At 56.7% G+C, this 57,671-nt stretch carries 47 protein-coding genes and 1 pseudogene (2 of these 48 only partly in view); 22 read left to right on the forward strand and 26 right to left on the reverse strand.

The genetic code is table 11. From position 1 onward, the window contains the following. The 3 genes from BLT89_RS13075 to BLT89_RS13085 all read left to right on the forward strand — a co-directional run. On the forward strand, nucleotides 1-1,137 hold the 3' portion of the coding sequence (locus tag BLT89_RS13075; protein ID WP_090196157.1) for a restriction endonuclease subunit S. Its footprint begins 201 nt before the window's first position; 1,137 of the gene's 1,338 nt are visible here — the last part of the coding sequence; its start codon lies beyond the left edge, outside the window; the stop codon is at nucleotides 1,135-1,137. A gap of 85 nt (nucleotides 1,138-1,222) precedes the next feature. After that, nucleotides 1,223-2,884 carry a DUF262 domain-containing protein gene (locus BLT89_RS13080; RefSeq protein WP_090196160.1) on the forward strand — a complete coding sequence of 554 codons (1,662 nt, stop codon included), beginning with the start codon at nucleotides 1,223-1,225 and terminating at the stop codon, nucleotides 2,882-2,884. Between the two features lie 40 nt (nucleotides 2,885-2,924). After that, nucleotides 2,925-6,128: a type I restriction endonuclease subunit R gene (locus BLT89_RS13085; protein WP_090196163.1), complete on the forward strand. Its 3,204-nt coding sequence runs from the start codon at nucleotides 2,925-2,927 to the stop codon at nucleotides 6,126-6,128. A gap of 31 nt (nucleotides 6,129-6,159) precedes the next feature. Here the strand turns inward: BLT89_RS13085 and BLT89_RS13090 are convergent, their stop codons facing one another. Then, the gene (locus BLT89_RS13090; RefSeq protein WP_090199012.1) at nucleotides 6,160-6,381 is read right to left on the reverse strand and encodes a helix-turn-helix domain-containing protein; all 222 of its coding nucleotides are present in this window, start codon (nucleotides 6,379-6,381) and stop codon (nucleotides 6,160-6,162) included. A gap of 103 nt (nucleotides 6,382-6,484) precedes the next feature. Between BLT89_RS13090 and BLT89_RS13095 the strand changes: the two genes are divergently transcribed. From BLT89_RS13095 to BLT89_RS13160, 14 genes are all read left to right on the forward strand, one after another. Then, nucleotides 6,485-7,075, forward strand: coding sequence for a hypothetical protein (locus BLT89_RS13095; RefSeq protein ID WP_090196166.1), 591 nt, complete (start codon nucleotides 6,485-6,487; stop codon nucleotides 7,073-7,075). Next, nucleotides 7,072-8,472 carry a DEAD/DEAH box helicase gene (locus BLT89_RS13100; protein ID WP_090196169.1) on the forward strand — a complete coding sequence of 467 codons (1,401 nt, stop codon included), beginning with the start codon at nucleotides 7,072-7,074 and terminating at the stop codon, nucleotides 8,470-8,472. The genes BLT89_RS13095 and BLT89_RS13100 overlap by 4 nt, the downstream gene beginning before the upstream one ends. A 49-nt stretch (nucleotides 8,473-8,521) precedes the next feature. Next, entirely contained in the window at nucleotides 8,522-8,782 is a 261-nt protein-coding gene (locus BLT89_RS13105; protein WP_231975018.1) for an AbrB/MazE/SpoVT family DNA-binding domain-containing protein, read from the forward strand. Then, nucleotides 8,775-9,083 (forward strand): hypothetical protein, encoded by a 309-nt coding sequence (locus BLT89_RS13110; protein ID WP_090196172.1) that lies wholly within the window; start codon nucleotides 8,775-8,777, stop codon nucleotides 9,081-9,083. The genes BLT89_RS13105 and BLT89_RS13110 overlap by 8 nt, the downstream gene beginning before the upstream one ends. Nucleotides 9,084-9,226: 143 nt before the next feature. Then, complete coding sequence (prmA, locus tag BLT89_RS13115; protein WP_090196176.1) at nucleotides 9,227-10,105, forward strand: 50S ribosomal protein L11 methyltransferase; 879 nt, start codon at nucleotides 9,227-9,229, stop codon at nucleotides 10,103-10,105. An 89-nt stretch (nucleotides 10,106-10,194) separates the two neighbouring features. Then, nucleotides 10,195-11,457 (forward strand): DUF3426 domain-containing protein, encoded by a 1,263-nt coding sequence (locus tag BLT89_RS13120; protein ID WP_090196179.1) that lies wholly within the window; start codon nucleotides 10,195-10,197, stop codon nucleotides 11,455-11,457. 202 nt (nucleotides 11,458-11,659) lie between these two features. Continuing rightward, on the forward strand, nucleotides 11,660-12,658 hold the full coding sequence (gene dusB / locus BLT89_RS13125; protein ID WP_090196182.1) for a tRNA dihydrouridine synthase DusB: 999 nt from the start codon (nucleotides 11,660-11,662) through the stop codon (nucleotides 12,656-12,658). Continuing rightward, nucleotides 12,655-12,990 (forward strand): DNA-binding transcriptional regulator Fis, encoded by a 336-nt coding sequence (gene fis / locus BLT89_RS13130; RefSeq protein ID WP_408003047.1) that lies wholly within the window; start codon nucleotides 12,655-12,657, stop codon nucleotides 12,988-12,990. Before dusB ends, fis begins: the two co-directional genes overlap by 4 nt. 77 nt (nucleotides 12,991-13,067) lie before the next feature. Then, on the forward strand, nucleotides 13,068-14,675 hold the full coding sequence (gene purH, locus BLT89_RS13135; protein WP_090196190.1) for a bifunctional phosphoribosylaminoimidazolecarboxamide formyltransferase/IMP cyclohydrolase: 1,608 nt from the start codon (nucleotides 13,068-13,070) through the stop codon (nucleotides 14,673-14,675). A gap of 124 nt (nucleotides 14,676-14,799) precedes the next feature. Continuing rightward, on the forward strand, nucleotides 14,800-16,083 hold the full coding sequence (purD, locus tag BLT89_RS13140) for a phosphoribosylamine--glycine ligase (RefSeq protein ID WP_090196193.1): 1,284 nt from the start codon (nucleotides 14,800-14,802) through the stop codon (nucleotides 16,081-16,083). Between the two features lie 98 nt (nucleotides 16,084-16,181). Next, nucleotides 16,182-18,926, forward strand: coding sequence for a hybrid sensor histidine kinase/response regulator (locus tag BLT89_RS13145; protein ID WP_157718871.1), 2,745 nt, complete (start codon nucleotides 16,182-16,184; stop codon nucleotides 18,924-18,926). A gap of 131 nt (nucleotides 18,927-19,057) precedes the next feature. After that, nucleotides 19,058-19,654, forward strand: a complete 597-nt coding sequence (locus tag BLT89_RS13150; RefSeq protein WP_090196199.1) for a MarC family protein — start codon at nucleotides 19,058-19,060, stop codon at nucleotides 19,652-19,654. A gap of 23 nt (nucleotides 19,655-19,677) precedes the next feature. Continuing rightward, nucleotides 19,678-19,887, forward strand: a complete 210-nt coding sequence (locus BLT89_RS13155) for a hypothetical protein (RefSeq protein WP_090196202.1) — start codon at nucleotides 19,678-19,680, stop codon at nucleotides 19,885-19,887. A 234-nt stretch (nucleotides 19,888-20,121) separates the two neighbouring features. Further along, on the forward strand, nucleotides 20,122-21,075 hold the full coding sequence (locus tag BLT89_RS13160) for a lysylphosphatidylglycerol synthase transmembrane domain-containing protein (RefSeq protein WP_090196205.1): 954 nt from the start codon (nucleotides 20,122-20,124) through the stop codon (nucleotides 21,073-21,075). On the opposite strand, the gene BLT89_RS13165 is transcribed toward BLT89_RS13160, so the two are convergent. From BLT89_RS13165 to BLT89_RS13175, 3 genes are all read right to left on the reverse strand, one after another. Beyond that, on the reverse strand, nucleotides 21,072-21,992 hold the full coding sequence (locus BLT89_RS13165) for an alpha/beta fold hydrolase (RefSeq protein ID WP_231975019.1): 921 nt from the start codon (nucleotides 21,990-21,992) through the stop codon (nucleotides 21,072-21,074). The two genes, BLT89_RS13160 and BLT89_RS13165, sit on opposite strands and share 4 nt — an antisense overlap. A 65-nt stretch (nucleotides 21,993-22,057) precedes the next feature. Next, nucleotides 22,058-23,137: a fatty acid desaturase family protein gene (locus BLT89_RS13170; protein WP_090196211.1), complete on the reverse strand. Its 1,080-nt coding sequence runs from the start codon at nucleotides 23,135-23,137 to the stop codon at nucleotides 22,058-22,060. 10 nt (nucleotides 23,138-23,147) lie between these two features. Then, complete coding sequence (locus BLT89_RS13175) at nucleotides 23,148-24,254, reverse strand: ferredoxin reductase (RefSeq protein ID WP_090196213.1); 1,107 nt, start codon at nucleotides 24,252-24,254, stop codon at nucleotides 23,148-23,150. Between the two features lie 149 nt (nucleotides 24,255-24,403). Here BLT89_RS13175 and BLT89_RS13180 point away from each other — a divergent pair, with 149 nt between their 5' ends. Both BLT89_RS13180 and BLT89_RS13185 read left to right on the forward strand, forming a co-directional pair. Then, the gene (locus BLT89_RS13180) at nucleotides 24,404-25,057 is read left to right on the forward strand and encodes a TetR family transcriptional regulator (protein ID WP_090196216.1); all 654 of its coding nucleotides are present in this window, start codon (nucleotides 24,404-24,406) and stop codon (nucleotides 25,055-25,057) included. Between the two features lie 20 nt (nucleotides 25,058-25,077). Next, nucleotides 25,078-25,689, forward strand: a complete 612-nt coding sequence (locus BLT89_RS13185) for a class I SAM-dependent methyltransferase (RefSeq protein WP_090196219.1) — start codon at nucleotides 25,078-25,080, stop codon at nucleotides 25,687-25,689. A 29-nt stretch (nucleotides 25,690-25,718) separates the two neighbouring features. Here the strand turns inward: BLT89_RS13185 and BLT89_RS13190 are convergent, their stop codons facing one another. From BLT89_RS13190 to mpl, 6 genes and pseudogenes are all read right to left on the reverse strand, one after another. Continuing rightward, complete coding sequence (locus BLT89_RS13190; protein ID WP_090196222.1) at nucleotides 25,719-26,021, reverse strand: chaperone modulator CbpM; 303 nt, start codon at nucleotides 26,019-26,021, stop codon at nucleotides 25,719-25,721. After that, a pseudogene (locus BLT89_RS17945) lies at nucleotides 26,018-26,916 on the reverse strand (DnaJ C-terminal domain-containing protein). Before BLT89_RS17945 ends, BLT89_RS13190 begins: the two are co-directional and overlap by 4 nt. Nucleotides 26,917-26,969: 53 nt before the next feature. Continuing rightward, nucleotides 26,970-27,233 (reverse strand): DksA/TraR family C4-type zinc finger protein, encoded by a 264-nt coding sequence (locus BLT89_RS13200; RefSeq protein ID WP_090196226.1) that lies wholly within the window; start codon nucleotides 27,231-27,233, stop codon nucleotides 26,970-26,972. Between the two features lie 108 nt (nucleotides 27,234-27,341). Continuing rightward, nucleotides 27,342-27,635, reverse strand: coding sequence for a YceK/YidQ family lipoprotein (locus BLT89_RS13205; RefSeq protein WP_090196229.1), 294 nt, complete (start codon nucleotides 27,633-27,635; stop codon nucleotides 27,342-27,344). Beyond that, a complete protein-coding gene (gene ubiX / locus BLT89_RS13210) occupies nucleotides 27,628-28,257 on the reverse strand; it encodes a flavin prenyltransferase UbiX (protein ID WP_090196232.1) in 630 nt (209 codons plus the stop codon). The genes BLT89_RS13205 and ubiX overlap by 8 nt, the downstream gene beginning before the upstream one ends. A 78-nt stretch (nucleotides 28,258-28,335) precedes the next feature. Then, on the reverse strand, nucleotides 28,336-29,688 hold the full coding sequence (mpl, locus tag BLT89_RS13215) for a UDP-N-acetylmuramate:L-alanyl-gamma-D-glutamyl-meso-diaminopimelate ligase (RefSeq protein ID WP_090196235.1): 1,353 nt from the start codon (nucleotides 29,686-29,688) through the stop codon (nucleotides 28,336-28,338). A gap of 254 nt (nucleotides 29,689-29,942) precedes the next feature. Here mpl and exaC point away from each other — a divergent pair, with 254 nt between their 5' ends. Next, on the forward strand, nucleotides 29,943-31,463 hold the full coding sequence (exaC, locus tag BLT89_RS13220) for an acetaldehyde dehydrogenase ExaC (protein ID WP_090196238.1): 1,521 nt from the start codon (nucleotides 29,943-29,945) through the stop codon (nucleotides 31,461-31,463). 179 nt (nucleotides 31,464-31,642) lie between these two features. Further along, nucleotides 31,643-32,170, forward strand: coding sequence for an inorganic diphosphatase (ppa, locus tag BLT89_RS13225; protein WP_090196240.1), 528 nt, complete (start codon nucleotides 31,643-31,645; stop codon nucleotides 32,168-32,170). 41 nt (nucleotides 32,171-32,211) lie between these two features. Here the strand turns inward: ppa and BLT89_RS13230 are convergent, their stop codons facing one another. From BLT89_RS13230 to wecB, 12 genes are all read right to left on the reverse strand, one after another. Then, nucleotides 32,212-33,402: a glycosyltransferase family 4 protein gene (locus tag BLT89_RS13230; RefSeq protein WP_090196245.1), complete on the reverse strand. Its 1,191-nt coding sequence runs from the start codon at nucleotides 33,400-33,402 to the stop codon at nucleotides 32,212-32,214. 158 nt (nucleotides 33,403-33,560) lie between these two features. Continuing rightward, on the reverse strand, nucleotides 33,561-34,757 hold the full coding sequence (locus tag BLT89_RS13235) for a glycosyltransferase family 4 protein (RefSeq protein ID WP_231975020.1): 1,197 nt from the start codon (nucleotides 34,755-34,757) through the stop codon (nucleotides 33,561-33,563). Between the two features lie 244 nt (nucleotides 34,758-35,001). Continuing rightward, a complete protein-coding gene (gene cysC / locus BLT89_RS13240) occupies nucleotides 35,002-35,514 on the reverse strand; it encodes an adenylyl-sulfate kinase (protein ID WP_090196248.1) in 513 nt (170 codons plus the stop codon). A gap of 8 nt (nucleotides 35,515-35,522) precedes the next feature. Continuing rightward, nucleotides 35,523-36,068, reverse strand: a complete 546-nt coding sequence (locus tag BLT89_RS13245; RefSeq protein WP_197673511.1) for a hypothetical protein — start codon at nucleotides 36,066-36,068, stop codon at nucleotides 35,523-35,525. A 26-nt stretch (nucleotides 36,069-36,094) separates the two neighbouring features. Then, on the reverse strand, nucleotides 36,095-37,816 hold the full coding sequence (locus BLT89_RS13250) for a hypothetical protein (protein ID WP_090196255.1): 1,722 nt from the start codon (nucleotides 37,814-37,816) through the stop codon (nucleotides 36,095-36,097). 48 nt (nucleotides 37,817-37,864) lie between these two features. Further along, entirely contained in the window at nucleotides 37,865-39,007 is a 1,143-nt protein-coding gene (locus BLT89_RS13255; RefSeq protein WP_157718874.1) for a glycosyltransferase, read from the reverse strand. 3 nt (nucleotides 39,008-39,010) lie between these two features. After that, nucleotides 39,011-41,020: an acyltransferase family protein gene (locus BLT89_RS13260; RefSeq protein WP_090196260.1), complete on the reverse strand. Its 2,010-nt coding sequence runs from the start codon at nucleotides 41,018-41,020 to the stop codon at nucleotides 39,011-39,013. Between the two features lie 258 nt (nucleotides 41,021-41,278). After that, entirely contained in the window at nucleotides 41,279-42,448 is a 1,170-nt protein-coding gene (locus tag BLT89_RS13265) for a nucleotide sugar dehydrogenase (protein WP_090196262.1), read from the reverse strand. Between the two features lie 37 nt (nucleotides 42,449-42,485). Next, nucleotides 42,486-45,689, reverse strand: a complete 3,204-nt coding sequence (locus tag BLT89_RS13270) for a glycosyltransferase (protein ID WP_090196266.1) — start codon at nucleotides 45,687-45,689, stop codon at nucleotides 42,486-42,488. Nucleotides 45,690-45,758: 69 nt separating this feature from the next. After that, nucleotides 45,759-47,063: a nucleotide sugar dehydrogenase gene (locus BLT89_RS13275; protein ID WP_090196269.1), complete on the reverse strand. Its 1,305-nt coding sequence runs from the start codon at nucleotides 47,061-47,063 to the stop codon at nucleotides 45,759-45,761. Nucleotides 47,064-47,094: 31 nt separating this feature from the next. Next, on the reverse strand, nucleotides 47,095-48,381 hold the full coding sequence (gene wecC, locus BLT89_RS13280) for a UDP-N-acetyl-D-mannosamine dehydrogenase (protein WP_090196272.1): 1,287 nt from the start codon (nucleotides 48,379-48,381) through the stop codon (nucleotides 47,095-47,097). Further along, on the reverse strand, nucleotides 48,378-49,535 hold the full coding sequence (gene wecB, locus BLT89_RS13285) for a non-hydrolyzing UDP-N-acetylglucosamine 2-epimerase (RefSeq protein WP_090196275.1): 1,158 nt from the start codon (nucleotides 49,533-49,535) through the stop codon (nucleotides 48,378-48,380). Before wecB ends, wecC begins: the two co-directional genes overlap by 4 nt. A gap of 282 nt (nucleotides 49,536-49,817) precedes the next feature. Between wecB and pgm the strand changes: the two genes are divergently transcribed. Next, the gene (gene pgm, locus BLT89_RS13290) at nucleotides 49,818-51,473 is read left to right on the forward strand and encodes a phosphoglucomutase (alpha-D-glucose-1,6-bisphosphate-dependent) (RefSeq protein WP_090196278.1); all 1,656 of its coding nucleotides are present in this window, start codon (nucleotides 49,818-49,820) and stop codon (nucleotides 51,471-51,473) included. 42 nt (nucleotides 51,474-51,515) lie between these two features. Here the strand turns inward: pgm and BLT89_RS13295 are convergent, their stop codons facing one another. The 4 genes from BLT89_RS13295 to BLT89_RS13310 form a co-directional block, all read right to left on the reverse strand. After that, nucleotides 51,516-53,891 (reverse strand): tetratricopeptide repeat protein, encoded by a 2,376-nt coding sequence (locus tag BLT89_RS13295; RefSeq protein WP_090196282.1) that lies wholly within the window; start codon nucleotides 53,889-53,891, stop codon nucleotides 51,516-51,518. A gap of 173 nt (nucleotides 53,892-54,064) precedes the next feature. Beyond that, nucleotides 54,065-55,612 (reverse strand): arylsulfatase, encoded by a 1,548-nt coding sequence (locus BLT89_RS13300; RefSeq protein WP_090196285.1) that lies wholly within the window; start codon nucleotides 55,610-55,612, stop codon nucleotides 54,065-54,067. A 101-nt stretch (nucleotides 55,613-55,713) separates the two neighbouring features. Beyond that, nucleotides 55,714-57,324 (reverse strand): GMC family oxidoreductase, encoded by a 1,611-nt coding sequence (locus BLT89_RS13305; RefSeq protein WP_090196289.1) that lies wholly within the window; start codon nucleotides 57,322-57,324, stop codon nucleotides 55,714-55,716. A 74-nt stretch (nucleotides 57,325-57,398) separates the two neighbouring features. Then, on the reverse strand, nucleotides 57,399-57,671 hold the final stretch of the coding sequence (locus BLT89_RS13310; protein ID WP_197673512.1) for a lysophospholipid acyltransferase family protein. The gene runs 498 nt beyond the window's last position; 273 of the gene's 771 nt are visible here — the last part of the coding sequence; its start codon lies beyond the right edge, outside the window — the gene reads right to left on this strand; it ends in the stop codon at nucleotides 57,399-57,401.

Genomic DNA, 57,671 nt, shown 5'->3' on the forward strand with positions numbered 1-57,671 from the left:
CTGCCTGCCTCGTTTGAAACTTATCAGCTGGTCTACCCAGGCGACATCGTATTTCGCCTGACTGATCTCCAGAACGATAAGAGAAGCCTTAGGAGTGCGATTGTTCGTGAGGTTGGAATTATCACCTCTGCATACCTCGCCGGGAGGTGTGTAAATATTCTGTCTGAGTTCGCAAACCATCTATTTAGGGCGTATGACACCATAAAGGTGTTTTATTCAATGGGCGGTGGGCTCAGGCAGTCCATGAAATACAGCGACATGAAGTGGTTGCCGATATTTCTACCTAGCGATCAGGAGCAAGCCAAAATCGCCTGCTTCCTCGACTACGAAACCGTCCGTATCGACGCGCTGATCGAAGAGCAGCAGCACCTGATCGAACTACTCAAGGAAAAGCGCCAGGCCGTGATCTCCCACGCCGTCACCAAAGGCCTCGACCCAACAGTGCCGATGAAAGACTCCGGCGTGGAGTGGCTGGGCGAAGTGCCGGCGCATTGGATTTGTAAAAGCTATAGATACGCATCGGTAATCTATCGTGGAAAATTTAGTCATCGCCCTAGGAATGACCCATCACTTTATGATGGGGATTACGCGTTCATTCAAACGGGTGATATTGCGCGGGCGGACAAGTACATTCGCGACTACAAGCAAACATTGAACGAGAAGGGGGTAGCGGTTAGTCAGAAATTTCCAGCTGAAACTTTGGTTATGGCCATTGCAGCAAACGTTGGAGATACCGCAATTCTGGGCTTTGAGGCTTATGCGCCGGATAGTGTCGTGGGATTTAAGCCGGAAAAAGACATCGAACTTGAATTTCTCAGATTTAGTCTGATTGCTGCTTTGCAAGAGCTCAAGAAAACGTCGACACAGAGCACGCAAGCAAATCTGAATATTGATCGAATAAGCGGAATCCAATCGGTGTTTCCGCCAGTAACTGAGCAGGTTGAAATCACGGGTTACCTAAACGTCCTAATGGAGCAATTCTCGTTGCTTGAGCAGCAAGCGATGGCGTCTATTGAGTTGATGAACGAGCGCCGAGCCGCCCTAATCTCCGCCGCCGTCACCGGCAAAATCGACGTGCGCGGTTGGCAGCCTCCGGCCAGCACCATAATCCCAGAATTAGAACAAGAGGCCGTGTAATGGCGGACACCAAGGAAGCGGTATTCCAGCAATACATCAACATCAGGGCCTTTAGTGCGGCCGCATTACTTAACGGGGTGGCTGCATGATCATCAATGTCGATAAAACCAACTTGAACTCCCTGCTCGGCGTGCCGAATCGTCAGCTGACTATTCCGGCCTATCAGCGACCTTATGCATGGGAGTTCGAGCAGGTCGATGAGCTATGGCATGACATTGTTGAGACGTTGGGTGGCAACCATTTCATGGGTTCGGTTGTCATGTGCTCGCCAGATAATGCAAGACCGGAGGTGATCGATGGACAGCAGCGACTAACCACCATCATCCTGTTGCTGGCGTTGATTCGCGACAAATATCAGGCCCTAAAGCCGGAGTTGGTGGGGCGGGTGCAGCAGTTCTTCGAGAACGCCTATGCACCGGCGGATCTGCGCTTCAAGTTTCGTCCTGGCAATGCCAATGCGCGGGTGTTTACCGACTTCATACTCTGCGCGCCGGATAACGCTGCACGCGGAGATTGGGCCGCTGTACGTCAGCTCGACTCCCATGAACTGAATCGCAATAAGCGGATGATTGAAAACACAGAGCGCCTGTCGGCCTATCTTGATCAATATCTGGCGGCCAGCGATAACCCGCTACATTCACTGGAAAAGCTCGAAACCAACATCATGACCGGCCTGGAGTTCGTGGTCATTGATGTGCCTGACATTGCTAATGCCTTCATCATCTTTGAAACCCTGAATGATCGAGGTCTCGCGTTATCGGCAGGGGACTTGTTGAAGAATCACTTGTTGGCTGCTGCTGCCAAGACCAATGAGTCTGTTGAAGCACTGGCGCAGGATTGGGACAAGATCATCGACAATCTTGAAGGTGGTGATATCACACGCTTTCTGCGCCATTACCTGCTGACCCAGCATGCTCAAGTGCAGAAGGATGATGTGTTCGGCCTGTTCAAGAAAGAAGTCGGCACGCGGGGCGTCAAACAGCTGATTAAGGACCTGAAACAGATGTCCCGTTTCTACGGGCAGTTCATCAAGCCGGAATTGGTGGAAGACGCTGCAGTGCGTGAGGTGTATCAGAACCTCAATACCTTGCGCGCCACTATGTGTTATTCGGCCCTGCTGGCGGCTTCGCCAGTACTAAACAATGAAGATTTGCGCGATTTTGCCCGCTTGTGTGAGCTGCTGACCTTTCGTTACAGCACCATCTGCAGCAAAGACTCCAAGGAGCTTGAGCGCTTTTATCACAATGCGGCCAAGGTACTCGCGAGTCAGGGGGCTGCAGGTCTCGCTGAGGCACGAAAAGCACTTGAGGCGGCGTCGCCTAGCAGTGAGGAGTTTGTGTTGGCCTTTCGTACTCAGTCGATGGGTCGACAGTACATCGTCAATTACATATTTCGCGGCATAGAAAACTTCCTCTCGCCCGACGAAAAGACACTGCTCAATACGCAGAGCGTGCATATCGAACACATCATGCCGCAGACCCTTTCGGCAGAGTGGAAAGAGGTGCTGGGAGAGGATGTCGGTCAGCATGAGTCGTATGTCAATCGCTGGGGCAATCTGACGTTGTTGGGCGGCAGGCTGAACATCAGTGCATCAAACAGACTTTTTGCAGATAAGAAATTGAGCTATGAACAGTCAAAGATTGCCTTGGCTGCCGAGCTCACCAGCTATGAAACTTGGAGTTTTGAGCAGATTGATGAACGGCAAGAAAAGCTTGCTGTGATCGCTGAAGGTATTTGGAGTATCTAGTTTTGATACTTGGTTTAGCTAAGGAATAGGGCTGGCTCGGATGGCGGATAGCAAGGAATTTCAGTTTCAGCAGGACATCATCAATGCCATGGTCGCCCAGGGCTGGCTAACAGGCCCTGCCAGCGGCTACGACCGGCGGACAGCGTTGTACACCGATGACTTTCTCGCTTACTTCAAGGATGCTTGGCCGGAGCGCTGGGACAAGTTCAGCAAAGCCAACCCGAACAAGCCTGAAGATGTACTGGTACAAAAACTGGTGCGCGAGTTGGAGCAGGACGGCACCCTCGATGTGCTGCGCCACGGCTTCAAGCTACCGGGGGTGAAGATTGAGGTATGCAGCTTCAAACCCGATCACGGCATGAACCCGGACACCCTCAAGCGCTACCAGTACAACCGCCTGCGCGTGGTGCCGGAAGTGTCCTACTCGCCGCATTTCCGGGAAGCGTCGGCCAAAGGGGAAAGTTACAACCCACGGCTCGATCTGGTGCTGTTCGTCAACGGCATCCCCACGGCCACGCTGGAGCTGAAAAGCGAATTCAAGCAGTCGGTAGAAAACGCCAAGCGCCAGTACCGCCAGGATCGCCCGATCAAAGACCCGCTCACACGCAAACCCGAGCCGCTGCTGACCTTCAAGCGCGGCGCCTTGGTGCATTTCGCCGTCAGCCAGCAGGAAGTGGCCATGACCACCAAGCTGGCCGGCAAGGACACCTTCTTCCTGCCGTTCAACCTGGGCAGCGCCGAAGGCGGTGCCGGTAACCCGCTGCCGGAAGATGATAGCCAGTACGCCACCGGCTACCTGTGGCAGCGCCTGTTCCAGCCTGATGCCTGGCTGAAGGTGCTGGGCCGCTTCCTGCATCTGGACAAGGAAGTTAAGGAAGATTTTGACGGCAAGAAAATCACCAAAGAAACCATGATCTTCCCGCGCCTGCACCAGTGGGAGGTGGTCAACAAACTGGTCGAAACCACCCACAGCGAAGGCCCCGGTCAGCGTTATCTGATTCAGCACAGTGCAGGCTCTGGAAAGTCCAACTCGATTGCCTGGACGGCGCACCAGTTGGCCGCGCTGTACGACGACGCAGGGGAGAAGCTGTTCAGCTCGGTGATCGTGGTCACCGACCGCACGGTTCTCGATAGCCAACTGCAGAACACCATCTACCAGTTCGAACACGCACAGGGCGTGGTCAAGCGCATCACCACGGAAGTCGGCAACCAGAGCAAGTCGGAACAGCTGGCTGAAGCGTTGGCAGAACAGACACGCATCATCATCGTCACCATCCAGACCTTCCCGGCGCTGTTTGATGCCCTGGACAAGTACCCCAAGCTGGCCTCCGGCCGTTATGCGGTGATTGCCGACGAAGCGCACTCATCACAAACCGGTTCGTCGGCCAGCAAGCTGAAAGCCATCCTCGGTAGCGACCAGCCCGAAGGCGATGAGATCAGCGCGGAAGAACTGCTGGATGCTGCCGTGGCCTCGCGCGGCCCCAATGAGCGCATCAGCTACTACGCCTTCACCGCCACGCCCAAGGCCAAGACCCTGGAGCTGTTTGGTCGCCCAACCGATCCAACACAGCCGCCGAGTGCCGAGAACAAGCCGGAAGCCTTTCACCTGTACTCCATGCGTCAGGCCATTGAAGAAGGTTTCATCCTCGACGTGCTGCAGAACTACACGACCTACGGCACCGCCTGGAAGATTGCGCACCCGGACGGTGGGGATGAGGAAGTCGATTCGAAAAAGGCCCGCACCAAGCTGGCCCGCTGGGTACGGCTGCATCCCTACAACATCAACCGCAAGGTCGAGATTATCGTTGAGCATTTCCGCGAGAACATTCGTCACCTGCTGAATGGCCAGGCCAAGGCCATGGTGGTGACCAGCAGCCGGCAGGAAGCGGTGCGTTACCAGTTGGCGGTGAAGGCGTATGTGCAGCAGATGGGCTACGGCGACGTGCATCCGCTGGTGGCGTTCTCCGGCAGCGTAATGCCCGATGAAGTCATTCCCGAAGAAGTCACGGAGAGCAGCAGCCTGCTCAACGCCGGCCTGAATGGCCGAGACCTGGCCAAGGCGTTCGATACCCAGGACTTCAACGTGATGATCGCTGCTAACAAGTACCAGACCGGCTTCGATCAGCCCAAGCTGTGCGCCATGTACGTGGACAAGAAGCTGCAGGGCGTTGACTGCGTGCAAACCCTGTCCCGGCTCAACCGCACCTTCGGCGACGGCAAGCAAACCTTCATCCTCGACTTCTTCAACGACGCCAAGGACATTCTGGAAGCCTTTCTGCCGTACTACACCAAGGCTGAACTGACCGATGTGACCGACCCGCAGATCATCTATGACCTGCAGAAGAAGCTCGATGCTGAGGGTATCTATCACTGGGAAGAAGTCGAAGCCTTCGCCATGGCTTTCTTCGACCCCAAGGCAGGGGCCAGCAAGCTCAGCTACTACTGCACGCCGGCCAAGGAGCGCTTTGCCAAGCGTTATTCCTTCTCAGTGGACTCACGTAAGCAGGCGTTGGATTTCAAACGTACCGCCGAAGCCAACGGCGATAGCACTGGCCTGAAAAAGGCCGAACACGCGCTGAAAGAAGCCGGGGAGCAGGTGGATCAACTCGACCTGTTCAAGAAGAACCTGCAGAGCTTTGTGCGCCTGTACGAGTTCCTCTCTCAGATCATCCCCTACGAAGACCGCGAACTGGAGCAGCTGTGCGTGTATGCCAAGCACCTGCACCCACTATTGCGCATTGATCGCCTGGAGCAAGACGAAGTGGATGTGGGCGAACTGCAACTGACCCACTACCGCCTGACCAAGCGTGCAGAGCATCAGCTGCGACTGAGCGAGGAAGGCGGCGACTACGGCCTCGACCCTGCCACCGGCGTAGGCACAGGGAAGCCTCACGACCCGGAGAAGAAATACCTATCGGAAATCATCGAGGCGCTGAACGACATCTTCGGTGCCGAGGTGAGCGACGAAGACCAGCTGCAGTTCCTCACCGGCATCGCCCAACGTATCAGCCGCCAGGAAGACGTGATGGCCCAGGTGAATAGCCACTCCGTCGACCAAGTGATGCACGGCCTGTTCCCGAAACGTGTGCTGGACACCGTCCTGGACGCCATGACCGATCACGAGAAACTGTCACTGGAAGTGCTGGATAACGAGACCAAGAGCCGGGCGTTTGCGTTGGTTATTTTGAAGATGCTGACGTCGCTGGGTGACTTGGGGAAAAGTAACAGCGGCGCTACGGTCTAACTTTCTTGCGCGCTGGTATTACGTGCTCGGGTTAGATTTCAGACAGCTTTGGCAGAAGGCTTGAAGGCTTGCATGCAAGTTCTCCTGCGATCCGATATAGCTTCTCTACGCTGATGTTTACTTCACCACGCTCGATTCGGCCCATATAGCTGCGGTCGATGCTGCAGGCCACCGCTAGTACATCCTGAGAAATCCCGCAGGCCTTCCTCCGTGTTCGGATGCGTTCCCCTAACGCTTTCGCCAAATTATCCATAACCATCTCAATTTCACTTGAGACGGCACTATCCTGCGTTTGCGGACGCAGAAGCCACGGACTATAATCCGCATTTTCATGTTATTACTCTTTTGGTGCCTCAATGAAATCGGCCACGTTCACCTTCGACAGACGGCTGTATGAGATGCTTCAGAGGGACGGATGCACAAAATTCACGACCCGTGAACTTCGCGACGCCTATGCAAGGCAGTTGGATGGTACGAATTTCCGTATCGCCGATGTGCGCCGTTACGTGTATGAGCAGATCCGCCGATTGCTGCGCATAGGTTGGGTTGTACTCGATGAAGATCGCCGTGTTAGAGGGCAGGTCTACCACCTGCAGTCGATTCCAGCACATCTGCAACTGGAGCTGATCGAAAACGGGTTTGAGAACAATCTCAAAACTGCTTGTGGGCCCGGGCAGGCCCTTGCAGCGCCCGAAGCTGAGGTTGTATCGCTTAAGTCTTCCGCCGATGCGGATCGGCACTTGGAGGCGCTCCACAAAGAAATCCGCCTGGATTTCCTGTCTTCAATGGGCGAAGTGGAGAGATTCAAGCTGCTTCTAGAGGATATGCCGCATTTGCGGGACAAGGTTGAAGGTGAATTCCTAGAGGCCAAGGATCGTAGTTCTCGTCTGCTCGGGCATCTTCGCGCTGTCGAAAAGACCCTCAAGACGCTTGCCGCCACCCGATGACCAGATCACTTCGAGATTGGCAAAGCGGCTGCATCACCAAGGCGCTTGAGCACTTCAAAGTCACCCCGCATTTCTTCTGCCAGGCAACGCCCGGGGCTGGCAAGACGTACATGGCTGCAGAGCTGGCAAGACGGCTTCTTGAGCAGAACAGGATCGACCTGGTGCTGTGCTTTGCGCCATCCTGCCAGGTTGTTGAGGGCTTCCGTTCCACCTTTGCCACGGTGCTTGGCAGGCGTCTGGATAACCAGATTGGCGCGGTGGGGGCAGCGTACACCTACCAGGCCATGGAATACCGGGATGAGGGGTTCTGGCAGCTTCTGGATGATTACCGTGTGCTCGTGGTATTCGATGAGATCCACCATTGTGCTGGCCATGATCCGCTACTGAGCAACGCCTGGGGCCAGCAGATACTGCACCGGATTCAGGATCGAGCTGCCTTCACGCTAGCCCTGTCTGGCACGCCTTGGCGCTCGGATGATCGGGCCATCGCCTTGGCTCGTTACTCCTCACCTGAGGGGCATCTGATTTGTGATTACCGGTACGGCCTGAGAGACGCCGTTGCCGACGGCGTGTGTCGATCCCCTCGCATTGTCCTGCTCGACAATGAGAAGGTTAAAGTCACGGAAGAGATGGGCGCTGATAGCTCTGTGAAGCTGTTTCCCAGCTTTGCCAAGCTCTTGTGGGAATCACCAGTCACCTACGAAGAGCTACTGCGCCATGACGAGGTGATCGATCAGCTGCTCGATCTTGGCTGCATCAAGCTTAACGAACTTCGCCTGATAAAGCCGGATGCAGCAGGCTTGGTGGTTGCCACTGATATCGAGCACGCCCAACAAATAGCCCATGCCCTGAACGCGAAGGGTGAGGGTTGTCGCATCGTGACCAACAAAACTCCTGATGCGCAGCACGTGATTAATTCTTTCAGGCACAACGACTCTCGGTGGATTGTCGCCGTGGGGATGATCAGCGAAGGCACCGATATCCCCCGCTTACAGGTGTGCTGCTATTTCAGCCGAATCCGTACAGAACTACATTATCGGCAAGTGCTGGGCCGAGTGCTTCGGCGGACGGGAGAGACCGATGACCAAGCATGGTTGTTCATGCTGGCAGAGCCGATGCTGCATCGCTTGGCTGAACGAATTTCGGACGATCTGCCGGATGATCTGGCAGTGCTGAATGAGGTGCAGATTCCTGACTTCAGTTCAGACTCAAATGCTGACTGGATTGGATCTGCCAGTGATATCGACGGCCTGGCCGGCAGTATTAAAAACGGAACCGAACAGGCTATCGGCTTAGGTGCTACGAACACCGCCTCTCTAGCGGGCTTTGCAGCTGAACCAAGCTATCAGGTCAGCTTTTCCAATCACTATCGCCAACAGTTACTGGCCTGCTTTTAAATGTGGTGCCGACAGAACTTAAATGCGTGGGTATCGTCTCTCAGGTTAAGTGAAGGCAAGCATTGAAAAGCGACAGATTGCGATTGAGAACTGGGATGGTGATGGCGGCATCCGAATTCCGGATGAGGCTTTGCAGTTAATAGGGGTAGATATCGGTGACTCGGTTTACCTAATTGAGGAATTTATAGGTACTACTCGTGTCCTTGCCCTTTCCAAAACTCAGCGTATTCACGATCGTATTGATGCGTTAGAGCAATTGGATCGAGAGCAGGCAGGCAAGCAGGGGAAGCCGGTCAAATCAGATGGGTGACGTTAATCTTCCGCAGCTGTTAATTCCGGTTGTCGAAGTAGTCCTGTCCGCTGGAAAGCTGATCGAAGCCGAATGGATGCACGCAGGTGATCCTCGTGGTCAACGCGACAAAGCGGACTTTGATGTTGAGAACGAGCGAACTTTGCGTCAGCGCCTTTTAGCGTTATTACCATCTCATTTCTTGGGCGAAGAGATCGGTCATGGGCTCACGGTTGCAAAAGGTATGAAAAGTATATTTAGGGCTGTCAATACCACTATAAAATGTTCGAAAAAAAGCCCTCTTGACGAGGGCTATTGGTAGATTTAGTACATATTTAGGCGCTGCAAAGAACATCCGGCAGCCCTTTTTGCTCCGCCCGAGTCGCTCAAGTAAGCTTGCCCGCCTGAACAACGTCCCCCGCTGTATCGCCCATGCCTGCCGTCCCCACCCAAAGAGGTTCCCAGATGCCCTGGTTGCAAGTTCGTATCGCCATCACCCCGGAGCAGGCTGAAACCTACGAAGACGCCCTACTGGCCCTGGGCGCCGTATCGGTAACCTTCATGGACGCCGAAGACCAGCCGATCTTCGAGCCCGATCTGGGCACCACGCCACTCTGGTCGCACACGCACCTGCTGGCATTGTTTGAAGCCGATACCGATCTCGACAAACTGCCGGCACAGCTGGAACTGATGACCGGCAAGCCTGCGCCTGAATCAATGGTCGAACGCATCGAAGACCAGGACTGGGAACGCAGCTGGATGGCCAATTTCCAGCCCATGCGCTTTGGCCAGCGGCTCTGGATCGTGCCGAGCTGGCACGAAGCACCCGAGCCGGACGCGGTCAACCTGCTACTCGACCCGGGACTGGCCTTTGGCACCGGAACGCACCCGACCACCGCCCTATGCCTGGAGTGGCTGGATAGTCAGGACCTGCACGGCTGCGATCTGCTCGATTTCGGCTGCGGCTCCGGCATTCTGGCGATTGCCGGACTCCTGCTGGGCGCACGCCAGGCGATCGGCACCGACATCGACCCGCAGGCGCTGGAAGCATCCCGCGACAATGCCGGACGCAACGGCATAGCGGCTGTGCAGTTCCCGCTCTACCTGCCGGCCGATTTACCGCCAGGGCAAGCCGATGTGCTGGTCGCCAACATTCTCGCCGGCCCCCTGGTCAGCCTCGCCGGACAAATCACCGGCCTGGTCAGGTCCGGCGGCCGCCTGGCGCTTTCCGGCATTCTCGCCGAACAGGCCGAAGAGGTTTGTGCCGCCTATCGCAGCAGCTTTGACCTGGATCCGGTGGCCGAGAAAGACGGCTGGATCCGGATTACCGGCAAACGCCGCTAGTTAGTTAAACTAAAGACCTGCCCGGTTATTTTTGCGCATGCAACTAAACCAGGCAGGCCGTCAGCGCCCTGTTTTGTACGGATTCATGCATGAGCGATAGTTTCGTCACCCAGTGCCCACATTGCCGCACCAGCTTTCGTGTCAGTCAGGTTCAATTGTCTGCCGCACAAGGCGCCGTGCGTTGCGGTGCCTGTCTGCACGTGTTCAATGCTCATCAGCATTTACTGGATAAACCCTCAACTGCTGGCAACCCCGGCGCGGCCCCTGCCACTCCGGCCAGCCCTGCAGCAACCAGCCTGCAGCCGGCCCCCGACCAGGCCGCCACCGAAACGCTGGCGCGCAAGGACTCACTGGACACCGTACGCATCCACGACGATCTGGATCTGGACAGTCTTGACCTCGACGAAGAACTGGCCCGTCTGGAGCAGGAAGAACAATTACATTCGCGCAGCCGGATACCGCTGGAAAGCCCTGCCAGCAGGCAACCAGCGTTCGAAATGGCACCTGCTACCGAAGCAAAGGCTGATGAGCGCTGGGCAGAGAAATTGCTGGAGGACTCGCAACGCCCGGCAAATTCCAGCTCCGCAGCGCCCGCAGCGACAACCACGGAATTAGCCGAATCCCCCGCAGAACCGGCCTCGACAGCCCCCTGGCAGGACAGCGATGACGACACCGAGCGTCTTGAACCGGCGATCGAGGACGAGCACACCGATGAGGCTGAAGACCAGCACATCGACATGGACATTCAGGCGCCGGCTCCGGCAGGCAGCACTGACGAAGCGGACACGACAACCCGTTTCCGTCCCAACGACAAACTGCTCGAACTCGATCAGGACCCGCTGCAACTGCAATGGCAGGCACCCGGCAGACCCTGGGGTCGCTGGCTGGGCTGGGGCCTGCTGAACCTGATCGCCGCCGGCGCCCTGATAACCCAGTACACTTTTTATCACTTCGATGAACTGGCCCGGCAGGATCAGTACCGTCCATGGTTTGAAAGTATCTGCCCGCAACTCGGTTGCAGCCTGCCGCCCAAGGTCGATGTGAATCTGATCAAGAGCAGCAATCTGGTGATCCGCAGTCATCCCGACTTCGCCGGTGCGCTGGTGGTCGATGCCATCCTGTATAACCGCGCCAGTTTCGAGCAACCCTTCCCGCTGCTGGAGTTGCGCTTTTCCGATATCAACAACAAGCCGCTGGCCAATCGCCGCTTCAAGCCCAGCGAGTATCTGGCCGGCGAACTTGCCGGGCAAAGCCAGATGCCGCCGCAAACGCCGATCCACATCTCGCTCGATATCCTTGATCCGGGTCAGGAAGCGGTCAATTACAACCTGATCTTCCAGTCCCCCGAGTAAGCACCGGCTGGAACGGCTGCAGCAGGCGAGATCACAACTTCGGCCAAAATCCAGTGACCTGCGGATATTCGCTGCAAATCCTGATACTGATCATATTTTATCCAGTTCAGTCTTTATCCGGACTTCCCGAACGGGTATCATCGCCTCCCTTTTTCCGTTACCCAAGCACCACGAAACCAGGCCATGAAGGCAGGGAAGATTCATGTCGGCGGTACAGATTGGTCCCTATACGCTCGCTAACCAGTTGATCCTTGCGCCAATGGCCGGGGTGACTGATCAGCCTTTTCGTCAGCTGTGCACGCGCCTGGGCGCCGGCATGGTGGTGGGCGAAATGCTGAGCAGCGATATGCGTCTATGGGACAGCCGCAAGTCCCGCTTGCGGCTGGTACATGCCAGTGATGCCGAGCCACGTTCGGTACAGATAGCCGGTGCCGACCCGCAGATGCTTGCCGAAGCGGCCCGGGCCAACGTCGCGATGGGTGCGCAGATCATCGACATCAACATGGGCTGTCCGGCGAAAAAAGTCTGCAACAAGGCCGCCGGCTCCGCCCTGATGAAAGACGAACTGCTGGTCGCAGAAATCCTCGAGACTGTGGTGGCTGCGGTCAAGGTACCGGTCACCCTGAAAATACGTACCGGCTGGGACCGGCAGAACAGGAATGGCCTGAGCATTGCCCGCATCGCCGAGCAGTCCGGCATCCAGGCCCTGGCCGTGCACGGCCGCACCCGCAGCGATCTGTATAGCGGCGCGGCAGAGTACGAGACCATCGCCAGCATCAAGCAGGCCATCCGCATCCCGGTCTTTGCCAACGGTGACATCTGCTCGCCGGAAAAAGCCCGCGAAGTGCTGCTGCAGACTGGCGCCGACGGTCTGCTGATCGGTCGCGCGGCTCAGGGCCGGCCATGGATTTTTCGCGAGATCGCCTACTTCCTGGCCCACGGCAGCCGCCTTGCCGAACCGGAGCTGGGCGAAATCGAAAGCATTCTGCTCGAGCATCTGGACGCGTTGCACCGCTTTTACGGCAACCTGATGGGCGTGCGCATCGCGCGCAAGCATGTTGGCTGGTATCTGGCGACCCTGCCGGGAGCGCGCGAATTCCGCGCCGGATTCAACAAACTGGAAACACCCGAGGCACAAATCGCCGGCATCCGGCAGTTTTTCCTCGGCCAATATAACCAAGAAGAAAAAGTGGTCGCGTGACAGCCATGACTGAGCAATTGATAAACAAGATTTTTTTTGATGGGGCTTCATCAGTGAGTAACAATCTGCAACTTGAAATGCCCGCAGCAATTTCCAGCGAAGAGGTGCAGACCTTGCGCAGCAGCGTGACCAAATCGCTACGGGATTATTTTGCCAACCTGGAAGATGCCAGCGTCTGTGATCTCTACAACCTGGTGATTTCCGAAGTCGAGGCGCCACTGCTGGAAAGCGTGATGAACTTCGTCAAAGGCAACCAGACCAGAGCCTCGGAGATGCTCGGCCTGAACCGCGGCACCCTGCGCAAGAAGCTCAAGCAGTACGACCTGCTCTGACAGTATATTTTCCGTAAAAGGGCGGCCCAGCCACACGAGCCGCCCTTTTTGTTTTCCAAGCTCTGATGGAATCTGCAATGACCGACCAGACCACCCGCCTCCCCGTTCGCCGCGCGCTGATCAGTGTTTCTGACAAGACCGGCATTCTTGACTTCGCCCGCGAGCTCGTCGCCCTGGGAGTGGAAATTCTCTCCACCGGCGGCACCTTCAAGCTGCTCAAGGACAATGGTGTGGCTGCCGTGGAAGTGGCTGACTACACCGGCTTTCCGGAGATGATGGATGGCCGGGTGAAGACCCTGCACCCGAAAATCCACGGCGGCATTCTCGGCCGCCGCGCCCTCGACGGCGCCGTCATGGAGCAGCACGGCATCCAGCCGATCGACCTGGTCGCGGTCAACCTCTACCCCTTCGCCGCCACCGTGGCCAAGCCCGGCTGTGAGCTGGCCGACGCCATCGAGAACATCGACATCGGCGGCCCGACCATGGTCCGCAGCGCGGCAAAAAACCACAAGGAAGTGGCCATCGTGGTCAACGCCGGCGACTACGCCGGCATTGTTGAATCCCTGAAAGCCGGCGGTCTGACTTACGCCCAGCGTTTTGATCTGGCCCTCAAGGCCTTCGAGCACACCGCCGCCTACGACGGTATGATCGCCAACTACCTGGGCACCATCAATCAAACTGCCGACACCCTGAGCACCGAAGGGCGTGGCGCCTTCCCGCGTACCTTCAACAGTCAGTTCATCAAGGCGCAGGAAATGCGCTACGGCGAGAACCCGCACCAGAGCGCAGCTTTCTATGTCGAAGCCGAGCGTGGTGAGGCGAGCATCGCCAGTGCCGTGCAGCTGCAGGGCAAGGAACTGTCGTTCAACAACGTGGCCGACACCGACGCGGCGCTGGAGTGCGTGAAGAGTTTCGTCAAGCCGGCCTGCGTCATCGTCAAGCACGCCAACCCCTGCGGCGTAGCGGTAGCTCTGGACAGCGAAGGCGGCATTCGCCAGGCCTACGAGCTGGCCTACGCCACCGATAGCGAGTCGGCCTTCGGCGGCATCATTGCCTTCAACCGTGAGCTGGACGGCGACACCGCCCAGGCCATCGTTGACCGCCAATTCGTCGAAGTAATCATCGCGCCGAAAATCAGCGCCGCCGCCCGCGAAGTAGTCGCCGCCAAAGCCAATGTACGCTTGCTGGAATGCGGCGAATGGCCAGCCGAGCGCAGCGCCAGCTGGGACTTCAAACGGGTCAACGGTGGTCTGCTGGTACAGAGTCGCGACATCGGCATGATCAAGGCCGAAGACCTCAAGGTGGTCACCCGCCGCGCCCCCAGCGAGCAGGAAATTCACGACCTGATCTTTGCCTGGAAAGTGGCCAAGTTCGTCAAATCCAACGCCATCGTCTACGCCAAGGGCCGCCAGACCATCGGCGTCGGCGCCGGCCAGATGAGCCGGGTCAACTCGGCGCGTATCGCCGCGATCAAGGCCGAGCATGCCGGCCTGCAAGTCGCCGGCTCGGTTATGGCCAGTGACGCCTTCTTCCCGTTCCGCGACGGTCTGGACAACGCGGCGAAGAACGGCATTACCGCGGTGATTCAACCCGGCGGCTCGATGCGTGATGCCGAAGTGATTGCCGCCGCCGATGAAGCCGATATCGCCATGGTCTTCACCGGCATGCGCCATTTCCGCCATTAAGACATTGCCTTACATGTAGGAGCGGGCTTGCCCGCGAAACAACTTTCCCGCAGATCGCCGAGTGAGCATCGCGGGCAAGCCCGCTCCTACATAATCAAGAATTGAGCGTCATCGAGGTATTGAAATGAACGTACTGATCATCGGCAGCGGCGGACGTGAACACGCCCTGGCCTGGAAAGTCGCGCAAGACCCGCGCGTAGCCAAAGTCTTCGTCGCCCCGGGTAACGCCGGCACCGCCACCGAAGCCAAATGCGAGAACGTGGCCATCGACGTGCTGGCCCTCGAGCAGCTGGCCGACTTTGCTGAAAAGAATGTGCAACTGACCATCGTCGGCCCGGAAGTGCCGCTGGTGGCCGGCGTGGTCGATCTGTTCCGCAGCCGCAACCTGCGCTGCTTCGGCCCGACCAAAGGCGCCGCCCAACTGGAAGGCTCCAAGGCCTTCACCAAGGATTTCCTCGCCCGCCATCAGATTCCAACCGCCGACTACCAGAACTTCACCGAGATCGAACCGGCACTGGCTTACCTGCAGCAAGTCGGCGCGCCGATTGTGATCAAGGCTGACGGTCTGGCCGCCGGCAAAGGTGTGATCGTTGCCATGACGCTGGCCGAAGCCGAAGCCGCCGTGCGTGACATGCTCGCCGGCAACGCCTTTGGCGAAGCCGGTTCGCGGGTGGTGATCGAAGAGTTTCTCGACGGCGAGGAAGCCAGCTTTATCGTCATGGTTGACGGTAAGAACGTGCTGCCGATGGCCACCAGTCAGGACCACAAGCGCGTCGGCGATGGCGACAGCGGTCCGAATACCGGTGGCATGGGCGCCTACTCGCCAGCCCCGGTGGTCAGCGCCGAGGTGCACCAGCGGGTGATGGAGCAGGTGATCTGGCCGACCGTCAAGGGCATGGCTGCCGAAGGCAATGTCTACACCGGTTTCCTCTACGCCGGGCTGATGATCGACCAGGCCGGCAACCCGAAAGTCATCGAATTCAACTGCCGCTTTGGCGATCCGGAAACCCAGCCGGTAATGCTGCGCTTGCAGTCTTCGCTGGTCTTGTTGATTGAAGCCGCCTTTGCCGAGGCTCTGGACAAGGTCGAAGCCCAGTGGGATCCGCGCCCCAGCCTTGGCGTGGTGCTGGCCGCCGGTGGCTATCCGGGCGACTATGCCAAGGGCGCAGCGATCCACGGGCTGGAGCAAGCGGCAGCATTGCCGGGCAAAGTGTTCCATGCCGGCACCGCACTTCGCGACGGTCAGGTGGTCACCAGCGGCGGACGTGTGCTGTGTGCCACCGCGCTAGGCGACAGCGTGAGTGATGCGCAACAGCAGGCCTACCGGCTGGCCGCGCAGATCAACTGGGATGGCTGTTTCTATCGCAAGGACATCGGCTACCGCGCCATCGCCCGCGAGCAGGAGTAACGCCGGCCAGCCGTGCATGCCGGTACAGACAACCATCTGAACGGCTTGCACGGCAGTCAACAAGCAATACCCGCATCGATTACAAAAGGACTTTGATCGTGCACTGGCCCAGGTTCGTCGTATTTCTGCTCGCTTCCCTGCTGCTTGCCGCACCGCTACAGGCACAGCCGGACAACCATAGCGGGGCCTGGTATGCGTTTGACGACAGCAATGGCCAGGCGCCGTTCGAAGCGATTCGCCAGCCAGACTTTGCCGGGCAATTCAAGGCGATCGACAGCAAAAGCATTCGCACCTCCGGAGGCGACAGCGCGCTCTGGCTGCGCCACCAGCTCAGCGATAGCCGGCAGGTGCAGTACCTGCTGGTGATTGCGCCCTTTCTCGCAGCGCTGGATATGTATGTGCTGCAGGACGACGAACTGCTTGAGCATGCGCAAACCGGCAGCCAGCTTGAGCCCATGCAGCGCCCCGTCGCGGCCCGCGACCTGTTCCTGGCGCTACCGCAATCTAACCGGCAACTGACCCTGTACCTCAGGCTCAGCTCACCCTATACGCTGCGGCCGATCATCCAGATCGCTCCGGCCAGCAGCTTGCTGGCCAACGATCAGCGCACCCTGCTGCTGGCTGCCCTGCTCGGCGCGCTGGCAATGCTGGCCTTCTATAACCTGGTGCGCTTTTGCTACCTGCGCAGCACGCCCGCATTCTGGCTGACCCTCAGCCAGATCGCCCTGGTACTGGGCATCATGCACCTGCTGGGCATGGTGCCCGAATGGCTGAGTCCGCTCCGTCCTCTGCAAGGCCCGCTGGGCAATCTCACGATCCTGCTGGCCATGCTCACCACGGTGGCGTTTGTGCGCAGCCTGTTGCGCTGGCCGCAACCAGTGGCCAGGGCGCAGCAGACCCTGACAGCAATAATGCTGGTACTGGCCGCAGAGCTGCCGCTGCCACTGTTCCTCGAAGCCCGGCACAGCACCCTGCTGATCATCCTGACCGGCTGCCTCAGCCTGCCGGCACTGCTGTTTTTCAGCGTGCAGCACTGGCGGCGGCGCAATCAACCGGCGGGCGTGCTCAGCCTGGCGCTGCTGCTGGCGATTCTGCTCAGCATTGCCGGGGTTGGCTACTTCCTGAATATCCGCCCCTTTTACCTGATTACCGAAACCGACTGGCTGCTCGCAGGTATTGTGGCGAGCAGTTTTCTCTGCAGCATGGCGCTGCGCGAGCAGCAGCTCCGGCAACTGGGGACAAAGATCAGCGCCTCGCGCCAGCAGGCATCCCGCCAGGGCGAACTCAAAGCCAAAACGGAGTTTCTCGCGCGCATCAGTCACGACATCCGCACACCGATGAACGGCGTGCTGGGCATGGCCGAGCTGCTGCTCGACACACCGCTGTCCGATCGCCAGCGTGACTATGCACAAACCATCCGCAGTGCCGGCAACGAACTGCTGGGCCTGCTCGGACAGATTCTCGATGTTTCCCGGCTGGAGTCCGGCATGATCGAACTGGACAATGATCCGTTCGACTACCCGGCCCTGCTGGATGACTGCCTGGACATCTTCCGCAACCAGGCCGGACAACGCGGCATCGAACTGATCAGCCTGATCAAGCCGGAAGTGCCGCAATTGCTGCGCAGTGATCCGGCACGCATCCGCCAGATACTGCTCAGCCTGCTGGAACATGCCTTCAAGCACACCCGAAGCGGGGAAGTCTTCCTGCTCAGTGAGCTGCAAACAAACCCGCAAGGTTCGCGTCTTTGTCTGACCGTGCACGACAGCGGCCCGGCACTGGGCCATGCCGAGCTGAAAGAATTGCTCGGCGCCGAACTGCACGGCGAGGACTTCCTCACCTCGGGCAAACTCAGCGGACATCTGGCGCTGGTGATAACCCGTCACCTGATCCGCCTGATGGGTGGTGAGTTCCGTCTCGAGAGCCGTCCCGGCAAGGGCAATATTGCCTGGCTTGCGGTACCGGTAGAGCATGCCGCGATCGAATCGCCGGCCAGCGAGCACGCAGAACTGTTGCAGGGCGTTCGCGTGCTGGTGGTCGATGACAACCACACCTGCCGCAAAGTCCTCAGCGAACAGTGCGCCGGCTGGGGCATGCAGGTCAGCCAGGCGGCCTCCGGGCAAGAGGCGCTGGCACTGCTACACAGCAAGGCCAATCTGCATGAAGACATCGACGTGGTATTGCTCGACCAGCGCATGCCGCAGATGAACGGCATACAACTGGCGGCCAGTATCAAAGCCGACAACTACCTGCACACGGATGTGCTGATTTTCATGCTCACCGATATTTGCCAGGCGCCGGGCATGCGCCAGACGCGCAATGCCGGTATCGAGCGGATACTGGCCAAGCCGGTTGCCGGCTTTACCCTGCGCACGGCACTGTGCAGCGCCCTTGAACAGCATAACTCCAGCCTTGCTCCCGGCATCCGCGAACCCGCCACGGTGCAGCATCTGCGCGTGCTGATTGCCGAAGACAGCAGCATCTCGATGAAAGTCCTGAATGCCATGCTGAACAAGCTCGGCATCCAGCCGGACACCGTCGATAGCGGCGACGCCGCGCTGTTGGCCATGCAGAGCAAGCAATACGATCTGGTACTGATGGACTGCGAGATGCCGGTCATGGACGGCTTTAGCGCAACCCGCAGCCTGCGCGCTTGGGAACGGCAGAACCTGCGCCGCCGCACCCCGGTAATAGCCCTGACCGCACATACCCTCAGCCAGCACAAGGAACGTGCGCGCCAGGCCGGCATGGATGCGCACATCAGCAAGCCGGTGGAACTGGCCAGACTGCGGGAACTTATCGCCACCTGGGCGCCACACGGCCAGCAGCCATTGCCACCTTGATCCGCGCCGCTGCGCCAGTATTCGACCCTAAACCCCGGTCTGCTGTGCGATGATTGGCGGACGCTGCGGCTGAGTGCTGATAGATCCGTTCAGAATGGCCGTGGCAGCCCGTCCAAACCGAGTCCGGCCCGATGATTTACACACTCTCCAGCCTGTATCTGAAAATGCTGGTGCTTTACAGCCCGTTCTTCGTACTGTCCTGCTTTATCAGCCTGACCCGCGGCTACACCGTCAAGGAACGCCGCTATCTGGCCTGGAAGGTGGCGCTCGGCTCGATGATCGCCAGTGCGCTGCTGTACCTGTTCGGCAACAACATTTTCAACGTGTTTGGCGTGACCATTGATGCCTTCCGTATCGGTGCCGGCAGTGTGCTGTTCATTTCCGCACTGGCCATGGCCCAGGGCAAACCGGCGGTGCAGCAGGAAAACCTGGATCAGGATGTCACCATTGTGCCGCTGACCATTCCACTGACCGTCGGCCCCGGCACCATAGGCGCGCTGCTGGTAATGAGTGCCAGTGACGAACACTGGGAACCGCGCCTGACCACCTTGCTGGCCATCGTCATCGCCAGTCTTACCGTGGGCCTGGTGCTGTATCTTTCCAATCTTTTTGAACGCGTCATGGGCGAGCAAGGGCTGCAGATCGTCAGCCGCCTGATGGGCCTGTTCGTCTGTGCGCTGGCTGCCCAGATCATCTTTACCGGCGTAAAGAATTACCTGCAGCTGTAGACCACCAGTGAAGGAGTCGCCCCATGAAACGCAAACTTTCCACTCCCGGCCTGCTGGCCTTGTTCTGTCTGGGCGGCTGTGGCGCCGGGGAAACTGCGGCAGTGGCCACACTGCAAGCCGAACAGGCCCAGCAGGCGCAGCAACAGATGCAACAGCTCAGGCAACAGGTTGAACTGGCCAACCAGAAGAGCAACCTGCGGCTACAGGAGGCCACCCAGTCCAGCCAGTACTAATCACGCAAGCCTTGCCCTGGGTCAGCACCAGCACGCGGCACGGCTGAAATACTCTGCAACGTCAACTGGCCGTCAAAGGTTGAGCCGGCAGGCCGCATCCGCGATACTCGCCAGCTGGTTTTGCACATAAATACACAAGATTGGCCACGCGCCAGCATTCTCAGGTTGCTCAGCATTGCCCTATTCAAAGCGCTATTCCCGCCCTTCCCGCAAGGCTAACAGGAGCTCTCAGCCATCATGAGCAAGCGCGATATTGCATGGTCAATGATCGGCATCGGGGCGGTGATCTTTTCCTGCTGGCTGCTGTACAACGAAGTTCGCAACATCTCCCTGGCCGAAATTGCCGATAGCCTGAGGGCCATATCACTCGGCAACTGGTTCTTCGCCGCGATTGCCACCCTGGGCGCCTATATCGCGCTGGCCTGTTATGACCGCATTGCCCTGGATCATCTGGGCAAGAAAATCTCCTGGTGGTTCATCACCTTCTGCTCGTTCACCACCTATGCCCTGGCCCACAACATCGGCGCATCGGTGTTTTCCGGCGCACTGGTGCGCTATCGGGCTTATCGCAGCAAAGGCCTGACGCCCCATGAAATCGGCGTGGTGATTCTCTTCTGTTCCTTCACTTTTGCCCTGGGCACCATGCTCGCCGGTGGCGTGGTGCTACTGCTCAAGCCCGAACTGATCCAGCGCGTGGCCGATGTCACACCATGGCTCTCGGTACTCATCGGGCTGGGCCTGCTGTCGCTGGTGGGCCTTTATGTGCTGGGTGCATGGCGCCACTTCAAGCCGTGGCGGCGGGGCAAACTGCATATCGAATACCCGCGGATGAAAATCGTCCGGCGTCAGCTGCTGGCCGGCCCGATGGAGCTGTTGTGTGCCGCCGCAATCATCTATTTCGCCCTGCCGGAAGCCGGCAACCCGGGCTACATGACCATTCTCGGCATCTTCCTGGCGTCCTTTTCGCTGGCATTGCTATCCCACGCCCCTGGTGGCCTTGGGGTACTGGAAGTGACTTTTCTAGCTGCCTTGCCCGAGCTGCATACTGCCGACGTGCTGGCTGCACTTATCGTATTCCGCTGCTTCTATCTGCTGCTGCCGTTTGCCATGGCGCTACTGGTCGTGCTGACCTTCGAATACCAGCAATGGACCGCCAGCAAGGCGCAGGCGCCAAAACCGCCGGCCTAATCGCCGAGAAATTGCGCCACTGCTGCTGCCGTTGCCTGCGCATCCTCTTCCTGCGGCACATGCCCCAGGCCGTCGAATACCGCCAGCTGGCTGCCCTTGATCGCCAGCTGGTACTGCTTGGCGTGCGGCAGCGGAATCAGGCCGTCGCGACCACCCCAGATGATCAATGTCGGAATGCCGATCCGGCTGACACGCGCCTGGTTCAGTGTCGGGTCGTCGCGCTGGCCGAAGCGCTGCACCAGCGCCTCGCGGTTACCGGCACGCAGGGTCAATTCGTAATAGCGATCCACCAGTTGCGGCGTCACCCGGTCCGGGTCGCCATATACATTGCGCACACTGGATTCGATCATCTGTCTGGGCAGGATTTTGCCGATCACCGGCGCCAGCGCAGGGATCCGCGCGAGACGAAATCCGATCGGTACCGAGGTCGACTGCAGCGGAAAACCGGCGGAGTCGACCAGAATCAGCCGTGCCACCCGCTGCGGATAAGCCAGTGCGGTTTCCCAGGCAATCTGCCCACCCAGACTGTTACCGGCCAGCACCACCTGGCGAATCTGCAGTTTATCCAGCAAAGCGGCCAGGAACGCCGTGTACTGCGGCATGTGGTAGTCGCCGTCGGGGAAGGGTCCGGTCAGGCCAAAGCCCGGCAGATCCAGCCGAATCACCCGGTGCTTGCCGGCCAGTGCCTGCGCCCAGCCATCCCAGGTATGCAGACTGGACGAGGTGCCGTGCAGCAACAACAGCGGAGCCGGATCATCGCGCGGGCCTTCGTCGCGCAGGTGCACCTGCATGCCCTGCACTTCGATGAACTGCGAAGGCGGCAGCGCCCAGTGCGCCTTCAGCTCGTCCAGAGGCAGATCCGGCGCCCAGGACCAGGCCAGCAAGCCCCCCGTGGCCAGCAGCAGGAGGAGCAGCAAGGCGGCACAGCACCTGGCAAGCATTTTCATCGGTAGTCCCCGGTTCAATCAGCGGTATGCGCAGCTTAGCCAGCCACCGCGGTATCCGGTAGCCGGTAGCGCCAGATGCGTTGCAGCACGCTGGCAAACTGGCTCGACAGCCGTCCGCTGTTATAGGTCTGGCCATAGCGCTGGGCGATCCGGCGTACGCTCACTGCCAGTTCGGCATAGCGATGGGCTGGCAGATCGGGGAACAGGTGATGCTCGATCTGATGACTGAGATTGCCGGTCATGAAGTGAAACAGCCGCCCTCCCTGCAAATTGCTCGAACCATGCAGCTGGCGCAGATACCAGTGGCCACGGCTTTCATTGTCCAGCACGGCAGGGCTGAACACTTCGGCATCGGCAGTGAAGTGGCCGCAGAAAATCACGCTGAAAGTCCACAGGTTGCGCAGCAGGTTAGCCAGCAGATTGCCGCAAAGTACCGCCAGCGCCGGGCCACCCAGTAGCAGCGCCAGCAGCGGGAAGAACAGGTAATCCTTGCCCCACTGGCGCAACAATTTGCCGTTGAAGGTGCGCAACAACGGCCGCAGCTCGGCGGCAGTCATTTTGCCCTTGAAGTACTGGTCCAGGCGCAGGTGCTGCACCGCTACCGAATACTGGAACAGCAGAGCCTGCAGTGTCACCCATAGTGGTTGCCAGCGATAGAACGGCTTCCAGCGCTGTTCGGGGAAAAGGCGCACCAGGCCATAGCCGACATCGTCATCCATGCCCAGGATGTTGGTGTAGGTATGGTGCACATGGTTATGCGTATGTCGCCAGAACTCCGACGGCCCGGCGATATCCCATTCGTAGCTGCGGCCATTCAATTCGGGGTCGTTCATCCAGTCGTACTGGCCGTGAATCACGTTGTGCCCCAGCTCCATGTTTTCGATGATCTTGCCCAGCCCGAGCAGCAAGGTGCCGAGCAGCCAGGTGGGTGGAAACCAGCCGAAAAACAGCAGCGCCCGGCCACCCCAGCAACATGCCCGTACCGCACTGCGTACCCGGCGAATATAGCGGGCATCGCTGGCGCCCAGCTCACCCAGTGTTTGCTGGCGCAGGGCGTCCAGTTCGGCGGCAAACGCCTGCAGTTCTGCAGCTGACAATTGTCGATCATTGCGCATGGCTTTCCCCTTAAAGATCGATTACTACGGCCGACAGCGGCACGCTGACACACAGCCGGATCGACTGCCCCGGTTCACTGCTGACCGCGCCGTTGCGCTGATCGCGCACGCTGCCGCTGAGCAACGCGCAGGTACAACTTGCGCAAATGCCCTGCCGACAGCCATGGGCCGGTCGCAGCCCTTGCGCCTCGGCCTGCTCAAGCAGGTTTTGCCGGTTGTTGCCCGTCACCTGCTGCCGGCTGCGCGCGAAGTGCAGCGCCACGCTGGTTGATGCTGCGCTATCGAACACCCGCGGTGCGCTGAAGGCCTCGTATTGCATGGAACCGTTGCGCCCGGCCGACTGCCACCACTGCCGGGCTGTCTCGATAAAGCCCTGGGGACCGCAAGCCAGCAGGCTGTCACAGGCCACAGCGTCAACCTGCGCCGGGTTGAAACGGCCAGCAGACCCGCCGCTGGCAGCTCCGGCAGCGGTCAACTGCCAGCGTACCTGCAGATTCGGATAGCGCTGCATCAGGCAGCGCAGCTCGTACTCGAAGGCCTGCTGACCCTGCTGGCGAACGTAATGCAGCAGAGTCACCGGCGCCTGATAGCCGTTGGCCAGCGCCGTACGCAACAAGCCAAACAACGCAGTGATGCCGCTCCCGGCCGCCAGCAACAGCACCCCCTCGGCCTGCTGCGGCCAGACCAGTTCGCCACTGGCCTGCGCCAGCTCGATGCGCGCACCGACCTGCAGCCCGTCCAGCAACAGCGCTGACAGCTTGCCGCCCGGCTGGCGCTTGATCGCCAGCTCGATCTCACCATTGCCACGCACTGCAGTCAGACTGTAACTGCGACTCAGGCGTGTGCCCTGATGCTGCCAGTACAGCTGCACATGCTGCCCGGCTCTCCAGTTTTTTGCGTTGCCGTTGCAGCGCAAGGTGATGGCCAGCATGTCTTCGGCAACCCAACGGCGTGACGTCACCTGCGCGTATACCCGCTGCAGGCTGAACAGCGGGTGCAGACGCTGCAACCACCAGTCCACATCTGCCGCACGCAACCAGCCATGGCTGGTCAGCCAACGCAGCGGTGCCAGACAAGGCGCCAGCAGGCGCAACAGGAACAGGGGTAGTAACTTCATGGTTTCGGATTCTCAGTGAACAGGTGTTCACACAATCGCAGGCCAGTCTATTTCAGTCAACACTTGTTCACCGAAATAGACGAATGGTATTGGTTCGACGCTGGCAAAGCGCTTTTGCTAAAGTGGCTGTCCCGTAAAGGACTCAACCCATGTCATCAGCACGCGCCGAACAGAAGCAGCAGACCCGCATGGCCCTGATGGAAGCGGCGCGCAGCCTGATGGACAGCGGTCGCGGGTTTGGCAGCCTGAGCCTGCGCGAGGTCACGCGTCTGGCCGGCATCGTGCCTACCGGCTTCTACCGGCACTTTCGCGATATGGACGAACTGGGCCTGGCGCTGGTGGCCGAGGTCGGCGAAACCTTCCGCGCCACCATCCGCGCAGTGCGCCAGAACGAATTTGAACTGGGCGGCATGATTGAGGCCAGCAGCGATATTTTCCTTGCCGCCGTCAGTGCCAATCGCGGCCAGTTCCTGTTTCTCGCCCGTGAGCAATATGGCGGCTCCCAACCCGTGCGGCAGGCGCTGGGCGCCTTGCGCCAGCGCATCACCGACGATCTGAGCAACGACCTGCAATTGATGAACCGCATGCCGGAACTGGATAAGCCCGCACTCGATGTAATTGCCGACCTGGTGGTGAAAACGGTATTCGCCACCCTGCCGGAACTGATCGACCCGCCCGCCAGTGACCTGCCGCTGCACTTGCGGCCGGAAAGCAAAATCGCCGAGCAACTGCGCTTCATCATGATTGGCGGCAAGCACTGGCGCGGCCTGAGCAAACATGCAAGCACTACCAGCAGCACCTGACCTACTACTCCGGAGAAAACATGGGCCTCTACGACCGTCACATCCTGCCGCGCATGATCGACTTCGCCTGCGGCATGGGCGCAGTGATGAAAACCCGCTCGCAGATCGTGCCGCAGGCCAGCGGCCGGGTGCTGGAAATCGGCATCGGCACCGGGCTCAACCTGAGCTTCTATGATCCTGAGAAAGTCACTGAAATCGTTGGCGTCGATCCGGCAGCCGAGATGCACGGAATGGCGCGTGAACGGGCCGCACAAATCGGCATTCCGGTACAGATCGTCGGCCTGGAACTGGGGCAGATCCAGGCGGCGGACGCCAGCTTCGACAACATCGTCTGCACCTTCACCCTGTGCACCATCCCCGATGCCGTGGCCGCACTCAGGGAAATGCGCCGGGTACTCAAGCCCGGCGGCAAGCTGCTGTTCAGTGAACACGGGCTGGCACCCGACCTGCCGGTGGTGCGCTGGCAGAACCGCCTGACCCCGATGTGGAAACCGCTGGCCGGTGGCTGCCACCTCAATCGCGATATTCCGGCATTGATCAGCTCAGGCGGCTTTACCGTTCGCGAAATCCACAGCAGCTATCTCAAAGGGCCGAAGCCGATGACCTGGGTGTCACGCGGCTGGGCCGACTGAACTTCCTACCGGGCTGAGCCTTCCTCCGGCTAGCCGTTTTCAAAGCGCCCCAGACGGCTGCGCAGCTGGCGGTTTTCCTCACGCAGCTGCTCCAGTTCATCCAGCAGCTGCAGTGCCAGGGCGATCGCCGCCCACTCCAGCTCCAGATCCTGCCTGAGGCGCAAGGCGCGTCTGGCGGTGGCCAGCGCCTGCTCGTCGAACAGCCATTGTTCGGGGCTGGCACCACGGGGCTGCAGGATGCCCTCTTCGACGATCTCGACCAGCCACGCCTGCGGCAGACTGGTGCATTGGCAAAACTCGAGCACATTCATTTGCAGATAAGTGCTGCTCATGCTGATTTACTCCACTCGCTGCGTGGGTCAAACGCGGCCTTCTGCGCCAGTTGCGACCACAGTTCACGGCTTGCTGCATCGGTCTGCGCCGGCATGACCACCTTGAACAGCGCGTACAGGTCACCGTGGCCACCCAGCTTGTTGACCAGCCCCTTGCCCTTGATCCGCAGGCGCTGACCACTCTGGGTATTGGCCGGGATGGTCAGGTTGATCTTGCCGGACAGCGTCGGCACCGTGACCTTGCAGCCCAGCGCCGCCTCCCAGGGTGCCAGTGGCACGGTGAGAATCAGGTTGTGCGCCTCCACATCGAACAGCGGATGCGGCACCAGACGGATGATCAGATACAGATCCCCATTCGGCGCGCCACCGATGCCGGGCACGCCCTGTCCCTTGAGGCGGATACGCTCGCCGTCGCCAGTGCCGGCGGGAATCTTCACGTTCAGGGTTTTATTCAGCGCCGGCAGCGGCTGGCCGTCTGCGCTGTACTGTGGAATCTGCAGGGCAACCTGCTTGGCCTGCTCCTGCAGGGTTTCTTCCAGCAGCAGGGGAAATTCCATTTCCACATCCTGTCCGCTCCGCGCGTGCGTACGACTGTGGGCGCGGCCCCGGTGGGCGTGCGCGGCGTTGCCGAAAATGGCCTCGAAGAAATCCGAGTAATCGCGAAAGGCCGGCCCTGTTGCGCGTACTGGCGCAGTTCATCGTATTCGGCGCGCTTTTCGGCGGTCTTCAGCACCTCGTAGGCTTCCGCCACTTCCTTGAACTGTTGCTCGGCGTCCTTTTCCTTGCTGACGTCCGGGTGATACTTGCGCGCCAGTTTGCGGTAGGCGCTCTTGATCGCCGCATCGTCGGCACCGGGCTCGACGCCGAGCACCTTGTAGTAATCCTTGAATTCCATCAAACCCCCTGGCTGATCCCAAGACTGTAACGCAACCCCCTGACCCGGCCAGACTAACGCAGCTGGCTGTCCTTGCTGCCCCTGCGGTTATACCCGCCGGTCGCATGTTGCCGATCCTGCTCTGCCTGACAGGCCAGGCACAGACGTACGCCCTTGATAGCCTGGCGGCGCGCCTGCGCAATCGCCGCACCGCACCCGGCACAATGGCTCAGGCTTTCGCCCCGGGGCAGCTGGCTGCGGGCGCGCGCAACCGCGTCCTGAATACTGCTGTCGATCTGTTCTTGCACTGCACCGTCCGCCGCCCAACCACTGGCCATCACACACCTCAGAGCAGGTTGTCGATAACTAAGGTATGGGTGTTGCCCTGCGGTTTTGCAAGTCCGCCAGCAAGCCGCTGCGCCACGGCAGGAAACCCGCTGGCGGTTTCAGTTGCCGCCGCTGACCACCAGCGTGACACCCAGTGCAGCGGCCAGCGAAAGCGGCAACAGCAGGGTATCGAGCAACAGACTGAACGGCAGGTCGACCGAGGGATAGGCCGGCGGCAGCGCGCCGAACCGATCCTGCGCACAACAACCATCGTGCATGGCGTACCAGTCCAGCCGGGTACCGCCATACACCAGGGGCGGATCGGTTTTTTTCGAGTTCAGCACATTCACCGTGGCACAGCCGCTGCAACTCAGCGCCAGCAGCAGGCACAGCGCACGCCGGGCGTTACTCATCAGCGCACTGGTGATGCTCGCCCCAGCGCGGCAACATGTCCTGCGGAATATTCAGGCAGTTGAGGATCCGCGCCACAACGAAATCGACCAGGTCATCGATGGTTTGTGGCTGGTGGTAGAAGCCCGGCGAGGCCGGCAGGATGGTCACGCCCAGATTGGACAGCCTGAGCATGTTCTCCAGATGGATACTGGAAAACGGTGTTTCGCGCGGCACCAGAATCAGTTGCCGGCGCTCCTTCAGCGCCACATCGGCAGCCCGTTCGATCAGGTTGTTGCAGGCCCCGCTGGCGATTGCCGACAGGGTGCCGGTGGAACAGGGCAGCACCACCATCGAGGTGGGTGCACCGGATCCGGAGGCGGCCGGCGCCATCCAGTCTTCCTTGCCGAACACGCGGATCTGCCCGGGAGCGGCACCGGTGTACTCACTGAGGAAGGCCTGCATCGCCTGCGGCTTGCCCGGCAACAGCACATCGGTCTCGGTAGCCATCACCAGTTGTGCGGCCTTGGAAATCAGGAAGTGCACCTCGCGATTTTCCTGCACCAGACAATCAAGCAGGCGCAGGCCGTACTGCGCACCGGAAGCACCGGTCATGGCCAGGGTGATGCGTTCAGGACCAGTCATTGCCATACTCCCGTAGGGTGGGCTTCAGCCCACCAAGACCAAGACTCCGCCATGGTGGGCTGAAGCCCACCCTACACATTACTGCGCCAACGCCTTGGCCAGCTTGCCATGCAGGCCGCCAAAACCGCCATTGCTCATCACTACCACCTGGGTGCCCGGAGCGGCATGCGCCTTGACTCCGGCAATGATGGTTTCCAGTGAGTCACACACTTCGGTCGGATTACCGGCACAAGCCACAGTGGCGGCCAGATCCCAACCCAGATTGGCCGGCGCATACCAGTAGACCCGATCTGCCTGCTGTGCGGACGCCGGCAAACCGTCACGGTGCGCTCCCAGCTTCATCGAATTCGAACGTGGTTCGATCACCGCGATAATCTGCGCGTCACCAACCTGCTTGCGCAGACCGTCGAGGGTGGTGGCAATCGCTGTCGGGTGGTGGGCGAAGTCATCATAGATGGTTACACCCGCCACTTCGGCAACCTTTTCCATACGCCGTTTGACGCTGTGGAACTGGCTCAATGCGGCAATACCCAGCTCCGGCAGCACACCGACATGGCGCGCCGCCGCCAGCGTCACCAGCGCATTGGCCACACTGTGCTGGCCGGTCAGACTCCAGCGCACTTCGCCCTGCTCGACACCGTCGAACAACACGGCAAACTGCGAGCCGTCCTCACTTATCAGGCGTGCCTGCCACTGACCACCTTCGCCGGTAGTTTGCACCGGTGTCCAGCAACCCATAGCTACCACGCGCTGCAAGGCCTGCTCGTCCGCCGGATAGATCACCAGCCCCTCGCCCGGCACGGTGCGCAACAGATGGTGGAACTGCCGCTCGATGGCCGCCAGATCCGGGAAGATATCCGCGTGGTCAAACTCCAGATTGTTCAATACCGCGGTGCGCGGGCGGTAATGCACGAACTTGCTGCGCTTGTCGAAGAAGGCGCTGTCGTATTCATCGGCCTCGACCACAAAGAACGGCGTGTCACCCAGCCGCGCAGAGATGCCGAAATTCTGCGGCACCCCGCCGATCAGGAAGCCCGGGCTCATGCCGGCATGCTCGAGCACCCAGGCCAGCATGCTGCTGGTGGTGGTCTTGCCATGGGTACCGGCCACCGCCAGTACCCAGCGGCCCTGCAGCACATGGTCAGCCAGCCATTGTGGACCGGAGACATACGGCAGGCCCTGATTGAGCACGTACTCCACCGCCGGATTGCCGCGCGACAAGGCATTGCCGATCACCACCAGATCCGGTGCCGGTTGCAGATGCTCCGGCGCGTAGCCCTGCATCAGTTCGATACCCTGGGCTTGCAGCTGGGTGCTCATGGGTGGATAGACATTGGCATCGGAGCCGGTAACGCGATGACCGAGCTCCTTGGCCAGCACCGCCAGCGAACCCATGAAGGTGCCGCAAATGCCGAGAACATGGATATGCATGAATGACCTCAAAAACGCGCCCAAAAAAGCGCTACAGACAAGCTGCGGCAGGTTAGCACAAGCACCCGCGCTGCCACCAAGACGATCAGCGACTGCCGGCAGCACACCGGCACAAGCAAAAGTCCAATGGGCAGCGTAGCGACTTGCAGCCATGCTGCTAAGGTTAATCCGTTCAAAGTCGCACTGTGGAGCTGAACTTCAGTCTGCTGCACAGACTCGAATACCTACCACCCGGACCACGTGAGGAAAGCATCATGCGTTATGCCCAACCCGGAACACCGGATGCCGTCGTATCCTTCAAGTCACGCTATGGCAACTACATTGGCGGCAACTTCGTTGCCCCGGTCAAAGGTCAGTATTTCAACAATACTTCGCCGGTCAACGGCCAGTTGATTGCCGAATTCCCCCGCTCCAGCGCCGAAGACATTGAACTGGCGCTGGATGCCGCCCACGCAGCCGCCGATGCCTGGGGCAAGACCCCGGCGCAGGATCGCGCGCTGGTGCTGCTGAAGATTGCCGACCGCATCGAAGCCAATCTGGAACTGCTCGCCGTCACCGAAACCTGGGACAACGGCAAGGCCGTGCGCGAAACCCTGAACGCCGACGTGCCGCTGGCTGCCGATCACTTCCGCTACTTTGCCGGCTGCATCCGTGCCCAGGAAGGCAGCGCCGCCGAGATCAACGAACACACCGCCGCCTACCACTTCCACGAACCGCTCGGCGTGGTCGGCCAGATCATCCCGTGGAACTTCCCGCTGCTGATGGCTGCCTGGAAACTGGCCCCGGCGCTGGCAGCCGGCAACTGCGTGGTACTCAAGCCCGCCGAGCAGACGCCGCTGTCGATCACCGTGTTCGCCGAACTGATCAATGACCTGCTGCCACCCGGCGTGCTGAACATCGTGCAGGGCTTTGGCCGCGAAGCCGGCGAGGCCCTGGCCACCAGCAAGCGCATTGCCAAGATCGCCTTCACCGGTTCCACCCCGGTCGGCTCGCACATCCTCAAGTGCGCGGCGGAGAACATCATCCCCAGCACCGTGGAACTGGGCGGCAAGTCGCCGAACATCTTCTTCGAAGACATCATGCAGGCCGAGCCGAGCTTCATCGAGAAGGCCGCCGAAGGTCTGGTACTGGCCTTCTTCAATCAGGGCGAAGTCTGCACCTGCCCGTCCCGTGCGCTGGTGCAGGAATCTATCTATCCGGCGTTCATGGCCGAGGTAATGAAAAAAGTTGCCAAGATCAAGCGCGGCGACCCGTTGGACACCGACACCATGGTCGGCGCCCAGGCCTCCGAACAGCAATTCGACAAGATCCTCGGTTATCTGGAAATCGCCAAACAGGAAGGTGCCGAACTGCTCACCGGCGGCGCCATCGAAAAGCTCGAAGGCAATCTGGCCACGGGGTATTACATCCAGCCGACCCTGCTCAAGGGCAACAACAGGATGCGCGTATTCCAGGAGGAAATCTTCGGCCCGGTGGTCAGCATCACCACCTTCAAGGACGAAGCCGAAGCGCTGGCAATCGCCAATGACACCGAGTTCGGCCTCGGCGCCGGCGTCTGGACCCGCGACATCAACCGTGCCTACCGTATGGGCCGGGCGATCAAGGCCGGACGGGTGTGGACCAACTGCTACCACCTGTATCCGGCGCATGCCGCATTCGGTGGCTACAAGAAATCCGGGGTCGGCCGCGAAACCCACAAAATGATGCTCGACCACTACCAGCAGACCAAGAACCTGCTGGTCAGCTATGACATCAACCCGCTCGGCTTTTTCTGAAGCCTCCGGCGCGCCGGCCTGACCGTGCGCGCCAACACCCATACAGAAGTTGCCCGGCATACCGGCAGTCGACCAATGGCTATAGCGCATTCAGTGGCCAGCTTCCGGCAATGCCCCTATAATCGCGTCCACTTTTCTCGCATCTGGCTGATGCACTCAGCCTCCTCGGAGTAAAAACCATGAGCTATAGCAAGATTCCGGCTGGCAAAGACCTGCCAAACGATATCTACGTCGCCATCGAGATCCCGGCCAACCACCAGCCGATCAAGTACGAAATCGATCACGATACCGACTGCCTGATGGTCGACCGCTTCATGGCCACACCGATGTTCTACCCGGCCAACTACGGCTTCATCCCGCACACCCTGGCCGACGACGGTGATCCGCTCGACGTGCTGGTAGTCACCCCCTACCCGGTAGCTCCCGGCTCGGTAATCCGTGCCCGCCCGATCGGCGTGCTGCACATGACCGACGAAGCCGGCGGCGACGCCAAACTGATCGCCGTACCGCATGACAAGCTCAGCCAGCTGTATGTGGACGTCAAGGAATACACCGACCTGCCGCCATTGCTGCTCGAGCAGATCAAGCACTTCTTCGAGCACTACAAGGATCTGGAGAAGGGCAAGTGGGTAAAAGTTGAAGGCTGGGGCAACGCTGACGCCGCCCGTGCCGAAATCACCAAATCGGTTGCGGCCTACCAGAAGTAAGCCAAGACCAAAACCTGAAGCCGGCCCACAAGGCCGGCTTTTTATTGCTTACGAGTTAACAACTGTAAAATATCATTTGCCATAGCGCGCATAATGCGCTCACGTGAATAAGTTTCAACAAAAGAAGTTCGCTCAACACTCTCCATACATAATCCATTCAAACATTGCACTGCTTGCAAAGCGTCACAAGGCGTGAATGTTACAGCGTTAGATATTTCTCTATCTATAAACTCAGCAGCATACCCGCCAACACCTGCCCAGATAGGTTTCCCAGTAGCAGCATACTCAAATAGCTTCGAAGGTAGCACTCGCTCAAAAGCTTTTAATGTATTTAAGTGCAGAAAAAGAATATCCGCGTCCCGATACATGCGAACTAATTGACATCTTGCTACTGGAGAAATAATTTCAACATTATCCAAACCGTTGACCAAAACAGCTTCCTGTAAAGCCTCTAACTGCCCGCCCGCACCTACGATTCGAAAGTAAGCGCGCCCCTTTAGCTGCTTAGCCAGCTCAGGTACGATCAAATGAAGGCCTTGCCCATCACCAACATTCCCTGCGTAAAAAATCTGAAGAGGGCTAGGCGAGTCATTACTTCGCAAGGCTTTTAATGGGAGGTTTACAAACTTAGCATCAACACCGTTCGAGTGAATTGAAAAGCACTGTTCAGGGTACTTTGGCTTAAAGTAATTTAAAAACCCTTTACTAACTAGATTCACTTTGTCTGCTCGACTAACAGTCCAACGCTCTAAAGCACTGAAGAATGCAGTGAAAATATTAGACAGTGGTGATTCAAATAACCCGCTAATGCTCTCAACAAAAATATCACGTATATCAAGATAAAGTTTTGCGCCCTGCCTATAAGCTATCAATCGTCCCAGCGCAGCCGTCATCAATCGAGACGACGTAGCCACCACCAAATCATATTCCGCCTCAGACGCTAGACGACTTGCTTTACGTGCATAGCGAATGAATGCTACTGCTTGATTAAAAAAACCATTTCGATATTTCGGCAAAGAAATTCGACGTATCCATAGCCCGTCCCCAGCCTCAATAGAACTCGTTTTATCTGCGTGCTGCTGATAGCGATTTGGCTGCGTCGTCAGCACATCTATATGCAAATTTGACCCGCCAACTTCCTGCAATGCTTTAACTAGCGCAGAAGCGCGAAATGAACCCGCGGCTAAATCCGGAGGATAAAAAAATGTAAGGACAAGTATGCGCCGAATCATAAAAGTAAGATCCCACCAGAACCGAATAGTTTTTAGATCAAAACGGCAATCACATTTAACGCTTTAGCGCAACGCAGAACCAATTACTCCTTATATTCCATGTGACTGAATCAGGCCTGCCATAAGCTAATCCACCATGCCACACTAAAAACACCAAATCACCTCAAAATCTGATCATATAATCCAATCAACACAAACTCCTGCGACTCCCAACTGAGTGCGGCAGCTGCCTGCTGCGCACGGGCAGAGTAATACCTGCGCTCGGTTTCATCTACTACCAACTCTCGCAATGCTGCTTCTAGCGCTTCACAATTCCCGGCAGGCACTAAAATACCCAAGTCATGGGTACGTAGAACACGACGAATTTCCGGAAAAGCTGAAGCCACGACCGGCAATCTTGCCTGAACATACTCAAACAGCTTATTTGAGTCAGTGGTAAAATGATTAAAGCAGGTATTCTCGATGGGTTGCACACCAATGTCAGCTGAAGCGGAGTATTCCGGCAGGTCCGCAAGGCTGACTGTTGGTATAAACAGAACGCGATGTGCGAGTTCTAGCTCATCGGCCAGCTTCCTCAGTGGCGCCTCAAGACGGCCACCCCCAATAAAAACGAAATAGGCACCGGGAACATTCGCAGCTACCCGCACTAACCGTTCCAGCCCACGGCCCTGTTGCAAGCCACCTTGGTACACCACAACAGGCCAAGGTTCGTGCAACCCCAGCTCATCTTTAATGCGTTGCGAGCGGGCAACGTGGGATAACCGCGGCCGGTTCTGCAACACTACCGGCCGTGCTATGCCATAGGCTCTAGCAAAGAATTTAGCGCGCATATCAGTTGTAGTGATGCAGCCATGCGCCCTGGGCATCAGAAACCGTTCAACACAAGAGACCAAGGTACGAACACCGGTGTAACCTTCCCGACTGGAGCTGATCTCGTGAGCGTCATAAACTAGCTTGGCACGACTCACCTTCGCAGCTAGCCACGCGGTAGGCAAGGTATTCACATCATGGGCATGAATCACATCTGCCCGAGAGAAAGCTAAGCGTCGGAACATCGAAAGATGAGCCCAAACACGGGACAACACTTGAACCACCAACGACTGTCGCTGAGCGTCTGCTACGGATTGACCTGACTTATTTTTAAAAGGACTCAAGGACACTCGACGCACCTCGATACCATCATCCAAATACTCTTTCTGAGCCGTTTTACCCGGCACATGCACCGCATGCACGACGACGCTGTAGCCTACCGCCTGAAGCGTTTGAGCCTCTTTTAACACCCGAGCATCATTGCAGAAGTCATTCCATACCAACATATGCACAGAAAAACGTCTAGATTGGACCGTGTTGCCCATAAATTATCTATCCAATTAAACATGAACGACCGGCGTGGTCGACGGTAACTATAGGTGCGGCTTGAGAGCACAAGACACGCCTGAAACGGGGCCAGATCTGTGATGCGCAAAACATCGAGAATCAATCAAACAAATCTAAAGTGTCCAAACTAGACAGCCCGAACTACAAAGACAACGAAAGCGAAATACGTTGAATGATTAGATCTACGCATTCATCAGTGCTCAAACACGAAGTGTCGACTCGTCAGTCTGGCGCCACAGGCACCTCATAAGTCATATCAACGCCAGTGAAATCCACCAACTTTCCAGCTCTAGCCTTCGCATAAAGGCCCTTCACATCGCGCCGCTCGCACTCAGCAAGAGACGTGGAAACGTGAACCTCAAGAAACCTATCTTCCCCAATAATTTGTTTAGCTATTTCTCGATCACGAAAAAAAGGTGAGATCAGGGAGCAAATCGATACGAGCCCAGCATTATTTAACAGTTTGGCGACTTCAGCGACACGACGGATATTTTCACTGCGTGCGCCTGCTGAAAAATCTAGTTCAGCACACAACCCATGCCTGACATTGTCGCCATCAAGAACAAAAGCAGCGTGCTTATCCGCGACCAAGCGTTGCTCTAGCGCGAAGGCGAGAGTTGACTTACCTGCACCGCTCAACCCGGTGAACCAAATGGTCATAGGCCGCTGCTGCTGTAGCCGGCAGCGCTCATCAAATGACAGATCACTGCCATGCCAACGTATATTACTCGACACTCCTCACCTCACCCTGATGCATTATGCTTGGTCTGCCACTGCTCTAATGCAGCGTTAAAGTCCCCTTGGGCGCCAACTCGCTCCCAGAGCTCGGCAAAATCAGACGACGCACGCTCAAGCGCAAAATTCATCTTGTGAGTTTTGTTCCTGAGGAATAACTGAATATTCGAGTTGACCGTCTCACAGTAATCCACGCAAAAGTCCAGATGTTCAACATCTGCACTTTTCTTGGCCGCCCCCATAAGAATTGCACTCTTATAGGCGTTCATGATCCCTGCGTCATAACGCTTCAAAAATGAACGCGCGGCGGCCATTTTGTCGCGCGCGAGATGCACATAAAACGCATCATCTCCGTAAGCTTTGTCGAGCCGCCCAAGCACCCATGAAAGGCGATTATCCGCCTCGATATGGCCCGGAGGATAAGCAAAACGGGCAGCCCCAACCGCATGACTAAGACTTTCATGTGCGGAGGAGTAATTAGTTATATGGCGGGATGCCTCAATAAAGGTTACAGACCCGCAACGCCCAGTACACAACACAAATACATTACGCAACGTCCACCTCTCTGTACCCAAAATTATCATTGTAAACTTTCAGCATAGGACGCATTAATCCCGGGAAAAAGCTCCACAGCACCCCGGTAATCCTGCTGTTTACAACGCGTTTCAAACGCAAAAAGAAGCGCCACGAGCTTTAACTGCGCAAGCTTAACCTGGGTCATATCCGAACGCTGAGTAACCGCCGAAGCGTGTGCCTCAGGCAGTAACTTCATAGCCCGGTCATCTACAGGCCAGCCGCTGCCCACAGGCTCAAGTGACCACCGTCCCCAGTGGCATAAATAAGCTCGTTCTTCATCATCGAGCATCACCAGCCCGCGGCGAATATCAGGATTTACGTAAACCATCGGCAGACCGCTGATCATTTCTCGAATTGAATCGAAGCTTTGCTCAAAGCAACTCAACGCTTCGAATTGAGCAGGAGTGTCCAAAATACAGCGTAGGCGTTTTAGCACATCCCGTTCTACACGCTGATCGAGGCTTGGCTTTGAGCGTCGATAAAGTGCTTTCAATTGCGAGCTTGGCTCACAGGCGAGCAACGCACTGCGTACTAAATCGCAACTAACAACCCACTTCTTGCTTAAGTCTTGCTGGGCATTACCCAAAGCAAAAACGTGGCAATGAAACTGATTTCTGACATCCGTAACACCCACAAGCTCGAGGCTCGGCAAGCCCGCTTGGTCGATAAGCAATGAAGCTTCATGCGTGGCTACCACACTACGGTTATGCTCAAAGAGCTTAACCATAAAACAGCATTCCTCATCGCCCTCAGCAGCGCTAACGCGATAAGCAACGACGTCGACCACTCCCAACTGCAGCCAAATCGACGCTTTAATCTGCAAAGTGCGACCTGTCACTTCAGTCAATGCTTGAGCCAACCACTGATCACGCGAAGCGGGCTCAACCAGAGACCAAAGGCCCTCAATTCCATGCCGCGGAGCATCAATCAAGCGATGACCATGGAAAAATAAGGCCGACAGTTGTCGACGTTTATCAACCAGCGCAATAAGGGCATTGACAACGTTAACAACGTGTTTAAACAACTGCCTCAGCAACAGTAAACAGAGAACAGCAATCAGCACACTGGTTTCTCCAATCCATAGAAAAGACCCGACTAAGACAGCGAAGCACACCAGAAAACCAAGCCCAGAAAGAAGCGATACAGCGCGCCCCTTCCCCCCGCTAGCCCAATGCACCTCAAAGCCTTTGCTGTAGGCTGCGAACGACAGATAGCTTGCAACAGCGAGCGCTATGTAAAGGACAAATGTCACCGCTAAGAATGGGCTTAACCAAGCCAGTACAGGAACAAACACCCCCAGAAAAACAAGGCTGGCTAAGCCACGAGAAAAACGTTGATACGCTTTTGCAGCGATTTCCTCTTGGTTCTCAAAAAGCACCATTTTACGACTGCGCAAAAGCAATTTGCTCGAACCAGCAGTCACAAAGTTCCCAATCAGTTGCTCAAACAACAGGTGCAATAGGAACATCATCACCGCCATGCTACTTAGCGCGATGATCAATGTTTGCCGTTCAAAAACTCTTAGCTGTTCGGGGAAGTAGTGCGGAATACCTGGAGACCCGAGTAACAAGATGACTTTTAACGGCAGTATCGATGCCAACAACAACGCCAACTGACTCACCAGCGTTGCAGTCACGCTGTATAGCGTGAACCCCGGCACCACGCTGAACAAGCGGCGACCCAGGCTCAATATCCAGCGAAGCGCAGCGCTCAAATCACTCAGCATCACAATACCTAGCGTGTTTGTGCACTGCCCGGGAGCCTGATATGGACATTAGTTGCTCACCAACTTTGCGGCCTCATTAGCCCCATTAGACTCATGAAGCGGAAAAGTCTCACCCGACTTTATTCGTGGTAATAGTTTTGAAATAGCGCCCAAGAATACGGCCTCAGAGAACTCAGCAACCACCTCGCAAGGTCCCATTTCAGAAGCAAGCGTAGCGCGCAGGGTTTGATCATCAGCCTGGGTCGCCTGATTAGGCAAAAAGATTGCTGGTAGATTAAGGCTTATAGCCTCACAGACCGAGTTGTAACCCGCAGCCAGTACAGCAAAGTCAAAGCCTGCGAAATAACGGCTGTTGGGGTAGTCGACTATTTCACGGTCAGCTTCGTCACTAGACTCAGGTTTTAGAGCAATCGGCGACTGCCCTACGACAACCTGATAACCCTGCTGACGCAGAATTCGCACTACATGAGCCTGCACACCCGCAATACCGTTGATATTACCAGCCCCCAACTGCACGTAGACACGCGGCCGCCCCGGATCAATCCGCAGTCGTGCACAGACTTCGCTAGGCGAAAGCAAATCCTGTCTATCCATACCAATAATGGGCGCAACCATAGATATACGCTCATCAGGCTGGCGCTGAAGCGCGGGGACACCAAACTCTGATGGGGCAATCACTGCGTCAAACATCGCCACGTTTTTATTCATCAGGCGCTGATCAATCGAGGCTTTGTACAGACCGCGCTTAATCCAAACATAACGCAGTGATCGATAGCGACGAATTGCACGCTGCAGACCGAGATAAGGGGCACTGCCATCAAACACCAGCGTTCCCGGACGGTGAGTTGTTAGCGCGTCAGACACGCAGCGATAGAACAGACGATTCCAGCTGACTGTTCCCACACCTGCCCCTAGCAAAGCAGCTGGCGGCACATGGTGACAAACAAAACCCTCTCGGTACACCAAGTGCACCGCAATGCTCGTCGTTAAAAAGACGATACGGGCCTCGGGTTGTTGTTTACGAAGGGCCTTAGCCACGGCAAGCGCACGACTGACATGCCCGAGGCCGGCGCCGTTAATTGGCAGGAACAAATAGGTTCCTGATTGAGGGCGCCACAGCACAGGAATCCAAGCATAGGAAACGACCCACCCCCAGCGAAGAAAACGCATGATTTGATGTTTGATAAACACTCTTCAATTCACCATTTTCAACAAACCCTTGAACTCTCCAGAGAGAGAGCGGGCAAAGGTAGCAGTAAGATGATGGCGATCACGCCAAAGAAGCACTTGCCCCTTAACAGGCAAGCACCAATCTTTACTGCAGACATTTTTAGTTATATCAAGAAGACTAACCTCTGGCTTGGACTTCATTGCCAGCATTATTGAGTCGCGCTTAAACGCTTTTGCTGTTTTAGTCGCACATTTTTGCGGAGATGCACCTGCTGTGGACATGCACTCAACAGGATTACGACTCATCCAAGGCGTATCACGGACAACAAGAACCCGGGCACCTAAGGCTTTTAGTTCGGCCCAGCGTTTTAGTAACCCGTCAGCCAATAATCGCTGGCTATCCGCTTTGTTGCGGGCACCAACAGCCCACTGGCTACTGGCCTGACTGGTGACAATCACATCGGGCTTTATCTTTGCGATTTCGGCCATAACCCGGCGATTCCATTCGTTACAAGATGAGTACTCGAGCTTGTTTTTACCAATAACCACCGGCGCCGCGTTAAAAGTGCAGGACGATTTAGTGAACGTAGTGATACGCCAAGACTTTCGGTTATCCAGCAAGCCTTGCAGGCTAGGCAACCACTGCGCGGCATGGGAATCTCCAACCAATACAACATGATGAGCCGCATTAGCCGGACCAAACTCACACGTCAAGGGCTCACTGCTAACTTGATCGACATGGCATTTCAACCCATAAACATCAGGATTATCCCGTCTTGCCTCAAGCACCGACGGCACTGTCGGTTGAGCGGGGTCGTACTCCTGACGAAGAAGCTTTCTGATATCACCCGCACTCGCAAAAACAGCACTCTGTTCCGACGTAATCTGGCTGTTAAGCACCCAAATGTAGTTAGCTGCTAGTAAAGCTAACGCAAAACTCAATGCTCCAGTGACCACAGGCTGGTTGAGACTGGCCAGTCGACGCCAACTCTTATCCCGAAACGGGTCTTCAACAAAAACTTTAGTGAGGTGCGCCAGCAACCAAGAGATCGCGAGGACCATAAGGCCGCCAGGGATGCCGAGGTCTCCATCGCTCTGCAATCGATATAGAACGACTATGGGCCAATGCCACAGATACAACGAGTATGAAATATCTCCAATGTGCTGCATTGGCCTTGAAGCCAGCAAGCCGTAGCTTGACCACCATGACTCAGAGCGCCCGGCCGCAATAACCAGAACTGCACCGACTGTGGGTAGCAAAGCCGCATAACCTGGAAATGATGTTCCCTCATCAAAACGAACACTAGCGAATCCAATTGCGAGCAATCCGATCCATCCATACACAGGAGCCAGCGCCATACGTGCTGCCTGGTAGCGCGGTAACAGCACAGCCAACAGACCGCCTATAGCCAACTCCCAAGCCCGAGTTGTGGTGGCGAAATAAGCTAAGCCCGGATTGGCCTCAGTCAGATAGACGGAGTAAGCCAATGAGGTAGCAGCTATAAGCGCAATAATCACCCCAAAAACTAGGCTAGGACGTCGCCGCGCGGCCTTAAAAATGCCAGTGACCACCAAAAAGAATAGTGGCCAAATGATGTAGTATTGCTCCTCTACCGAGAGCGACCAGTAATGCCGCAATAGGCTTAAGGCATTATCTTGAGCTAAATAATCAACCGCTTGCCCTGCTAACCACCAGTTTTGTACATAAAAAGTGCTGGCCAAAACTTCCTTAGCAGTATCTGCCCACTGAACTTTAGGCAACATTGTCACTGCGCTTGCAACAGCCACAATCACAAGTGTCGAGGCGGGCAACAAGCGGCGGACGCGCCGCGCATAGAAATCTAGCAACGATATAGTACCACTGCGCCGTGCCTCTCTCAGTAATAGCCCTGTAATCAGGTAGCCCGATATGACAAAAAACACATCCACACCAACGTAGCCGCCCGTAAGCGCAGATGGCCATACATGGAAGATCAGTACAAGCAGGACAGCAACTGCGCGCAACCCTTGTATTTCAAGCTTTAGACTACTCACACGCCAATCCTAAATGATAAAAAAAACAATACTATCAAATAGCTTTGTGCTCTTCTGAAGCCTCAATCGCAACAATTAAAAACTTGAATTGACTGACCGAGCAAACCCTGCCATCAAAAATACTTAACTTAAACTAGTTTTTTCAGAAACACGAAATATCACTACGAACTTCTAAGCACACATGAAAAAATTTAAAAACACTCACAGAACAGCAAGTCAAACACGAAATTCCTTCATTCGAAAAAGGCAAATGCATAGTCAATCATCTTTACCGAACAGGTCTCGTGTATAGACCTTTTCGGCCACGTCCTGGAGCAAGTCAGACATACGATTACTTATAATCACATCAGAATCTTTTTTGAACTGCTCAAGGTCACTCTCAACCCTTGAGTGGAAGAAATCAGATTGATTAAGCGCTGGCTCGTAGATAATCACCTCTATACCTTTCGCTTTTATTCGCTTCATGATCCCTTGAATAGATGACGCCCTAAAATTATCAGAGCCAGACTTCATGATTAAACGGTATATGCCTACCACCTTAGGCACACGCCGAATGATGTCGTCAGCAATAAAATCCTTCCGAGTAGCGTTGGATTCGACGATGGCTTGTATAAGATTTTGCGGAACATCGCGATAGTTTGCTAGCAGTTGCTTTGTATCCTTAGGCAAGCAGTAGCCACCATAACCAAAACTAGGATTGTTGTAGTGAGTGCCGATGCGAGAATCAAGGCTTACACCCTGAATAATCTGCTCACTGTCAAGGCAGTGCGTAGCCGCGTAGGTATCGAGCTCGTTGAAAAATGAGACACGCATAGCCAAATAGGTGTTGGCAAAAAGCTTAATCGCTTCAGCCTCAGTGGCATCAGTAAAAAGAACCGGAACGTCTTTCTTGATGGCGCCTTCTTGGAGCAAACCAGCGAAAATCTTAGCCCGTTCTGAGCGCTCGCCAACCACAATGCGCGAAGGATATAGGTTGTCATAAAGGGCGCGCCCCTCTCGAAGAAACTCAGGCGAGAAGATAAGGTTTGAGGTGCCCAGTGCTTCACGTACCTTAACCGTGTACCCCACAGGGATTGTCGATTTGATGACCATTACAGCGCTTGGATTGATCGCCATTACGTCACTAATCACGGCCTCAATAGAGGACGTATTGAAGAAATTAGTTTCCGCATCGTAATCTGTAGGGGTTGCAATAATGATGTAATCTGCCCCTTCGTAAGCATCTCTCTTGTCGAGTGTCGCCCTGAAGTTCAACGATTCACCCTTTAAGTAACCTTCAATTTCGAGGTCTTGGATCGGGGACTCCTTGCGATTAATCATTGCTACCTTCTCTGGAACGATATCCAAAGCAACCACTTCATTGTGTTGCGAAAGCAATACCCCGTTCGAGAGCCCCACATATCCAGTCCCTGCAATCGCAATTTTCATGAGTTAAAATCCTACTTCAGCAGTTCGATTAATCGCGTTATAACGACAGGTCGTTTGATGGCAACGCCAGATCGGCTATTGCCGGATTACTGTAAGCTAGGTCGAGTCGAAGCCCATCCGCAAGGCGAGTTACGGGGCGCATAAACTCAGCGTCTTCGATCTGCCAAGTGTGATTTGCAGTATTCGCATAGCGGACATGGACGAAATCGTAAGGATCCGCGGAATATATCTGTCGACCTTTTTCCAGCACTCCTTTAGTGAATCGCGAATCCGTACCCTGTCGCACCCGCTCAAACCGCTGATCATCAACTAAGCTTCGGCGCCAAAAAAGCGTGCCACCATGAACACGTGTAAAACCACGATTCTGCTTCTGCTCAAAACGAACGCCGAAAGCGTTCGCAGATTCCACGTAGCAAAAATGCATGGCCTTGCCAGTCAAAGCGACATTCGAAAGATCGGAGTGTTTTAGAGCTAGTTCAGCATTGCGTATATAGTCAGGTCCGTAGTGATCGTCATCGTCAATCTTCGCACATAGATCTGTTTGGCAGTGATCAAGTGCCAAGTTTAAACCATCAGCAAGAAAGGTTTCTTTGTCAGTAATCTGAAGCACTGTGAGGTTCTTCAGCCCGGCAAGTTCACGCCTTACCGTTTCCGTATCGATATGGAATCCGTGAATCACATAAATAACTCGCAAGTCGGGATGAGTCTGCTGCTGCAAGTTGAGCAGAACCTGCGGAACAAATTCGCCGCGTCGAGATACGCAGATCGCAGTAACAGGCTCGAAATTCGACGCCACTGAAGCGCTTTGAGAGTTTCGAATTATATGACCTAAAGGAACCGCCATAATACTAGGCGCACGAAAGCATCGTTTTGCTATTGGGGGAAACGCTAATCGCATGGACCTCCCAGCGGATAACTCACGTTTGTGCCATGCCCTCCAAGAGGCCGCATATTCAGCTCTAGGTTTAGACACTCCCGACTCAGGACTAACACCTAGTTCGGGGTGTCCGGTTAGACTGTCTTCGTGCTCAAGGCAGAGCATTCCTATTTGTCGGAACTCACAGAACTCACTCCCCAGAAGTCGCTCCGCGCGGTCGATAGTCTCGCTGTCAGCGCCAAAGCGCACACAGTCCCAAGAACCAAGCTCAGATTGAAAAAAACTGCGTTCACAAAGCAGCGAAACGGAGGACTTCCGAGTGACTCCATCCCGCGAAAACTTAGCTTTCTCGCCAACACGCACAAACCTACCTTGTAGATCCAAGCGAGCCATCTCAGTAATGCTGGCACGTGGCCTAGGGTTCGCTGCCATCATGGCGTTGTAATGATTTTCCAGGCGTTGTGGTAGAGCCCAATCATCAGCATCATGTCCCGTTATCCAGTCACCGGCCGCCTGCATAAGAGCAATATTTTTGGACACATAGGGCCCGACATTGACTTTATTTCGGAAAATTTTAACCCGACAATCTATCGCAGCAAGATCCAACAACACTGACCAAGTCCCATCCGCTGAACAGTCATCAACTATTAACAGCTCTAGATTGCGCCACGTCTGGTTCAGAATCGACTCAGCAGCCCTGCGAACAGTTCGCTCTGAGTTCCATACAGGCATGATTATCGAGATCAACGGTCCGTCCATTACTGGAGGAAGTGGATCTGAGGCTAATCGATCAAATATATTACCCTTGCCATCCAGCCGAATTGGCGCCGCATTAAACTCCGCGAGATACCCATTCAGTTGGTTCAGCCAGCCTTCCTCATCACCAGCAGCAATGGCCGCATTCGCGCGCAAAACATGGACTGTGTACGCCAGCTCAATTGGCAGGTGAGATTCAGCAAGCGAAATAGCAAGGGCATGATCGCCAGCTTTTGCGATCTCGTTTGCATTCAGCAAGACACGATCAGGATTAGACATGTCAGGGTTGAAATTTGTAGGTAGTTTGACTTTAGGCTTGCCCAATCGTCCAGAGGGGTCTTGGTACTCTACAATGATCGGATTACCGCTAGCTGCATGGCGCTGCATAACCCGATACATAGCCAAGGGCATTTTCACCCAGCTCTTTAGGCGGCGAGTACGACGGTAGAATGAAAGACCAAGTTGGTAAACTAAAGACTGGTAAACAAGTTTGTGGCGCTTGCTAAGCGCGGTTAACTGAGCCTTCAGGTCATCGCGATCACGGGTAACAACGTCTAGCTTCTCTAGGAGGCGGGCTTCAAGCTCCTCGCGGAGTGCGGCCTCCCGTTCCTGTAGGGCCAACATCTGTAAACTAAACTGTTTCTTATCTGCAGTGGAGTTAGCAATCGCAGTATTGAGTTCACTCTCAACTTGCCGTTTTAGCTGATGTAGGCTTTTTTCTCGCAAACGGTAAAAAGCATCAACCAGAGCCTTAGCCTTTACATCACTATTATCGACTGTCATTCCGTTCAAAGCACTCTCTACAGCCAGAGCAACTTCCTGAGCAACTGTAGCGCTTATACCGTTAGTAAAGGCTTTTTCGCCATCTTCTAACTCGGGCGAGTTTTGCACAGGATAAAACAGCGCAGGGGCGTGACGCACATTGCTGAGCATTTTATGCGAATAGTTACCCCCCATAAAATCAATCCACCGCACAAGAGTCTCTTGCTCTTCTACCCGGTCGCCGTCATCCAACAGAACAATCGTTGAGGCCGAGAAGTACTTACGCAACTGAACCACAGCAGGATAACGAGCATGGTGATTTGTCGCAGCGGGCGGCCCATCAACCAAAAGAAAGTCTAGTTGTTTTGGTCCGATCATATTTTCAATCAAATCGTAAGGGAGACCATACCAACGGTAGGTTTGATCACCAATTTTGAGTTCTTCAAGCGGTGCGTATATCAGATCGACATAATGTTGAAGATCGCAAGCCTCTAACAAAGCGCGCGTTTTCTCAAAATATACATAATTATGCTCGAACGACAGGAAGCGTCCCTTGCCCAAACGCTTAATCGCAGATGCGATAACAAGAGTCGATGTGCCTGAGCCGAGCTCGATTATTTTACGTGGTTGTTCGTTAATGACATGCTGGAACAGCCACCATGCAAACTCCGGCGAAATAGACCAACCATCCATAGCCGCTAAAGGTTCGGGCTTATCAAAAACGTGCTGCATCAGCAACTGCTGGTATAAAGCATCCAGTCGAATATTAACTACGGACTCACGAAATCCCTTCTGAAAAGAACTACGTAATTTTTCGAACTGTTTACTTATATCCTGACCAGCCATAACAGAGCCTCTGATGTATACGCAATAAAGCCCGCAATCGGAAACGAAAGCTGGCTAAAAGTGGTGCATTTAAGCTTTAACGATATTCTCAGCTGGATCCAAATAGCGTCCGCGCGAGTCGACAATCAGCTGTGCGTTAGCTTTGAGCATGTCGTAATCAACACTGTCGTGGTCAGTGGCGATCAGTACGCAATCGAAGCTAGCAACTGCTTCAGGCGTCAGCTCAACACTGCTGAGATCGAAGTGATGCTCGCGCATATTAGGAAATGTAGGCACATGGGAGTCGCTGTATTGCACATCCGCCCCCAGATCACGTAAACGCTCCATGATGAATACCGAAGGTGATTCACGCATATCATCAACGTTTTTCTTGTAGGCGATACCCAACACTAACACACGGCAGCCGTTAACCGATTTTTTACGCAGGTTCAGCGCCGCGCCAAGCTTGCTGACCACGTAGTCTGGCATTGCCGAGTTAACCTCACCCGCCAGCTCGATGAAACGCGTGTGCAGGCCATACTCACGGGCTTTCCAGGTGAGATAGAACGGGTCAATCGGAATGCAATGACCGCCCAAACCGGGCCCTGGGTAGTACGGTACAAAACCGAATGGCTTAGTCGCTGCTGCGCGAATAACTTCGTGTATATCGATACCCATCTTGTCAGCAACGATTTTCATCTCATTGACAAGGCCGATGTTGACGGCGCGGTGGATGTTTTCCAGCAGCTTGGTCATTTCAGCAGCGCGGGTGCTCGATACCGGAACTACACGATCAATCACTTGGCCGTAGAGAGCCATACCGACTTCTTGGCAGGCTTCGGTGTCGCCGCCACACACTTTAGGAATGGTGCGAGTGGTGAAGTTAGGGTTACCCGGGTCTTCACGCTCCGGCGAATAAACCAAGAATACGTCTTCGCCAACTTTCAAACCGCGGGAGGCAATGCGCGGCAGCAACTCTTCATCCGTTGTGCCTGGGTAGGTGGTGCTCTCAAGCGACATCACTTGGCCGGCGCGCATGTACGGAATCAGCGAGTCGGTGGTGTCCAGTACAAAGCTGAGGTCGGGCTCACGGTACTTATTGAGCGGGGTCGGCACGCAAAGAACCAGCGCATCAACGTCACTGGCACGCGTAAAGTCAGTGGTAGCTTCAAAGCCTTGGCTAATAGCGCGAGCAATGGACTCAGCAGAGATGTGCTCGATATAGCTGGTGCCTTTAGCAAAGTGGTCCATCTTGGACTGGTCAATATCAAAACCGACCACTTTGTAACCGACCTCAGCGTAGCGTAGCACCAGTGGCAGGCCAACATAGCCCAAGCCAACGATACCGATGACGGCTGACTTATTGTTCAACTTCTCTAGAAGTATTTGTTTCACGTACTTGCTCCACATTCGATTACTTATGAATTCAGCCGCAGTTATGCAACGATAACGCATGCATCATGCCGCGCGTATCCAGTAGCCGCTGCGATAGACCTAATGTAATTTTCTGATCCTTGAACTCACTGTGGTCGACCAAGACCAATAGAACATCTGCACATTTAGCTTCCGCAAACCCCACCAACGGTACATTGATTTCTTGTAGTTCTGTCGGCACTAAGTCTATGTGCGGCTCGACAGCCAGCACTTGCCCTGGGTATTGCTGACCCAAGGACAGAGTTATAGCCATTGCAGGGCTTTCTCGCAGGTCATCAACACCTGCTTTGAAGGCCAAACCGAAACACGCGATTTTGATCGTCTTTGGCTCTCGCCCCGTCAACTGACAGATCTCAGCAACAGCAGCGTTTACCTTGTTAACCACCCATTCTGGTTTACCGTCATTGACTTGGCGCGCCACCTTTATCAAGCGCGCCTCTTCCGGGGCTTGGCTGACAATAAACCATGGGTCAACTGCAATACAGTGGCCGCCGACTCCCGGTCCGGGGTGAAGTATATTGACCCGAGGGTGAAGATTGGCTAGCCGAATTAACTCCCAAACGTTTATTTTGAGCTTGTCACAAATAACTGACAGCTCGTTAGCATAGGCAATATTCACATCTCTGAAGCTGTTTTCGGCAAGCTTGCACATTTCTGCAGTGCGTACATCGGTGATGATGCACTCACCTTCAACAAAGGTTTGGTAGAGTTGCACCGCTGCAGCTGAACACTTAGCGGTCAACCCGCCAATAATCCGGTCGTTCTCGACGAGCTCGCGCAACACATGACCTGGCATTACCCGCTCGGGGCAATGCGCAATGCGAATATCTGACTCTTCGCCGTGGGTCATGGGAAAGCTCAAATCTGGTCTGGCATCGGCAAGCCACTCAGCCATCTGCTCGGTAGCGCCAACCGGTGAGGTTGACTCCAACACAACGAGATCACCTTGCTTCAAAAACGGCGCAATACTCTTGCTTGCCGCCTCGATATAACCCAGATCGGGCTCGTGGTCTGCTTTAAATGGAGTCGGAACGGCAATCAGGAATGCATCAGCGGCTTCTGGCTGAGTTGTCGCGCGCAAATAGCCCGCAGTGACTGCAGCGCAAACAATAATGTCGAGTTGCGGCTCGATGATGTGAATTTCACCCCGATTGATTGTGTCGACAGCATGCTGGTTGATGTCGACACCAATGACGTTTTTTCTTCTAGTAGCAAACACTGCAGCAGTGGGAAGACCAATATAGCCCAACCCAATAACGGAAATTGTTTCGAAACTCATGCTGCATCCTTGGTCGTATTTTTTTTGCTCAAGCTGGCAAGGGCCTCACAGATCCTTGCGCAGGCTTTACCATCGCCATACGGATTAGAAGCAAAACTCATCTCGCGGTAAATATTTTTATCAGTCAGTAACAGGCGAAGATGGCTAATGATTGATTCAACTTCGGTGCCAATCAATTTCACCGTGCCCGCTTCCACGGCTTCAGGTCGCTCAGTGGTGTCGCGCATCACCAGTACCGGCTTACCAAGCGCCGGAGCCTCTTCCTGAATTCCGCCGGAATCAGTAAGAATCAAGTAGGAGCGGCTCATCAGATAAACAAATGGCAGATAATCAAGCGGTTCAATCAAATGAATATTTGAAACACCCGCCAACAGACGATTCACCGGCTCGCGTACATTGGGATTCAAATGCACGGGGTAAACTATTTCAACATCAGGAAAGGCTTTTGCAGTTTCCACCAAGCCCAAACAAATACGCTCGAAACCACCACCAAAGTTTTCTCTACGATGACCCGTGACCAATATAATTCGGTTGCCGGAAGGCAGGAAGCTGAACTGCTCATTAAATTGAGCCTGCAGTGGTGACGCTGGATTATTCAGTTTCTCGACCACGCCCAACAGTGCATCAATAACTGTATTGCCTGTGACGAGTATGGATTCAGGATTAACACTCTCTTTAAGGAGGTTCTGGCGAGCTGTCTCTGTAGGAGCGAAGTGCATCGCTGCCAAGGCACCGGTCAGCTTGCGATTTCCCTCTTCTGGCCAGGGAGAATAAAGATTGTAGGTTCTCAGTCCTGCTTCTACATGCGCTACCGGGATTTGCTGATAGTAGGCAGCCAGAGTTGCCGCGAAGGACGTGGCCGTATCGCCATGCACCAACACAACATCTGGCTTGAATTCACCAAGGACGGCCTTCATCCCTTGCAGAATGGCTGTGGTTACATCAGTTAGATCTTGGCCAGCCTTCATAATGTTCAAGTCGTAATCAGGGACAAGCTCAAATAGTTCGAGCACCTGATCAAGCATGTGTCGGTGTTGGCCGGTAACGCAAACACGTGAAGTGAATCGATAGTCTTTTGCAAGAGTGAGCGCAAGCGGCGCCATTTTGATAGCTTCGGGTCGAGTTCCGAAAACACACAGGGTTTTGAGCATCATAGATATTTGACCCAGAAAATCATGAAAAGGAGTCGAGATGGGGCGGCGCAAAACCGATGAATTGTACTGATATGTCAATATTTTGAATATGATCTTCGTCAAGAAGATCAACGCTATAGCACCAAGATCAAAATAATCACTCGACTGGCATTCAGTGAAAAGACATAAATATCTGACTGTTATGACCTCAACCCCCGCCCCGACAGCCCTTATTTCTTAAGCAACTCTCTAGAAGTGCCAAGAAAGTTTACAAAATCAACTTAGAGCCAAAGGAGCCCCTACATGAGCACCACCCACCCACTGGCAGGCAGCCAGGTTCTGCCGGCAATGCTGGTCGATGTGCCGCGACTGGTCAGCGCCTATTACACCGGCCAGCCGGATCCGGTAGTCAGCGCCCAGCGCGTGGCGTTCGGCACCTCGGGACATCGCGGCTGCGCTTTTGACCTGAGCTTCAACGAGTGGCACGTGCTGGCGATAAGTCAGGCGATCTGCGAATACCGCCAGGCACAAGGCATCAACGGCCCGCTGTTTCTCGGCATCGATACCCATGCCCTGTCGACGCCGGCCAGTGCCAGTGCCGTCGAAGTGCTGGCAGCCAATGGTGTCGAACTGATGCTGTCGCTGCAGGATGAGTACACGCCAACGCCGGCGGTCTCCCACGCCATCCTCTGTTACAACCGCGGGCGCAGCAGCGGCCTGGCCGATGGCATCGTCATCACCCCCTCGCACAATCCGCCGGAAAGCGGCGGCTTCAAGTACAACCCGCCCAACGGCGGGCCGGCGGACAGCGATATCACCCGCTGGATCGAGACGCGTGCCAACCAGCTGCTTGCCAGCGGACTTGCCGGGGTCAGGCGCATCAGTCTGGCCAAGGCTCTGCGTGCCGACACCACCCACCGCCACGACTACCTGCACAGCTATGTCGGTGATCTGCACAATGTCATCGACATGCAGGCGATTGCCGGTTCCGGGCTGCGCCTGGGCGTCGATCCGCTGGGTGGTGCGGGGGTGCACTACTGGTCGGCCATCGCCGAACACTACAACCTGGACCTGCAGGTGGTGAACCAGCAGATCGATCCGACCTTTCGCTTCATGAGCCTGGACTGGGACGGCCGCGTGCGCATGGACCCCTCCTCGGCGTACGCCATGCACAGCCTGATCGGCCTGAAAGATCGCTTTCAGGTAGCTTTTGCCTGCGACCCGGACCATGACCGCCACGGCATAGTCACGCCGGGTATGGGCCTACTGCAGCCGAACAACTACCTGGCCGTCGCTATCGACTACCTGTTCCAGAACCGTCCGCAGTGGCGCGCCGATGCCGCCATCGGCAAGACCGTAGTCAGCAGCGGACTGATCGACCGGGTCAGCCGGAAACTCGGCCGGCGCCTTTATGAAGTGCCGGTGGGCTTCAAGTACTTTGCCGCCGGTCTGTTCGACGGCTCCCTCGGCTTTGGCGGCGAAGAAAGCGCCGGCGCTTCATTCCTGCGTCGTGATGGCACAGTGTGGAGTACCGACAAGGACGGCCTGATCGCGTCGCTGCTGGCGGCAGAAATGACTGCCATCACCGGCAGCGATCCTGGCGCGCGCTACCAGGCGCTGGCACAGGAACTCGGCGAGCCGGTGTCGACCCGCATCGATGCCGCTGCCACGCCCGAACAGAAGCAGCAATTGGGCAAGCTGGCACCGGCGCAGATCCGCTCCACCGAACTGGCCGGGGAAAGTATCCAGAGCATCCTCAGTCATGCGCCAGGCAACGGCGAGGCCATCGGCGGGCTGAAAGTGAGCACCGCCAACGGCTGGTTCGCTGCCCGCCCTTCCGGCACCGAGAACATCTACAAGATCTACGCGGAAAGCTTTCTGGGGCAGGCGCATCTGCAGCAACTGGTCGCCGAAGCGCAACAGATTGTCGATGCAGCTATTGCACCAACCGCTGGCTAAGGACTGGAAAATTCAAGTTCCTGAGCAAAGCGGTTGCCTATATCAGCGCTTGGGCAGGCGTGACTGCAGCATCGGGTCATCCGGATTGATCTCCCAGATGTCGCCGACCACCTGCTGGATCAATGCGGCATCGCGGGTTTCCTGGGCATAGTTGAGCAGCGCCATGCTGGCATTGCGGTTCTGCGGCTGGCGCTTGAGCATCGCCTGCAACTGGGCAATTGCCGCCTCGCGCTGGCCGCTGTCGTGCAGGGCAATGGCCAGTACATAGCCGTATTGCGGGTTCTCCGGCGCCAGCTCGGCAGCCTTGGCAAACGCCTTGATGGCCGCCGGATAATCGCCACTGCGCACCAGCGCAAGTCCTTCGGCGTGATACAGCAGGGCCTCGTCCGGGTTGCGCTGCAAGGCGTCAGCCAGCAGTTGCCGGGCTTCCTGCGGATTGTTCTGTTCCAGCAGTTGCGACAGGCTGACCAGCGCCGGCAGGAAGTCCGGATCGCGCTGCAGGGCAGCACGCAGGCTGGCCTCGATCTGCGCATTGCGCCCGCTGATCTGGTACAGGCTGGCCAGGTTCATGTTGGCTTCGCCGCGTTCCAGCAGCTGCAACTGTACCTGTTCATATTCATCCAGAACCTGCTGCCAGAAGGCCGGCGTCAGGTTCTGCCGTGCCTCGGGCGGTTGCTGGGCCAGCTCCCAGGTGGCGGCCAGACGCACCGCCAGCACCGGATCGCGCAGCAGTGCCGGCAGCAACTGGCCGATCTGCTGCGGCGCGGCCATGCCCGGCAAGGCACGTACGGCGGCTTCGCGCACCTGGGGGTCGGGGTCCTTGAGAGCACTGCTGATCTGCTTCAACGCCGGTGCCGAGGGATAACTGGCCAACTCGGTAAGCAGTGCGGCTCGGCGCAGGGCTGGCAGATCGGTGCGCTGCAACTGCGTCAACAAGCCGCGCGCGGCGCCACTGGAGCCACGCCGCGCCGCATCCAGCGCTACGGCATAGCCACCATCGTGCGGTTTGGCAGCCGGATACCAGGCATTGAACTGTTCGATCAGCCGTGCGGATTTGGTTTCCCGGTGGCAACCCTGACAGGCATCCGGCGTTCCCAGAGCGGCAGACTGGGCAGGATTGGGCACGCTAAAACTGTGATCGTGACGGAAATCATTACCCATGTAGAACTTGCCCGGCATGTGGCATGCAGTGCACTGCGCGGCCGCACTGCCGGCCGGGTGATGGGTGTGCGCCGGACTGTCGTAATCCCTGGCTTGCAAGCCTGCCCCGTCGACACCAGGCACCGCGGTCTTGCCGGCCGGATTGTGGCACTGGGTACACACCGCATTACCTTCCAGCTTCAGCTTGGTGCTGTGCGGGTTGTGGCAGTTGGTGCAGGCCACGCCCTTGGCGAACATCTTGCTCTGGGTGAAGGAGCCGTACTCGAACACTTCGCCCTTGATCCTGCCGTCCACCTCGTATTGCGTCGAGGTCAGATCACTGGGCAGGTAGTCGTCGAGCAAAGCGGCGGAATGCTGATAGCCATCACCCAGCGGGCTGCGCAGTGCATGGCAGCGCGCACAGACCTGTACCTGACCACGGTTGTCGGTCTTGCTCAGCAATGGCTGCTCAAAACCTTTTGCAGACGCATTCTGCTCGCCTTTTTCTGCCCAGGCCAGGTGCCCGGAAGCCGGGCCATGGCAGCTCTGGCAACCCACGCCAAGGGCCTGCCAATGGCTGGCAAAACTGTTGTTTTTCGCGTCGAAGTTGCGCTTGAAGCCGGTGGTGTGGCACTCGATGCACATGTAGTTGGCATTCTGCGCAGTCTTGGTCCAGTGCAGCGGGTCACTGGCATCGATGCCCTGACCGGGGTACAGATGGAACCAGGCCTGCTTTTGCGTATCCCAGGCCACGCCGAGGGGTTGCAGATGGCCGCCGGGCAGTTCCAGCAGGTACTGCTGCAGCGGCTCCAGGCCGAAGGTATAGGCCACCTTGAAGTCCGCCGGCTGCCCGTCCGGGCCGGGCGTATTGACCCAGAAAGCATCGTCCTTGCGGAAGAAGCGCGTGGTTTCCTTGTCGCTGCTGAAGGTCACATCATTGAAGTCACCCAGCACCGTTTGCGCGTTCGGCTCCTGCATCGCCAGATGATGGTGCGAGCCTTGCCACTGTTTGACCGGCTCCGCATGGCAGCCCTGGCAAGCCTGCTCATCGACCATTTCCAGCGGTTGCGGGCTGGCTGGCGCTACATGCACCGGGGTCTGCGGCGACGATACGGGCATAAACCAACCCGGCTGGGCCCACCAGGCCAGGCTCACCAGCAAGAGCAGCAGCAGGCCTGTTGGCAGCAACCAGCCACGCCACGCAGGCTTTACCGGTGTACCACTGGAAACAGACGGGGAAACAGTGCTCTGGGGGTTCTTGCGTTTGTTCTTTGACATCGGAAGCCTTGGCTGCAACGGTTGCGGCGGGGTTCAGAGCATCGCGAGCGGCACGCCATACGTCAACCCGAAATTGCACGGCAGGCTGCTGGCAGCTGCTCCGCAGCTAATTGCCGGACATAAAAAACCGGGGCCGTGGCCCCGGTTTTTGCTATTGCAGTGACAACCCGGAGTTACTCTTGGGCGGGGTTGTTCTGCGGTTTGATTTCCTGCATGGCCTCCATCACCTTGCTCAGGTTGAAACTGCCGGGCTTCATGCGCGGCGGAAACTCCTTGAAGCTCTGCATCCACTGCGCCACATAACCGGCGGACGGAGCGATCAGGAACATGTGATCGACAAACCAGGCGTTGTAGCCCATACCTTCTTCGCGTGCCCGCTCGAAGGGATCCATACGCAGGTTGGCCAGAATCGGTGCACGCAATTCGGCGAACGGCTCGATCCAGACATTCAGACCATGGGCCTTCTGCACCAGAAAGGTGGTTTTCCAGTCGCCCAGACGCAAGGCCGCCACACTGCCATCATCCGTCCAGTAGATGAACTCCTTGCGTGGCCACTCCCCTTCACCCTTGAGCGCCGGCAGCAGGTTGTAACCATCCAGATGCACCTTGTAGGTGGTGCCGCCGACATTCTTGCCCTTGAGCAGTTCTTCCTTGACGTTCGGCTCACCGGCTGCAGCCAGCAGGGTGCTGAGCATGTCTTCGTGGGAGCCGATGTCGTTGATGATGGTGCCGGGCTTGATCACCCCGGGCCACTTGATCAGTGTCGGTACGCGATAGCCACCTTCCCAGTTGGTGTTCTTCTCGCCACGGTAGCGGGTGGAGCCGCCATCCGGCCAGCTCATGGTCTCGGCGCCGTTGTCGGTCGAGTACATGACGATGGTGTTATCCGCCAGACCCAGCTCATCAACCTTGTCCAGCAACTGGCCGACCATGGCGTCATGCTCGAGCATGCCGTCGGCATAGATGCCGTAGCCGGACTTGCCTTCCGACTCAGGCTTCAGGTGGGTCCAGATATGCATACGGGTTGAGTTCCACCAGAGGAAGAACGGCTTGTCGGCCTTGTGTGCGCGCTCCATGAAGTTCAGCGCCGCAGCGGTTACTTCCTCGTCAACGGTTTCCATGCGCTTCTTGGTCAGCGGGCCGGTATCTTCGATCTTGCCGTCAGCAGTGGACTTGATCACACCACGCGGGCCGAAGCGCTTTTTGAATGCCGGATCCTTCGGATAATCCGGATGCTCGGGTTCCTGCTCGGCATTCAGGTGATACAGGTTGCCGAAGAATTCGTCGAAACCATGGTTGGTCGGCAGCATCTCGTCGCGGTCACCCAGGTGGTTCTTGCCGAACTGGCCGGTCATGTAGCCCTCGGCCTTGAGCAGCCCGGCTATGGTCGGATCCTTCTTGTTGATGCCTTCCGGAGAGCCGGGCAAACCGACCTTGGTAAGGCCGGTGCGGATCGGCGACTGGCCGGTAACGAAAGCCGCGCGGCCGGCAGTACAGCTCTGCTGGCCATACCAGTCGGTGAACAGCGCACCCTCTTTGGCAATGCGGTCGATATTCGGCGTGCGGTAACCCATCTGGCCCATGTTGTAGGCACTGATGTTGTACTCACCGATGTCATCCCCCCAGATCACCAGAATGTTGGGCTTCTTGTCGGCCGCCTGGGCGGAGGCCAGCACGCCCAGACCAAGGCCTATGGCAAGGGCAACGTTTTTCAGTTTCATTGTCAGTCTTCCTCTTGCAGCTCTTTTTGAGCATGGATTATCTACTGTGTGTTCCGGTTACACCCGACAGGATAGACGGCATTTCCGGTCTTCAACAATTTTCAAGATTGTGCGCTGCGAATCATGTCCACTGCCTTTTCGGCAATCATGATGGTCGGCGCATTGGTGTTGCCACCGGTCACCGTGGGCATGATCGAGGCATCCACCACACGCAGCCCTTGCAGACCGTGCACCCGCAACTGCGCATCGACTACGGCCAGCGGGTCGGAAGCCGGACCCATCTTGCAGGTGCTGGTAGGGTGGTACTGGGTGTCGGCGCGAGCGCGGATGTCGGCGATGATGCCGGCGGTGTCATCACGCTGTACCGGGTACAGCATCTTGCCGCGCCATGGCTGCAGCGGGCTGCTCTGCAGGATGTCCATCTGCAGTTGCACGCCCTTGACCAGCAGATCCAGATCACGCTCGTCGGCGAGGAAGTTGGGGTCGATTTTCGGCGCCACCCGTGGATCGGCACTGGCCAGTTTGACCGTGCCGCGGCTATACGGGCGCAACACTTCGATATGGCAGGAAAAACCGTGGCTGGTGTGCAGCTTGCGACCGTGATCGTCGACCAGCGCCACCACGAACACCAATTGCAGGTCGGGCACGCTGACATCCGCCGCCGAGCGGACAAAGGCACCTGCCTCGGCGATCGAACTGGCAATCACTCCGGTACGCTGCTTGTGCCACTCATAGGCACCCTTGGCCATTTTCACCGTGCCGCGTGCCGAGATGCCGAAGGTATCGCTGTCACTGGGTGCGATATAACTCTGCACCTGATCGATATGATCCTGCAGGTTCTCGCCCACACCGGGCAGGTCATGTACGACCGGAATACCCAGCGCCTGCAGCTCCTTGGCCGGGCCGATACCCGACAACTGCAGCAGATGCGGCGAACCAAAGGCGCCGGCGCTGAGGATCACTTCGCGGCGCGCGCGCACTTCCTTCAACTCGCTGCCCTGATAGTAGGCGATGCCACGTGCGCGCTTGCCTTCCATGATGATCCTGGCCGACAACGCATGGGTCTTCACGCACAGGTTGGGCCGTGACAGGTTTGGCGTGAGGTAACCCTTGGCCGCGCTGCAACGCTCACCGTTCTTCTGTGTCACCTGGTAGAGGAACGAACCGAACTGATCAACGCCGTTGTAGTCGCGCGATTGTGGAATACCGTTCATCACCGCGGCATCGACAAAAGCCTTGCTCAGCGCGCTCGGGTTGCGCAGTTCGGCCACATTCAGCGGGCCGCCGGCCCCGTGGTACTCGCTCTCGCCGTGGGTCTCGTTGTTTTCCGCACGCTTGAAGTACGGCAGCACTTCATCGTAAGACCAGCCGGGATTGCCCAGGCTGGCCCAGTGATCGTAGTCCCAGCGGTTGCCGCGCACATAGAGCATGGCATTGATCGAACTCGAACCACCCAGGGTCTTGCCGCGCGGCTGATAACAGACGCGGTTGTCCATGTGCTTCTGTGGCACGGTATCGAACGCCCAGTTGTTGTAGGAGGTGGCGACCATGGCCACGAAGCCGGCCGGCGCATGGATAAATATGCTTTTGTCCGGCCCGCCGGATTCCAGCAGGCAAACCGACACCGCCGGATCTTCAGTCAGGCGGCTGGCCAGTACGCTGCCCGCCGAACCGGCGCCAACGATGACGTAATCGAATTCTTCGCTACTCACAGTGCACTCCTTTTTGTTATGTAAACTCGCATTAAGCACTATGACCCGGCACTGACCCGCCGGATCGTCGATGGTCAGCCGAAAAGCGGGAAACGGCGCTTCTTCGCCAGCCGGTCCATGCCGGCCTGGATACGGCTTTCGACTTCCGCATAGATCCGGTTGACGTAGTCCTCGTCATCGGCTTTTGCAGGGTCGCTATCAAGATAGATGGGCTCCAGCAACTCGGTACGGATTTTTGCCGGCAGCGGAATGTGCTGCAGCGGCAACAGATGCAAAGCTACACCGAAAGGCATGCTGAAGGTAATCGGGGCAACCTCGACGCGCATCCGCTCCTTGAGCTTGAGCAG

The sequence above is a fragment of the Pseudomonas pohangensis genome, assembly GCF_900105995.1.
Taxonomy (GTDB): domain Bacteria; phylum Pseudomonadota; class Gammaproteobacteria; order Pseudomonadales; family Pseudomonadaceae; genus Aquipseudomonas; species Aquipseudomonas pohangensis.

Excerpts from the sequence above, each read along its gene's own strand:
- BLT89_RS13080 (WP_090196160.1), top strand. The coding sequence starts at position 1,223 with ATGATCATCAATGTCGATAAAACCAACTTGAACTCCCTGCTCGGCGTG.
- BLT89_RS13085 (WP_090196163.1), top strand. The coding sequence starts at position 2,925 with ATGGCGGATAGCAAGGAATTTCAGTTTCAGCAGGACATCATCAATGCC.
- BLT89_RS13090 (WP_090199012.1), bottom strand. The coding sequence starts at position 6,381 with ATGGATAATTTGGCGAAAGCGTTAGGGGAACGCATCCGAACACGGAGG.
- BLT89_RS13095 (WP_090196166.1), top strand. The coding sequence starts at position 6,485 with ATGAAATCGGCCACGTTCACCTTCGACAGACGGCTGTATGAGATGCTT.
- BLT89_RS13100 (WP_090196169.1), top strand. The coding sequence starts at position 7,072 with ATGACCAGATCACTTCGAGATTGGCAAAGCGGCTGCATCACCAAGGCG.
- BLT89_RS13110 (WP_090196172.1), top strand. The coding sequence starts at position 8,775 with ATGGGTGACGTTAATCTTCCGCAGCTGTTAATTCCGGTTGTCGAAGTA.
- prmA (WP_090196176.1), top strand. The coding sequence starts at position 9,227 with ATGCCCTGGTTGCAAGTTCGTATCGCCATCACCCCGGAGCAGGCTGAA.
- BLT89_RS13120 (WP_090196179.1), top strand. The coding sequence starts at position 10,195 with ATGAGCGATAGTTTCGTCACCCAGTGCCCACATTGCCGCACCAGCTTT.
- dusB (WP_090196182.1), top strand. The coding sequence starts at position 11,660 with ATGTCGGCGGTACAGATTGGTCCCTATACGCTCGCTAACCAGTTGATC.
- purH (WP_090196190.1), top strand. The coding sequence starts at position 13,068 with ATGACCGACCAGACCACCCGCCTCCCCGTTCGCCGCGCGCTGATCAGT.
- purD (WP_090196193.1), top strand. The coding sequence starts at position 14,800 with ATGAACGTACTGATCATCGGCAGCGGCGGACGTGAACACGCCCTGGCC.
- BLT89_RS13150 (WP_090196199.1), top strand. The coding sequence starts at position 19,058 with ATGATTTACACACTCTCCAGCCTGTATCTGAAAATGCTGGTGCTTTAC.
- BLT89_RS13155 (WP_090196202.1), top strand. The coding sequence starts at position 19,678 with ATGAAACGCAAACTTTCCACTCCCGGCCTGCTGGCCTTGTTCTGTCTG.
- BLT89_RS13170 (WP_090196211.1), bottom strand. The coding sequence starts at position 23,137 with ATGCGCAATGATCGACAATTGTCAGCTGCAGAACTGCAGGCGTTTGCC.
- BLT89_RS13175 (WP_090196213.1), bottom strand. The coding sequence starts at position 24,254 with ATGAAGTTACTACCCCTGTTCCTGTTGCGCCTGCTGGCGCCTTGTCTG.
- BLT89_RS13180 (WP_090196216.1), top strand. The coding sequence starts at position 24,404 with ATGTCATCAGCACGCGCCGAACAGAAGCAGCAGACCCGCATGGCCCTG.
- BLT89_RS13185 (WP_090196219.1), top strand. The coding sequence starts at position 25,078 with ATGGGCCTCTACGACCGTCACATCCTGCCGCGCATGATCGACTTCGCC.
- BLT89_RS13190 (WP_090196222.1), bottom strand. The coding sequence starts at position 26,021 with ATGAGCAGCACTTATCTGCAAATGAATGTGCTCGAGTTTTGCCAATGC.
- BLT89_RS13200 (WP_090196226.1), bottom strand. The coding sequence starts at position 27,233 with ATGGCCAGTGGTTGGGCGGCGGACGGTGCAGTGCAAGAACAGATCGAC.
- BLT89_RS13205 (WP_090196229.1), bottom strand. The coding sequence starts at position 27,635 with ATGAGTAACGCCCGGCGTGCGCTGTGCCTGCTGCTGGCGCTGAGTTGC.
- ubiX (WP_090196232.1), bottom strand. The coding sequence starts at position 28,257 with ATGACTGGTCCTGAACGCATCACCCTGGCCATGACCGGTGCTTCCGGT.
- mpl (WP_090196235.1), bottom strand. The coding sequence starts at position 29,688 with ATGCATATCCATGTTCTCGGCATTTGCGGCACCTTCATGGGTTCGCTG.
- exaC (WP_090196238.1), top strand. The coding sequence starts at position 29,943 with ATGCGTTATGCCCAACCCGGAACACCGGATGCCGTCGTATCCTTCAAG.
- ppa (WP_090196240.1), top strand. The coding sequence starts at position 31,643 with ATGAGCTATAGCAAGATTCCGGCTGGCAAAGACCTGCCAAACGATATC.
- BLT89_RS13230 (WP_090196245.1), bottom strand. The coding sequence starts at position 33,402 with ATGATTCGGCGCATACTTGTCCTTACATTTTTTTATCCTCCGGATTTA.
- BLT89_RS13235 (WP_231975020.1), bottom strand. The coding sequence starts at position 34,757 with ATGGGCAACACGGTCCAATCTAGACGTTTTTCTGTGCATATGTTGGTA.
- BLT89_RS13250 (WP_090196255.1), bottom strand. The coding sequence starts at position 37,816 with ATGCTGAGTGATTTGAGCGCTGCGCTTCGCTGGATATTGAGCCTGGGT.
- BLT89_RS13265 (WP_090196262.1), bottom strand. The coding sequence starts at position 42,448 with ATGAAAATTGCGATTGCAGGGACTGGATATGTGGGGCTCTCGAACGGG.
- BLT89_RS13270 (WP_090196266.1), bottom strand. The coding sequence starts at position 45,689 with ATGGCTGGTCAGGATATAAGTAAACAGTTCGAAAAATTACGTAGTTCT.
- wecC (WP_090196272.1), bottom strand. The coding sequence starts at position 48,381 with ATGAGTTTCGAAACAATTTCCGTTATTGGGTTGGGCTATATTGGTCTT.
- wecB (WP_090196275.1), bottom strand. The coding sequence starts at position 49,535 with ATGATGCTCAAAACCCTGTGTGTTTTCGGAACTCGACCCGAAGCTATC.
- pgm (WP_090196278.1), top strand. The coding sequence starts at position 49,818 with ATGAGCACCACCCACCCACTGGCAGGCAGCCAGGTTCTGCCGGCAATG.
- BLT89_RS13295 (WP_090196282.1), bottom strand. The coding sequence starts at position 53,891 with ATGTCAAAGAACAAACGCAAGAACCCCCAGAGCACTGTTTCCCCGTCT.
- BLT89_RS13300 (WP_090196285.1), bottom strand. The coding sequence starts at position 55,612 with ATGAAACTGAAAAACGTTGCCCTTGCCATAGGCCTTGGTCTGGGCGTG.